The organism is Flaviaesturariibacter aridisoli, from assembly GCF_004343705.1.
GTDB classification, from domain to species: domain Bacteria; phylum Bacteroidota; class Bacteroidia; order Chitinophagales; family Chitinophagaceae; genus Flavisolibacter; species Flavisolibacter aridisoli.
Window position 1 is genome coordinate 55873 of the sequence record NZ_SKFH01000009.1, and the last position, 57671, is coordinate 113543.

The window sequence follows — 57671 nt, forward strand, 5'->3', positions numbered from 1 at the left end:
CCTCGCGCACGCGCATCGAGAACAACTACTTCCAGGAATGCGATGGCGAGGTGGAGATCGTATCGATCAAATCCTGCGATAATAGCATTCGTAAGAACACCTTTTTCGAGAGCTCGGGCGTGCTGGCGCTGCGCCACGGCCACCGCAACCTCGTGGAGAACAACGCCTTCATCGGCAACGGCAAGCCCAACACGGGCGGCGTGCGCGTCATCAACGAAGGCCACACGATCCGCGGCAACTATTTCTCCGGCCTCACCGGCGACCGCTTTTTTGCCGCGCTGGCCGTGATGAACGCCGTGCCCAACTCGCTGCCCAACCGCTACCACCAGGTGAAGGACGTACGCATCATCGGCAACAGCTGGGTAGACTGCGCCCATATCCAATTCCACGTGGGCAAGGATAACGAGCGTACACTCGCGCCCGAAAACGTGACGCTGGCGGACAATTTTTTTTACAACCGTCATTCTGATACAGTATTCGTCGCCTTCGACAAGACCGACGGCTTTCATTTCGCCGACAACAGCGTGGTAACGCGTTCGGGACGATTCAGCCAACCGGGCTTTGCTGAAGTACGGTTTACCGCACTGCCGAAAAATACGACGGGCGCAGCCACGCGCACCCAATGTGGCGCACCCTGGTATGGGGTGAAAACCCCGCAGCAACGACGTCTTTCAGGACGCATTATCCCGGTGCGCGCGGGGCAGAATACACTGGCGGCAGCGCTGGAAAAAGCTTCCTTCGGCGACGTGCTGCAGCTGACGGACACGGCTACCTATCTCTTCGACGGGCCCACTACGGTGCGCACCTACGTGCGGATTGAAAGCCGCCTGCCTAAGGAGGCCAAAGCTTTGCTCCGTTACAACGGCACGCGCGGCCGCGCAGCCCTGCTTCAGCTTGCCGACAGCGCCGTACTGGAACTGTCGGGACTCGCCTTCGACAACGACGCCTTTGATGAGCGCGCATCCGCCTCCGCGGCCATCGCACCGGTAACGCCGATGAAGGGTCACTACAGTGTGTTCGTGGACCGCTGCGATTTTTACAACTATACCGAATCCAGCTTCAGCCCGCTGCGCGCGCAGCGGAACACCTACGCCGATACTGTCCGCTTCACTAATTGCCTGTTCCGCGATCTGTCGGGCGATGCCATCTACCTCGCTGCTGAAAAAGACGACGCCGGCAAGTACAGCGCGGACTTTGTAGAAATACGGAACTGCGCCTTTTACCGCGTACTCGGTCACTCGGTCGACCTGTACCGCGGCGGCTCCGACGAAAGCACGAGCGGCCCCACGCTGGTCATGGACCACTGCGTGCTCGAAGACGTCAACAATAAGGAGCGCGGCGCCGGCCTGCGCCTGCTGGGGGTGCAGAACATCGTGGTAAAGAACACGCTCTTTTCCAACACGGGCCGTGGCGGCGCCTCCATCCGCCTCGACGAAACAAACTGGGACAAGATCATGATTACCAACTGCAATCTCTACCAATCGGGCCGCGTCGCTTCCTTCTGGGGGAAAGCCGTCAAGGGCCCGATGTATACGCTGAAGCCCGCTTACCGCCGGTCGTCGGCCTATAATTTTTCAAACACGGTCACTTCTCCCCTGCTGGGTAAAGCCACCGACGGCGGTGCTATCGGCCTGCAGGGAGCCTTATAAATAAACAACCATTTCAACGATATGAAACTACAAGGAAAAGTAGCCATTGTAACCGGCGGCGCCCGCGACATCGGGCGCTCTGTAAGCATGGCCCTCGCACGTGAAGGCGCTAAAGTGGCGATCAATTACTTCGGCTCCGAAGAAGAAGCAAAAGAAACGAAACGATTTATCGATGAGGCCGGCGGCACCTGCATCCTCGTGCAGGGCGACATGACGCAATGGGACGCCGTGCAGGCGCTCGTGGCCGACACGCAGAAAGCCTTCGGCAACGAGATCCACATACTCGCCAACGTCGTCGGCGGTCTCTTCGGACGCAAGACCATCGAGGAGCAGGATGAAGCCTGGTACGACCTCCTGATGAACGTCAACATGAAGAGCATCTTCTTCACCACGAAAGCGACGGTGGCCCACATGCCCAGCGGCAGCGCCATCATCAACTTCAGCTCGCAGGCGGCCCGCGATGGCGGCGGCGGCGGCGCCTCGCTGTATGCTACGGCCAAGGGCGCAGTGATGACCTACACGCGTGCCATGGCTAAAGAGTTCGGTCCCCGCGGCATCCGCGTCAATGCGGTCGCACCGGGCATGATCGCCACCTCCTTCCACGACCGCTTTACGAAGCCCGAGATCCGTACCAACGTGGCCGCTTCCACACCGCTCCGCCGCCAGGGCGATGCCGCCGACGTGGCCGACCTCGTGGTGTACCTCGCGTCTTCGGAATCGTCGTTCCTCACCGGTACCAACATCGACATCAACGGCGGCACCTATTTCTCCTGACCTCAAAACAAGAAGCCATGAAACTAGCGCCCTACCTGTTGCTGGCCGCCTCGCTGCTCAGCGGCTGTGCCACGATCCGCGCGGGTAACCCCGAGCCCGCGCCCCGCGTATTCGTGCTCAATGCCGGCGTGTTGCAGGCCAACCGCGGCCGCATTCGCAACGACCTGAAGCCAGCCTACGACAAGCTGCTGAGCGATGCCGGCAAAGCCCTGAAGGAAGGTCCCTTTTCGGTGATGGAGAAAAAGGACAACCCGCCGAGCGGCGACCGCCACGACTACATGAGCCTCGCGCCCTACTTCTGGCCCGACCCCACGAAGCCCGACGGCCTGCCCTATATCCGCAAGGACGGTCAGACCAACCCCGAGGTGAAGGAGTTCAAGGACAAGGAGTATATGCCGAAACTCTGCGAGTTGGTGCACACGCTCGGACTTGCGTATTATTTCTCCGGCGACGAACGCTACGCGGCGCATGCGTCGCTGCTGCTGCGCACCTGGTTTCTCGACCCGGCCACGCGAATGAATCCCAACCTCAATTTCGCGCAGGCCATCAAGGGGAAAAATGACGGCCGCGGCGCGGGCCTCATCGACGCCCGCCACTTCGTGAAAGTGGTGGACGCACTGGGCCTGTTGCAGGGATCGAAGTCCTGGACGGCTGCCGACCAGAAAGGCATGCAGCAATGGTTCGGTTCTTTTTTGAACTGGATGCAAACCAGCCCCATCGGCCGCGACGAGCTCGACGCCCGCAATAACCACGGCACCTTCTACGACGCGCTGCGCCTGTCGATGGCGCTGTACATCGACAGCAGCGACCTCGCCCGCCGCATCGTGACGAGCGCGCAGGAGCGGCTCGACTACCAGATGGATGCCGAAGGAAAATTCCCCAAGGAAATGGAGCGCACCATCGCACTCCACTACAACACCTTCGACCTCGACGCCTTCTTTCTCATCGCCTCTATGAGCGAAAAGCTGGACATCGACTTCTGGCACTACCACAGCCCTTCGGGCGCTTCGCTGGAAAAGGGTTTCAACTTCCTGTATCCCTTTCTTTCGAAAGAAAAAGTGTGGACGGGCCAGCAGATCAAGCCCTTCGAATTCGAGGAAGGCTACCCGCTGCTGCTCGCTGCAGGCCGCCACTACAACTGTGTGCCCTGCCCCGCGAAAGTGGATGCGCTCGCCGGCGACAAGGCCGCGACGCTGCGCTGGAAACTGCTTTATTGAAAGACCACGATAAACCATCAAAAAAGGGCAACGATCTCGTTGCCCTTTTTACGTTTCACAGGTTTGTTCAGTAGATGCCCGCCTCGCGGAGGAAGGCCATGATCGCGATGTTGATCTCGCTATTCTTCTCCTTGTCGAATTTGCCGTGCTGGCCACCCGGAACGGTGATGAACTGCGTACGCACACCGAGTTCGCTAAGGCGTTTATGCAGGTCCACCGAATGCTGGTAAGGCACCGTGGGATCGGCATCGCCGTGCACGATGAACACGGGCGGGTTGGTCTTGGCCAGGTACGTCATCGGCGACACCGAGGCGGCAAAGGCTTTGTCCTGCGCACGGGCACCAAGCCAGTTCCTGGCCGACTTGCTGGTGACGTTGCTGCCGTAGCCCCAGTCCCACACATCGGTGATGCCGTACTTGTCGATGATGGCGGCTACTTTGATCGGCTCTTTGTGCGGGCAGGCGCCGTCGAAGCGGGTATCGTTGCCCATAAGGCCGGCCATCAGGGCCAGGTGGCCGCCGGCGGAGCCGCCCATCACCACGATGCGGGCCGGGTCGATGTTGAGCTCCTTTGCATGCTGCACGAGGTACACGAGCGCGCAGCGGCTGTCTTCCACGGCAGCGGGCGCCGTGGCCTGCCCCGTAAGGCGGTATTCGATATTGGCCACCGCAAAGCCTGCCTTGAAGAACGTGTTGAACCCCGTCTGCGATTCCTTCACGCCGTGGTTCCAGCCGCCGCCGTGAATGTTCACGATCACCGGCGTGGGCTTACCCGCAGCCGGCAGGTAAAGGTCCATCTTGCCGTCCCAATCGCCGGCCTTGGTGTACACGACGTCCAGGCGGCTCGTGAAGCCCGCGGGCAGCACGACCGGCTTGTAGGTCTTTGCCGAATCTTCCTGTGCATGCAGGGTAACGGCACTTCCGAGCAGCAGCAACAGGAGCGCAGCAGAAATGAATGTTTTTTTCATAGCAATGTTTAGTGTCCGACGAGGACGGTTTTCGTAAGGTTGACCGACTTACCGATGACCCGCGCCACGTAGATGCCGGGCGGCAGTCGGTGTACCAGGAATTCGGCGCTGGTGAAGCCTTGCTGCACGAACACGTTGCGGCGCATGATGGGGTGGCCGGCAATATCGTACAGGTACACATCGGCGAGGTCGGGCTTGGCGCTGTATACGCGCACGCGCAGGCTGTTGGCGCCGCTCATATAGGCCTGGATATGATCCAGGTCGGCACCCGTTGCGGGCAGCACCGACAGGCGGGCGTTCGTGTACACGAAATTGTAGTTGGCCGATACGCCCGTAGTGAACGTGATGGGATAATAGCCCGGCGCCGAAGTGGCCGTGGCCGTGCTCGTGGGCACCGGCGCCGTGGGCAGGCTCGCCACATTCTGGCCCAGCACGAAGCCGGTGATGCTGTAGCGGAAGGCAGGGTTGGCGTCGCCCTGCATCCGCGTCGAATCAAAGGCGCGTACCGTGAGGTTGGCTTTGTTTACGGTCAGCGTTTGCGCTTGCGCTGCGGCCGGGAAGAAGAACGGGCTACCGGGCTGGCTGGCCGTGATCGTGGTCGTGCCGGCACCGGTTACATGCACGGTGTTCCCCGTGACGGTGGCCACCGACGGATTGCTGCTCGTGAGCTGGATCGGAATGGTCAGGTTGGAGCTCGATACGGCCAGGGCGAAGTCGGCCGCACCATAGGTCTTGGGCTGGATCGCGTTGAACGTGATCGTTTGCGCGCTGCGCGGGCTCACGGTCAGCGTACCGCCCTGCATCGTGATGCTGTAGTTGGCGGCCGTCGCGCCGCTTACCGTGATCGGGTATGTGCCCGGGGCGGAGGTCAGGGTGGCCGTGGTGGTTGCCACGGGAGGCGTAAGCAGTACCGATTCGTTCTCGCCATTTACAAAGCCGGAGTAGGAAACCGTCAGCGTTGGGTTCGCGTCGCCTTCGGGACGCGTCAGGTCGGTCGCCCTAATGGTCAGCGGCGCCTTGTTGACGGTCAGCGTATGCGTGACGTCGGCGGCGGGGTAAAAGCCGTCGCTGGCCTGCGTGGCGCGGATGTCGGTGGTGCCTACACCTGTCACGTGGATCTCGCCTGAAGCGGTCACTGTGGCCACGGCGGGGTTGCTGCTGGTATACTGCACCGCGGTGCTGCTGTTGGCCGTCAGTACGCCCGCAGTGAAGTCGGCATCGCCGTAGTTCTTGGCGGGCATGGCATTGAATACAAAAGGATTGGCCGGAGGACGTGCCCCGACGCTGAAGGCGCCGAAGGTGGCGAAGGTCGACTCGATGTTGTTGGCGGTGTTGTCGCCGCTGCCTACCGGCGCCGACCAGCCCGTACCACTATTGGTAATAAAGCCGATCTCGCTGTCGGCGAAGGAGGCGAACACCGAGCCTTCGAGCGGGCTCACCCATTGGAGCTTCACGGCGCTGCTGCCGCTGCCGGCCACCTGGCTGATGTTCCAAACCGCGTTCACCACGGTCTGGCGCTCCTGCAGGGTCAGCGGCGTGCCGTTGGGCGTGCCGTTGGTCGTGATGCCTTCAAACACGGCTACCGTATAGTCGGAGGCGACCGAAGGCGTCAGCACAGCGGGCAGGTAGTTGGCGGCCGTTCCTACGGGGAAGGTCGAAGGAGTAGTAAGTCCGTCGCGGCGGAGGAGGCCCTGGCTGCCCGTTGTGGCATCGGTAGCCGTAACGAAATAGTTGCTGCCGCCGATCGCACCGCCGATGCTGGCGCCCGCGAGCAGGTGCAGCACGTCGCCGGGGCGGATGGTGAGCCTGCCGCTGTTGAGGGTGAGGGTACCCGAGAACTCCGCGCTCGCATTCGTTGTGCCGGCCGCATTGAAGGTTGCATCGCGGATCGAGAGCACCGCGGGTGCCGTGGTGGAAATACCGAAAGGCTGCGTGGTGGCGGCATTGATTACGTAGCTGATGCCATCCTGGTACGTGCGGGCATCGCTCACGCCTACCGAACCGGCGGCGGCATCGAAGCCGTCGGGGCTGGCCGTGATGAGCGTGGCGCCGCTGCCGCTGATGCTGAGCGAAACGCCGGAGGCTGTGGCCGTGAGGGGACGCGACACCCAGATGGAGTCGAGGTTGGACGTCACGCTCACCACGCGGGTGCCGGGCGTGATGCCAGCGCCGGCGATGCTGACACCCTTGGTCAGCGTAGTTGTACCTGTGGCATTGCGGATCAGGAAAGCACCGGCAGTAGTTGTGCCCGTAGCCGTGAACGCGGTGGCGGGACGGCGGGCCGTAAACGTGGCCGTACCGACCAGCTGCCTGGTACCGAAGTTGAGGCGCCCGTAAATGTTCGCGTTGTTGCTGACGGTCACATTGCGCTCGAGCGTCACCTGCGCATCATCCGATACGGTAAACGAGGGCACCGTGATGTTGCCGATACCGCTGATCGTTTGCGGCACGTTGCCGGCAAATACAAGCTCGTTGGTGGAGCCGGCGGGCGCGCTGAGGTTGCCGTTCGCCTCGAGGTTGCCGAGGATGACCGTCTGACCGCTGGTATGCGTTACAAAGGTGGAGCCGGGGGCGATGCTGAGCGTGTCGATGCGGTTGATGCTACCGTCGGAGGTCAGTGTGGCGCCGTTCTCGACGATCACGTTGGGATACGATTTGCGGTTGAAGAAGGTGCCGGAGCCCGTCGCCGGGTTCGAAGCTTTCATATGGAAGTAAGAACCCGGACGAAAGTCGATCGGCATGAAGAAGCCGCCGCCGGAAGCCGAGCCCATAGGACTGAAGCCGCCTTCGTAATAGTAGTGCGCGCCGGCCTCGAAAACGACCCACTGCTCGCTCGACTGCGTGCTGTTGCCGAAGGGATAAGCCGCCGAGGCGGCCGTGATATTGCTGGTGAATTTCGAGCCGGCCTTGAATACCAGCGACCCCGGCGTGCCTGCGGTGCTGTTGGCGATGCGGGCCTGCAGGTTGGTGATCATGCTGAAGTTGCCGCTCACCGTGCCGGTGCACACCGCCGCCAGCGCGATCACGGTGCTGCCGCCGGCCGTGGTCATTGCCAGCGAGGAGCCGGCCTCGATCACAAAGTCGTCACCCGCGCCGCCGCTCACGTTGATGGTGCCGGTGCCCGTCAGGCGGGTGAAGGCTACGTTCGCGCCGTTACGGAACTTCAGTTGCGCGCAGGTAACGCCGCCGTTGATGTGCACGATGGCCTGCCCCGTGGCGGGCGTTGCCCCGCCGATGTTGCTGCCGTCGAAAACGAGGATGTCGGAAGCGCCCGTGGCCGAAGGTCGCGTGCTGCCCGAGCCGTCCAGCGCCGTGTTCCAGCTCGAAGCGGTGGTCATGTTGACACCGCCGGCCGCCGTGCCGCCCACCCAGTAGTAGGTGTTCTGTCCGAATGCCGCGGCCAGGCAAAGCATGGCCATGCAGGTAAGCAGGTATTTTCTCATATAGCAGTATTTATACGGTTGCAGGGGATGGTTTGACGTTCTTTTTAACCGGGGCGGCGCTGGCGCGGCGGCCCGACAGGAAAGCGATACAGGCCCAGGATAGCGGAACGAGCACCGCGCCCAGGATGAAGAAGGTGACGTAGCCGCTCCGCGTGATAAACGGCACCGACCAGGTAACCAGCAGGGTGCCCGCCACGGCGGCGGTTCCGCCCATGCCCGCTACGGTGCCCACGTTCTTGCCGTGGAAATAGTCGGAGGGCAGGGTTTGAATATTGTTGATGATGAACTGGAAACCGAAGAGCGTTGCGCTGATGAGGCCAAGCGCCAGCGGGATGTTGGCGCGCAGCGTGGGCAGGCAGAAGGCCGTGGTGGCGAGGGCGGCCAGCATGAGGGCCGAGCCGATGCCGATCGCTTCCTTGCGGGCGCGGGCGGCTTCTACCCCGCCGCGGATACGCCGCGCCGCATAGAGGCCTCCGAGCAGGCCGCCGATGGCGGCCATGAGGTAGGGAAACCAGGCGAAGGCCGCCACCTGCTTCAGGTCGAAGCCGAACTGCTCTTTGAGAAAGGTAGGCAGCCAGGTGACGAAGAGCCACCAGATGGGGTCGGCAAAGAAGCGCGCCAGCAGGATGCTCCAGGTGTTGCGGAAGCCCAGCAGCTGCCGCCAGCCCATGGGTTGTGCGGTCGCCGCGGCTTGCTCCGTAGATCTACGGTCCAGGATATGGGCGCGCTCTTCCTCGCTCAGCCAGGGGTGCTTGTCGGGTGTTGCGCGGTTGACCAGCATCCAGGGAAGGATCCAGACCAGGCCCAGCACCGCTACCAGCACAAAGGTGCTGCGCCAGCCGAAGGCGAGGAACAGCGCGGCGATGGCAGGCGGCGCCACTACCCCGCCCAGCGAAGCGCCGGCACCGAAGATGCCTTGGGCAATGCCGCGCTCGCGGGCGGGGAACCACTCGGCGTTGCTCTTGGTAGCGCCGGGCCAGTTGCCGGCCTCGGTGAGGCCCAGCATAAAGCGGAACACGTTGAAGGAAGCCAGCGAGCGCGCCGTGGCGTGCAGGGCAATGGAGATGCTCCAGCCGATGATCGACACGACCATGCCCAGGCGGGTGCCGATGGCGTCCATCATCTTGCCGGTCAGCGTTTGCCCCAACGCGTAGGCGATCATAAAAAAGGTCGTGATCAGCGCCAGCGCGTTCTTGCTGTCGGCCTCGGCAACGCCGAACTCCTTGTAGATGAAGGGCCACATGTAGTTGATCGCGCTCCGGTCGATGTAATTGATGACCGTGGCCACTCCGATGAGGGCGATGATCCACCAGCGCAGTCCTTTGATTTTCATAGAGGGATTTGAAACATTCTTTATTGGGTAACGGGGATGTTGGTTAGCCCGCCGCCCGCGCCGCTGGCGCTGTTGTCGGCGAAAACTTTATTTCCTACCGACGCCCCCTCGGTAGGGCTCGTGAGGCGAATGAGGATGCCATAGCCGGGTGCATTTACCACACAACGGTTGCCCCGGAATTCGTTATAATTGCCCCAACCCCTGGAGGCGATGTGTACCTGGTAGCCATCCACCAGCAACGTACCTTCCGGGTTGACGCCCGTATTATTTTCGATGCGGTAGCGGTTGCCTTTTACATCGATCCAGCTGTCGGCCCCGTTGGCACCCTGGATACCAATGGAGTTGAAGCTGTTGCCGCGGATGAGCCCGCCCGTAGTACCTTCCTTGATATCGACGCATTCCGCTGCGATGCCGGGCCCGATGCGGTTCTCGAGCACCTCGTTGGAATCGCAGCGGTCGGGCGCGCCGTTCGTATACACGGCCCAGTTGTTCTTGGCCGACCCGATGTAAACGCCTTCACCGTAATCGGGCGTTTTCAGCCCGGTGTTGGCAATTTGGCAGTGCGCCACTGTATTCCGGCTGCTGAAGGTGCGCAGGTGAATGGCCTCTTCTCCGATGTCGGTGACCTCCAGCGAATCGAACCGGCTGTAGCGGGTGCGGTCGGCCACGATGCCTTTGAGCGCATTGCGGATGCTGAAGCCACGGATGATCCAATGGTCGGCCTGCAGGTACAACGCGTAGCCGGTTTGGATACTGCCGCCATCGATTATGGCCGCCGTGCCGCCGCGCAACACGATGGGATGATCGGCCGTGCCGTCGCGGTCGGCCGCGATTTCGAAATTGCCGTTGTACACGCCGTCGGCAAGCTCAATGTCGTCGCCGGGGCGCGCATCGAGCAGCGCGGCCTGCAGTTCGTCCGCGGTATGCACCCACACCGTGCGCAGCGGTGCCGGCTCTGTCGAAACGGGTATGGGCGCGGGAGACGGCACGTGGGGCGTATCGGCCGGCTTTCCTTTGCTGCAACCAAGCAGCAGGAGTCCAATCAGGGATATCATTGTTGTGCGGTACATCTGTTTGGTCAGGAACCGAGGAAATCTTCACGCGCGGGGCTGAACGTATCGATCAGCACGCCGGCTTCGAGGCATACGGCGCCGTGAATTACATGCGGGGGCACATAAAAGGCGTCGCCGGCCTTCAGCACTTTCTTCTCCCCTCCGATCTCCACTTCGAACACCCCTTTTTCGATGTGGGTGATCTGCGTATGAAAATGCTGGTGAAGGGTTCCCACACCGCCTTTTTCAAATTCCACTTTCACCAGCATGAGGCTTTCGTCGTAAGCAATGATCTTACGGCGCATACCCGGTGCAGTCGGTTCCCACGTGATGTCGGCGCTCTCAATAAACACTTTCGTTCCGGTCGTTTCCATTATTACTAATTTACTAAATATTCAAGCTAGTTCAAGGACTTTCCGTTGCACAGCACAGCATAAGGTCCGGTCCACTGCAGGGCCTCACCGTTACTGCTCAGCGCATGGTTCGAGGTCTTCGAAAAGTCGCGGTTGGCCTGCATCAGCAGCAACCTGTCGGTCCCGGTGCGCACCTCGGCCACCGTGTAGTCGGCATCGTCGCGGAGGATCCGCATCGTCTTCACCGACGGGTAGGCGTTATAAGAAAACTCACCCACCGGATCGTATTGCCCGTGGATCTCCACCACGTTGAAAAAGGTGCCGTTGCTGCCCTTGCGGCGGATGATGTAAGAAGGCTCGCGGCGCAGGTTGAACGAGGGGTCGCCGGCCCCGCTGCGTGCGAACACGATGGTGGCCGAATCAGGCACGAGGCTCGACACCGTGTAGTAGGTTTTGTTGTTGAGGAAGGTGAACTGCGCTACGGTATCGCGCAGCCCCGCTTCGGCTTCCTTCCACAGGAACTGGTAGCCGCTTTTGGTGCCGAGGGGCTTCAGCGTGCCCGCGGCCTGGTAGCGGAAAGACGTTTGTATGAGCTGCCCGCTGTACTGGTACGGAAGGTCGTACTGGTGCGCTTCCGCCGAGCGGGCCTGGAAAAGGTCTACCAGCAGGCGGCGACCGGCCGGCAGTTCCAACAGGTACAGCGAGCGGCGGAGGCGTGTGCCGGTATAGGCGTGGTCGTCGGCGGCGCTCACCACCTGCAGGGCTTTGCCCGACAGGTTGCTGAAGAGGCGTTCCCCGTGGTAGCGCTCGGCCGTGTCTTCTTTGCCGTTGAAGTGCGAGGCGCCGTCGACCACCAGCGTGCTGTGGGCGATGGTCTGCGCCGCATAGGTTTTGTTTTCGGGGAGGTAGCGTCCGCCCCACTTCTGCTCCACGCCGATAAAGCGTACGGAGCCGTAGTCGGTGAGGATCTCGGAGCCGCGGTCGAAAAGGGAGATGCCGAGCTGGTCGTAGTGGCCATGCGAAAGGCCGTGCGAGGCGTATTTGAAAATAACGGTCGTCAGTTCTTTTCCCTGCCCGAGGCGCATGAGGCTCACGCCGCCTTCGTTGCCGCGGGCGCCGTCGTTGTATTCCGCGGGGCGGTAGGGATAGCCCGCTTCGGGCTTGCCGGCCGTTGCTTCTGCGGCAAGGAGGGCGCCACCGCGGTGCAGCAGCACGCGGCCCTGCTTCTGGGCCACGGTGCGGAAGCCGGGCTGCGGACCGTATACGTCGCGGGCGATGCCCAGTGCGGTCACGAGCTCGTTGGAAGTGTAATCCTTGTCTTTCAGCGCATCGTTGATGGGAAAGAATACGCCGTTGGTATTGGTTTGCTGCAGGCAGGCGTCGAGGGCTTTGCGCAGAACCGTATCGCGGTAGGCGAAGATGTGGAGCGAAGGCTGCGCGTTTTGCAGCGCGTTGGCAAACAGGTAGTAGGGAAGAATGGCGTACCGCACGTAGTAAGGCCCTTCGGTATAGTAGCCGTCGGGGGAGAACAGCCCGTTGAGTTGCGCGAGAAAGCCGCTCTTGCCGTTCTTTTCGGTGCCGTAAAGCGCCATGTCGACGTACTCCTTGTTATCCGTGGCGATGCCCACGATGCCCACGCCGGCGCAGGCCCACACGCCGTGGTTGTGAATGAGGTTGAACCAGGTCTTGAGGTCTTTCGTAACGAAATCGACCTCCGGCTTAAAGGCGCCCTGCTCGATGCGGCGGCGGTCGGCGGCGCTGAGGCCATTGTATACGAGGTCGTAGGCCATGCCGGCATACACGAGCCAGTTGGCGTCGTTGAGGGCCTGCCAGAAGAGACGGCCCGGCGAGGAGCTCGTGGCCTGCGGGTGGTTGGGAAGCGTAGGGTTAAGGGCGGCGTATTTGAGAAAGATGCCGCGGGCGAACTGCGCGTAGCGCGCGTCGCCGGTCATCTGGTAGAGGATACCTGCGTTGAAGAGCAAGCCGTAGTTGGCCTTGTGTCGGTCGTGGGTGTAGCCGCCGGCGGGATCTTTCGGGAAGGGAACGTCCACGTCTTTGCCGAGCCAGGCGTCCACCTCGCGTTTCATCTCGGCAAGCGAGCGTTGCAGCATCAGGTTCTGCCGGCTCTGCGCGTACACCGAGCGCAGCTCCGCGGCGGTGGCGAAGGCGCGCGGGTGCTGGGCGTAAGCCGGCCGGGCAAAGGTCAGCAGGCAGAGCAGGGCGGCAAGCAGGCGGGACGGTACATTCATCGTATTCGGGGGCGCTGTGGCCGTTTAAAATTAGACCGCCCCGGAAGCCATTTCCAAATAAATTACCGGAAGCGTTACCGGTAACGTTACCGGTAACAGCCGGCGGATGGCAGTACCTTTAAAGCGACAACGCTCCCATCATGAACAAGCAGGCTACTATCAAAGACATCGCCCGTACGCTCAACATTTCGGTCTCCACCGTATCGCGCGCGCTCCGCAACGCCCCCGACATCAAGCCCGACACGCGCAACGCCGTGATGGCCCTCTGCGAGGAGCTCAGCTACCAGCCGAGCCGCCTCGCCCTCTCCTTCCAGCAGCGGCAAACGCATACCATTGGCGTCATCGTGCCCAACCTCGACTGGGTGCTGTCGCAGATGGTGAAGGGCATCGACGAAGTGGCGCTCGAAGCGGGCTACACGGTGATGGTGTGCCAGAGCAACGAATCGTTCGGCCGCGAGATGGTCAACACGCGGCGCCTGCTCGAAAGCCTCGTAGACGGGTTCATCATTTCCGTATCGAGCGAAACGAAAGTGTTCGACCACTTCCGCAAGATCCAGCAGAAGAAGATGCCGATGGTGTTCTTCGACCGCGTGAGCCCCGACATCGCCGGCCCGCGCGTCCGCCTCGACAACGTGGACGGCGGCTACCAGGCCACGATGCACTTGCTGGAGCAGGGCTACCGTAGAATTGCGGTGCTCGCCGGCCCGCGCAACCTCGGCATCGGCAACGACCGACTCGAAGGCTACCTGCAGGCGCTGAAACAACACCGCATCAAGGTCGATCCGGACCTGATCAAGTATTGCGACTTCAACCAACAGAATGCCTTCGAGGCCACCAACGACCTGCTGCGTCGCAAGAAGCGCCCCGACGCCATCTTCGCTATCTCCGACCGCATGGCCATCGGCGCCCTGCTCGCCATCCGCGACTGGGACCTGCAAATGCCGCAGGACATCGGGCTTGTGGGTTTCAACAACGAGCCGGCCGTGAGCCTCGTTACACCGACCATCTCCAGCGTGGAGCAACCCGCTTTCGAGCTGGGCAAGACCGCCGCCAAATTGTTCATCGAGCGGATGCACAACGATTCGGGGATGGACGACGTGGAGATCGTGCTCAAGCCCAAGCTCTTTGTGCGCGCCTCTTCGCTCAAGAAAGAAGCGCCCGCGAAAGTGCTGCCGCCGAAGCGCAAGCGCGGCGTGTAGTGTCTGTGGATGGCGAAGTACTTTTTTAACGCAGAGGGCAGGGAGCTATTCACGGACGACACAAAGGACGTTTGAGCTACCAACAAACACAGTTAGTTAACGCAAGATTTGAAAGAGCATTTCCTGTGCGCCTGCGAGAGACGCCGCAAGCGGCAGAGAAGAATCCATTCGTCGCAAGGGAGATTCAATGTCCAGCACGTATAGGGCTAGGCTGCTTTTCCTCAGCCGCTTGCGGCGTCTCTCGTCCCCTCGGATGACAAGTTGATTCAGACCAGTAGTAGTGCCAAGAAATTTGTTGGTAGCGTTTAGGCTGCTCCGTGCGCTCTGTGAATCGCTCCCTGCCCTCTGCGTTGAAGACTGCTGCCACGCAAAGCTTCTTAACGTCCACCACATTCCACCGGCCGCAACGCGCGCTTGCTGTCAAACTGCAGCGCGGCACCGGGTGCGAAGCGGGCCGTATCGCCTTGCTGTACTATTTCGCCATAACCCGGAACGAGGGCGTCGCCGTCCTTCCGGAACACTTCTTCCCGCACGCTCTCCATCCCTTCGGATTGAAAACGGTACCAGCCGCGCAGCAGCCCACCTTCGTTCGTGGCAATGGTAAAAGTTCCACGGTTGCGGTCCTTTTCTTTCAGCTGGTATTCGAGCGGGCCGCTACCGGTTGGATCCAGGCGCAGATTCACCGTGTCGCCATTGCCGGTATAGCGGTAACAGGCCGCTGCGGGCGCAGCAGTTGTGCCGGTGGTCGTTGCGGTATCGGAGGCAGCGGATCCGGAGGCCGGTACCCGTTCATTACAGGCCATCAGGCCCAGGAGGACCGGCGCTGCGAGGCGGAGCAATTTCATACGCGCTTTTTTGAACCGATGGTATTCAAAATCAACGCCAGCTTTCCGCGCCCAACCCGAAACTGGTTTTGCACCAGCACGTACCGCCAATACCAGGGAACATGAAGCCTTATCTACCAGCAGCGGTCAGAATTTTTTAAGATACCCTATGCCTATAAATTCCCGGAACTGCATTCTTGCCCCGTTTGAGTTTTCACCGAATATCCTTACGTCATCATCGTAAATCAGGTCGAGGCCGAGGTTGAATGAAAGTCCTTTAAAGACATTTGCACTAACCAGGTTGGTCAAATACACATCAATATTCTGGGGATTATGTTTGTAATTGGAAAACAATTCAAGCTTCCCCTTGTAGGTCAGGTTTGTTACCAGTTCTTTCAGGTAACTGGCATTCAAGTAAGCGCCGATCTCATTGTTTACGGTTTTGCCCGGTGGTACGCCATATACATTGCCTTTTTGTGTGGGTGTCAACGGGTTTAAACCGGTAGCTGTGACGATAACCCATCGGCTGGTGATCGGTGATACGAACAGGGAGAAATTTTTATTGGGCTTGTAATCGAGTCCCAACGACAACAAAACATAGCCGGGGGATAGAAAATCAGAAATTTTAGTAGACGTTGTGGCATCGGGATAGGTAAAGCCGGGAGCAAACTGCGTTCGGAAATTAAACAAGGCACTGGCATACCACTTGCTGGTGGGCGTTAGCTCGTAGCCGTACTTCGAGGTGAAATCAATTTTGTCATCGCTTTTACGGCTGCCCAAGGACGTGGTTTTTATTAATCCAAAGGCGAGGTCAAGACTGTTATCCCAGGCTTTCCTGTCTTTTGCATAAAAGGCATACAGGTTTAAAAATGTGTTTACGTTTAATTGAAAATTGTCGCCGCCGGCAGCCCAGTTTGAAAGCGATGTTTGTCCAAAATTGAAATTGAACAAGCCGCCCTTTTTCCATGTTTTTGGAATAGTATCCGTGGCATCTTTGACAAGGGCTTTTGAGCTTGCATTCTTTAGTTCCTGTACGGTTTGGTCCTGTGCGATCAATCTGGTAACGGCAATGAATAACGGTACCAGCACGAGTAGCTTTTTCATTGGTTTTGATTTTAATCGGTACGCGGAAAGGGAAGCAAATGTGAAGGTAACATAGGAACAATCCTATCCGGGGTCCCTGGTGCAGGATGAATGGAATCGAACCGGGCCATTCAGGCTAGTGCCAATTAGTTCCCTGGTTGTGCACGCGATGGGGTGTCGTGCTGAGCAATAAAAAAGTATCCAGCTTGCGGCTGAGGAGGTGAATCGGGGGTCGACATGCCGTTACCTGCTTCGCGCCATGCATTCGCGCGCCCCCCGGAACAGCAGCAGCGGTGGGCGCCGGTCACCGGCCTTCCGGCAACGCATACGCCACCAGCACATGCCCCGGGTAGTGCTCCTTGTTGACCACGCCTACGAGCGTTGCGTCCTTATGCACCAACTTCGAAAGTGCCTGCCGGTAGTGCGCCAGGAAGGCTTCCTCCTGCTCCGGTTTCGCCAAGAGGGCCGTTTCGGAAGGGTTTTCCGGGACCAGCTTTATGGAACACATGGTCTCGCTCAATTTCTCCACGCGGTATTTCATAGTACATGTTTTAGGCGGCTCCCGGAACCAGGCACCGTTACGAAGAGGCCAAAGATAAAGCCGGGTACCGGCAACGGCAGCCGGCGGCGTTTTGGGGTCGCGGCGGGTGCTGCGGCCCCTTGCCGGCCGCCTCAAAAGGATTGGAATCGGATGTGCTTGCGGAAAAAGTAAAAGCCCTCCATGGGGAGGGCTTTGTACCGAGGAGCAGACTTGAACTGCCGACCTTCGGGTTATGAATCCGATGCTCTAACCAGCTGAGCTACCTCGGCCTGTCTCCACCCGGGGGCGGAAAGGGCTGCAAAAATAAGGAATGCGGCTCTTCCGCCCAACAAAAATCCGCATTTTTTGCCCCCACCGAGGGCTACCGCAGCGAGCGCAGGTACAACTCCTCCACCTTTTTGCGGGCCCAGGGCGTCTTGCGCAGAAAAGTCAGGCTCGATTTGATGCTGGGATCGCTGCGGAAACAGTTGATGGAAATGCGGTCGGCCAGCCCATCCCAGCCGTAGCGGGCCTGCAATTCCGTAAGGATCGCCTCGAGCGTTTTGCCGTGCAGGGGGTCGTTGAAAGACATGCCGTAAAGATATACCGGCGCCCGCGCTTCCCGCCCTGCATCCGTCCCTGGTCTTTCGGTAACTTACCCTACGGGCGGTAACCGCTGCCGCCACCGCGATGGGCACCGATGCCCCGGGAACCCAATCGGATTCGCATTCCTAACCATAAAGCAGACGATTATGAAACAGCCATTTTCAGAAGCCGGTGTACCCTGTCTTTTCCTCGTCCTTTTACTGGCTTCCTGCACCGGCAATCAGCCGGCTTCGCAGCCGGCCTCCCGGACGACCACGGAGCAGCAGCCGGCGCCAACCAACGACGCGCTGACCCAGGAGCGGCTGCGCCGCTTTGACAGCCTCGACTTCCAGTTTTACAGCAATCAGCAGTGGGACAGCTTCGCCATCAGCCACGACCAAAACATCCGCGTGATCTACCCCGATGGCTCGGAAACCACCGGGCTGTTCCCGCAGCACATCAACCAGCTCACACCGATGTTTGCCTTTGCCCCGGATACGAAGATCATCGCCCACCCCGTCAAGTTCGGCAGCGGCGACTGGACCGCCGTCATCGGCGAAATGGAAGGCACGTTCTCCAGGCCGATGAATATGGGCAACGGCAAGGTCATTCCACCCACCGGGAAAAAGTTCCGGCTCACTATGTCAACTATTGGCCACTGGCGGGGTGGAAGAATGATTGAAGAATACCTGCATTGGGACAACCAGTCGCTGATGAAGCAGATCGGGCTGGCGCAATAGTTTTCTTTTCCGAAGAGTGCACCCGGCAGCCCGCACAAAGGCGGCAGCACTAACCATTGCTTGCCCGCCGGTCAGCAACCGGTAACCGAAGGTGCCGGAAGCGGAAATGGACTACCTTTTGCCCGGATCCGGCACCGGTCGTTTCCGATTGTGTCACAACGAATGCAGCTGCCGCTATGTATGAATTGTTCTTCCAGAGTTTCGAAGAGAAGGTTCCGCTGACCGGGGAAGAGCGCGCCACGATCCAACAGTTCCTGACTCCCAAAAAGCTGCGCCGGAAGCAATACCTGCTGCAGGAAGGCGATCCCTGCCGCCACATTGCCTTCGTGGAAAAAGGCGCGCTGAAATTATACCACGTCGATGCCGGCGGGTCGGAGCACATCGTGCAGTTCGCGCTCGAAGGCTGGACCATTTCCGACCTCTACAGCTTCCTGACGGGCGAGGCGGCCACCTACAATATCGAGGCGCTGGAAGACGCCGAACTGATCCTGATCAGCAAGGCGGCGCACGAGGAGCTGCTCCGCAAGGTGCCCAAGTATGAGACCTATATCCGCCTGCAAATTACGAGCGCCTACCTGGCGCTGCAGCGACGGCTTACATCCATCTTCAGCCAGTCGCTGGAAGAGCGGTATAAGAACCTCCTGCAGCAATACCCGACCATCATCCAGCGCGTGCCCCAGCATATGATTGCTTCCTATATGGGCATGACCGCGGAAACGCTCAGCCGCGTGCGCCGCAAGTTGAACAGCCCCCGGTAGCACCCGTTTCTCTTGATTTAGATCAACGTCGTTTCTTGCCCAAACGCAAGGGTGCGCCCCCCTGTGGATGGTAGCTTTGTGTTTTAAACGAAAGGATCATGAACACAAAACAAACCATCGCCATTATAGGGGCTACCGGGAACATGGGTTCCGCCCTCTCCACTGCGCTGGCAAAAGGCAACAACCGCCTGCTGCTCAAAGCAACGGATAAAGACAAGCTGAACGCGCTCGTGGATGCGATCAGGAGCACCAACCCGCAAGCCGATATCGAAGCCGCCGCCTGTCCCACCGACGCCAGCTGGGAAGCAGACATCATCATTTTGGCCGTGCCCTATGCCGCCGAAAAAGATGTGGCCGCGCAGATCCGCGAGGTGGCCAACCAAAAGATCGTGATCAGCATCGCCAACCCGCTCAATGAAACTTACGACGGCCTCGTTACAGAACCGGGCACGAGCGCGGCCGAAGAGCTGCAAAAGCTCCTTCCCCACTCGCGGGTGGTCAAAGCGTTCAATACAACGTTCGCCGCCGACTTCGCCACGCCGGTGATCGACGGCAAGCAGGTAGACGCCTTTGTGGCCGGCGATGATGCCGAAGCGGTAGCCACCGTATCGGCACTGGTCAGCACCGCGGGCTTTCGTCCGATCGAAGCCGGCAAGCTCTCCGTCAGCCGCACACTGGAAGGCATGCAGCTGCTGCTCATCACCCTCGGTATCCGGAACAACTACAACTGGCTCGCCGGTTGGAAGATCCTCCACCAATAAACACACCCACATAAACATTCAACGACATTAAAATCATTCATATGAAAAAGATCGCAATCATCTCCTCCGCACTGATCGTACTGACCGCCTTTACCACGCCGTCTGTTTCCTGGCAAAACGACGACCCGCATACGCAGCTGGGCTTTACCGTAACCCACCTGGGCATCTCCGATATCTCGGGCGCCTTCCGGGACATCGACGTGACGGTTAAATCGGCGAAGCCCGACTTCAGCGACGCCAGCTTCGAGCTGGTCGCCCAAACGGCTTCCATCGACACCCGCGTGGAAGCACGCGACAAGCACCTCCGCAGCGCCGACTTCTTCAACGTGGAGAAATACCCCACGATCACTTTCAGCAGCAACTCGCTGAAGAAAGTATCGAAGAACAACTATAAGGTGAGCGGCAACCTGACCATGAGCGGCGTCACCAAACGCGTGACCATGGACCTCCGCTACAAGGGCCAGGTGGAAAACCCGATGTCCAAAAAGCAAACGGCCGGCTTCCAGCTCACGGGCGTCATCAAGCGTTCCGACTTCAACATCGGCGCGGGCTTCCCGGCAGCGATGATCAGCGACGAGGTGCGCATCAACGCCAACGGCGAGTTTGTTCGCCAGTAAGAAATACTGACCCTCAAATCAGCCGGCAATGGAACGAAAACAATTTATCCAAACCATCTTAACAGGAGCAATAGGCATGAACACATTATCTGCATTCCGCCAGTTTACCAGCGGCCTTCCCGAAGAAGACCACCTGATGCCGGTTCTGTTCGTGGGGCATGGCTCGCCGATGAACGGGATTGAAGACAACGGCTTCAGCCGGCGCTGGACCGAAATGGCGAAGGAGATCCCGGTACCCAAAGCGGTATTGGTGATCTCGGCGCACTGGTTCACCAAGGGCACGAAGATCACGGCCATGAACTTCCCGAAGACCATTCATGATTTCGGTGGCTTTCCAAAGGAACTGTTTGCCGTTCAATACCCCGCGCCGGGCAACCCGGCGCTGGCGAAGGAAACGGCGCAGTTGCTGCATTCCGCCCACGTGGAGCTCGATCACGACTGGGGCCTCGACCACGGCACCTGGACCATCATCCGGCATATGTACCCCGAGGCGAACATCCCGGTGCTGCAGCTGAGCATCGACTACAGCAAAAGGCCACAGTATCACTACGATCTCGCCCGCGAGCTGTACAGCCTCCGCAAGAAGGGCGTGCTCATCATGGGTAGCGGCAACATGGTGCACAACCTGCGCATGGCGGCCTGGGACCGGCTCAATGAAGAGCAATACGGCTACGACTGGGCGCTGCACATGAACGATAAATTCAAACAGCTGATCGGCGACGGCGACCACGCACCCCTGGTCCGCTACGAGCAGATGGGACGCGACGCGCTGCTGGCCATCCCGACGCCGGAGCACTACCTGCCCCTGATGTATACGCTCGGATTGAAAGGCTCGAAAGATGCCGTTTCGTTCTTCAACGACAAAACGATCGCGGGCTCGCTCACGATGACGTCGGTGAAGCTGGGCTAACGAACTCGTTCACGACCATCTACCTGAAAGGACCGGCAATGTGCCGGTCCTTTTTGCATTTACAACAATTTATCTCAGGCAGATGCTCAGCGTTTTTTGCCCCGCTTGATCGGCTTGCCGTATTTCTTCATCATCTGCTCCTTACGCGATACGCGGACGTTGACCTTCCTGTTCTTGGCTTTTTTCTCGTGGAAAGAAGCACCCCGCTCCTCTTTGGGCGGCAGCTTCATCGAAAGCTCCTTCATCGGCACTTTCGGCAGCTCTTCATCGATCAGCTGCTCCGACAACTCGAGGTCTGCCGGCAGCGGCGATACGGCAAGCGGCGCGCCCAGGTAGGCTTCCAGCGCGGCCCGCTCGCCGGCCTGGAACGGCGTCAGCAGGGAGATGGCCACGCCATCGCGGTCGGCGCGGCCGGTGCGGCCGATGCGGTGGATGTATTGCTCCGGGAGCTCCGGCAGGTCGAAGTTGATGACGTGCGAAACACCCGTCACGTCGATGCCGCGCGCTACGATGTCGGTGGCGATGAGCAGGCGCAGCGTTCCTTCCTGGAACTGGCGCACGGTGTTGAAGCGGTAGTTCTGCTCCTTGTTGGAGTGAATGACGCCAATCGTTCCCGGCCATTCGGGCTCCAGCAGCGCAGCGAGCTCGTCGGCCTGCTTTTTCGACGCCGTGAACAGCACGGCGCGGCGCAGCGATTCTTCATGGCGCAGGAGCCATTGCAGCATCCGCACTTTCGAATGATAGTTGGGTAGCTCGTAAACGATTTGCTGCACCCGCTCCACCGGCGTGCCCGCGGGCGCCGCTTCCACGCGCTGCAGGCGGTCGAAGTATTCGGTAAACAGCGCCTCCACTTCGGGGATCAGCGTGGCCGAAAAGAGCAGGTTCTGCCGCCGCTCCGGTATCAGGTCGAGGATGTTCCGCAACTGGGCGCGGAAGCCCAGGTTGAGCATCTCGTCCACCTCGTCGATCACCAGCTTTTTGATCGAGCGTACTTTGAATGCACCGGTGACGGCCAGGTCGTAAAAGCGGCCCGGGGTGGCTACGAGCACGTCCGCGCCATCGGCAAACTGCAGGCGCTGCGTGTTGATGTTCACCCCACCGTATACACCTTTGATCGTGGCGCCGAGGTGGGCGGCCAGGCCGGTGGCCACATCCACCACCTGCTGCACGAGCTCGCGCGTCGGTACGAGGATGAGGATCTGTGGCTCGCGGTCCTTGTTGTATTTCCACCCGTTCAGCAGGGGCAGCAGGTAAGCCAGCGTTTTGCCGGTGCCGGTCTGCGCAATACCGCATACGTCCGCGCCGCTCATTACGAGCGAGAAGACCTTTTCCTGGATCGGCTTCGGTTCGGTGAAGCCCTGGTCGTCGAGGGCGCGGAGGAGGCGTTTGTCGATATTGAGATCGCGAAACATAGGCGGCAATTGAGCGCCGAAGGTAACACAGGACGAGGGCTGCGGTATCGTATTTTCGGGCCACCCAATCCCAGGCCCATGCGACCGATCCTCCTGCTCCCCTCCCTCCTCGCCGCCGGCGCCGCTGCAACCCAGACCTACAAAGACCCGCGCGCGACGCCGGATGCCCGCGCCGAAGACGCCCTGCGCCGCATGACCGTCGAAGAAAAGATCGACTACATCGGCGGCCACAACGCTTTTTACATCCGGGCCGTTCCGCGCCTCGGGCTGCCCGAGCTCAAAATGACCGACGGCCCCGTGGGCACCCGCAACGACGGGAAGACCACGGCCTACCCGGCTTCGGTGCTCGCTGCCGCTACCTGGGACACCGGCCTGGCGCGCCGCCTCGGCGACGCCCTCGGCGCCGACGCCCGCGCCCGCGGGGTACACTTCCTGCTGGCACCGGGTGTGAACCTGTACCGCGCCCCCATGAACGGCCGCAACTTCGAATACCTGGGCGAAGATCCCTGGCTCGCCGCGCGTATGGCCGTTAATTATATCCGGGGCGTTCAGGGCCGCGGCGTGGTGGCAACCGTAAAGCACTTCGCCGCCAACAACCAGGAATGGAACCGCCACCACGTATCGTCGGACTTGGACGAGCGCACGCTGCAGGAGCTGTACCTGCCGGCCTTTCATGCCGCCGTGCGCGAGGCCCGCGTGGGCGCCGTGATGAACAGCTACAACCCGGTCAACGGGGTGCACGCCACCCAAAACAAACACCTGAACCTCGACCTGCTCAAAGGCGCCTGGAAGTTTGACGGCATCCTGATGTCGGATTGGGTGGCCACGTACGACGGCATTGCCGCAGCCAACGGCGGCCTCGACCTGGAGATGCCCTCCGGCAAATTCATGAGCCGCGCCAACCTATTGCCGGCGCTTGCTGACGGCCGCGTATCGATGGCCACTATCGACGACAAAGTCCGCCGCATCCTGCGCATCCTCTTTCGCTTCGGGTTCTACGACCGTCCACAGGCCGACGACCGCATCCCGCGCGACAACCCCGCGGCTTCCCGCACCGCGCTCGACGTCGCCCGCAGCGGCATCGTGCTGCTGAAGAACGAAGGCGGCATTTTGCCCCTGGGCCCGGGCGTGAAGAAGGTGGCACTCATTGGCCCGAATGCCGCACGTTACGTAGCCGGAGGCGGTTCTTCGTACACCGAGCCGTTTCACGCCGTCACGCTGCTGGATGGATTGCGGCAGGCCGACAGCACGCTGCAGCTGACCTATGTGCGCGGCGCGGCCGGCGAAATGGAAGAACATACCGCCGACCCGGTGTTCTTCCCGGATTCTGCCGGACGTAGCCGCGGCCTGACCGCTACTTTTTACAACAACCAGGATCTAGCCGGCGCACCCGCTGCCGTAATCACCGACACTGTCGTGGATCATAACTGGCCAGACGCGCCCCCGGGTATTCCGGGTATCGGGGCCGACCACTTTTCCGCGCGCTTCACGGGCTACCTGCGCGTATCCAAAAGCGGGCGCTACCACCTCGCCGTGCGCGGCGACGACGGCTTCCGGCTTTGGCTGGATGGCCGCAAAGTGATCGAGCTCTGGGAAGACCAGGCCCCGACCCTTCGCGGCACCGACGTCGACCTGGAAGCCGGCCGCTCCTACCCCATCGCGCTGGAATGGTACGAGAACGGCGGGGGCGCCCGCATCGCTCTTGCCTGCTACCAGCAGGTGCTCGACTTCTCCGATGCTATTACGGCCGCAGGGGCCGCCGACGTGGCCATCGTGGCCGTAGGCTTCGATGCGCAGTCGGAAAGCGAAGGCTTCGACCGGACCTTCCCGCTGCCGCCCTACCAGGATACGCTGATCAATGCCGTGGCGAAAGCGAACCCGAATACGATCGTGGTGCTCAACGCCGGCGGCAACGTAGACATGCAACGCTGGCTGCCGCAGGCGAAAGGATTGCTCCACGCCTGGTATCCCGGGCAGGAAGGCGGCACCGCCCTGGGTGAGATCATCAGCGGACGAATCTGCCCGAGCGGCAAGCTGCCGGCCTCCTTTGAAAAGCAGTGGAGCGACAATCCCGTGTACCCGTATTACTACGATAGCACAGGCTCCCGCGCCGTACGCTACGGTGAGGGCCTCTACCTGGGCTACCGCTATTACGACCAGGCTGCCCTGAAGCCGCAGTTCGCCTTTGGCTACGGGCTGTCGTACACCACGTTTGCTTATTCCGACCTCAAAGTAACGGTCACCGGCAAGGGCCGCGCGCGGGTACAATTCACGGTGCGCAACACCGGCGGCCGCGACGGCGCCGAAGTAACGCAGGTGTATGTCCACCAGCACCATTGCCCCGTAGACCGTCCTTACAAAGAGCTCAAGGGCTTCAGTAAGGTGTTTGTTCCGAAGGGTGGAACCGCGCGGGTATCGCTGCTGCTCGATGAAGGCGCATTTTCTTATTATAAAGAAGCCCGGAAAGCTTTCGGCTACGACCCGGGCTATTTTACCATCTTCGTGGGAGCCGCTTCGGATGACGTCCGCCTGAAGGGCACCATACGTGTGCGCTGAGCAGCTCCGGAAAACGTAACTTGCTCACCTTATCGCAACCAAAACCAACCCAAATGAAAAAGTTCCTCTGCAGCCTGTTCCTGTCGCTGCCGTTCCTCGCCTTCGCCCAGCAAAACGTAGATGGCATCGGCCAGATCCGCGTGGGCAGAACCTTCAGCCAGATCACCGCAGACCTGGGCATCAGCAAAAACAAGATCCATGATGTATCCGACGGCAATGCCCGCTTTGCAGACCTGTACCATCCTTCGCGCATCACGCTGGCGCGCTGGGTGCCGGGCAACAGCTACGGCTCCGACATCGAGCACTATTACCTCACTTGCCCGAATGCGTACAAGCTGTACCTGCCGAAGTACGAGGTGGCCGGTATCGAGATGGAAGACCTGGAGCTGCGCTTTCTGAACGACACGCTGTATGCTCTCAATATCTCCAACCCGTCGGTGGCGTTTACCAACGCGATGAAGACCAAATACGGCAAGGGTCGAACAGAGAAATCGAGCAAGAAGGCGGAATGCAACAGCGACCTCGAGGAAGTACGCTACGAAACAAACTGGAATGGCGAGAACGACGAAACCATTGCCTTCGAAGTAGTGGAAGAATACCGCAACAGTGCCTGCGACAAGAAGTACCTGAACTATTTCGCCGTCTGGTACAAGCCCAGCTACTTCTATGTTTCGGACTGTGCCACCGAGGCTTTAAAAAAAGCACGGCAACGCAGGGACGGTGATGATAAATCGAAGTTGAACGACTTCTAACTTTGCCGCAAATACGAAACCATGAAGGATCAGGTAGCCTATATCACCGGCGGCTCGAAAGGCATCGGATTTGGCATTGCGCAGGCACTGCTGGCACAGGGCATGAACGTGGCTATCACCAGCCGCAGCCAGGAAGCGGCCGACGCTGCGGCGAAAGCCCTCGGCGGCGGTGACCGTGTGCTCGCCCTGCAGTCGCAGGCCGGGTCGCTGGCCAGCGAGCAGGCGGCTGTGCAGAAAACCATCGACCGCTTCGGCCGTCTCGATGTACTGGTAGCGAATGCAGGCATCGGCCACTTTGCTCCCATCGAAGAGCTGACCGAAGAGCAGTGGCGCGAAACCATCGACACGAATCTCACCGGCGTTTTCAACAGCGTGAAAGCCGGCGTCGAAGCACTGAAAAAATCGGAAGGCTACCTCATCACCATTGCCTCGCTGGCCGGCACCAACTTCTTCGAAAACGGCGCCGCCTACAATGCTTCCAAGTTTGGTCTCGTCGGCTTCACGCAGGCCGTGATGCTCGATCTTCGCAAGCACGGCATCAAGGTGACCACCATCATGCCCGGCTCGGTGGCCACGCATTTCAACAACCACACACCCAACGAAGCCGATGCCTGGAAGATCCAGCCAGAAGACATCGGCCAGATGGTGGTCGACCTGCTCCGGATGAACCCGCGCACGCTGCCCAGCAAGATCGAGGTGCGTCCGACGAAGCCCGGCGGCAAGTAAGCTGCCCGGTTTCGTTTTACCTTTCCCCCATGCAAACCCGCTCCCTTGCCGCGCGCAAGCGCATCGCGCTCGTGGCGCATGACCATAAAAAAGGTGAACTGATCGACTGGGCCCACTACAACCGTGATGTGCTGGCGCAGCATGAGCTCTATGCCACCGGTACCACGGGCACCCTGCTCGAGAGAAAAGTGGACGCGCCCGTGCACAAGCTGCTCAGCGGCCCCCTCGGCGGCGACCAGCAGATCGGCGCGCTCATCGCTGAAGGGCGGATAGACATGATCATCTTCTTTTGGGATCCTATGGAAACGCAGCCGCACGACAGCGACGTAAAGGCGCTGATCCGTCTCGCCGTGGCCTGGAACATCCTCATAGCCTGCAACCGCAGCACGGCGGATTTTATCCTGACGTCGGCGCTGATGAAGCTGCCCTACGAAGCGCAGCTTACCGATTATTCGGGTTACCTGAAGCGCATCATTCCTGAGTAGGGCTTACTTACGGAACAGCCGGTCCGGGATTTCCACGAAGCGGTTGAGTGGTGCCTTATTGTCCCAGCGCAGTTTGTTGATCCACTTCTTCGGCGTCATCCCGGTAGCATCGTGGCGGGCATCGAAGGTCTGCTCGCTCTGCGGGTTGGCGCGCCCTACGGGTGTGCCGGGCTGACCGCCGCGGATGGTCACGGCGCGGCCCGTTTCCGGATTGGTGCCACGAGCCATCCAGGTATGCTTGCCGCTGTCGTCGCGGCTCAGTTTGAATCGTGCCATGTGTCGTTATTTTTTATGTGCCCAGTTGTCTTCCATCGCCTCGTAGCTTTCCTTTGAAACAGACGATTTCTTTTTCGTTTTCGACGTGCCGCTCTTCTTCTTCGCATTGATGTTGTTCACCAACGAGTTTTTGACGCCCAGCTTGTTCTTCTTTGCCGTGCCTTTGCTGGCTGCCTTTTTCGGGGCTGCTTTCTTCGCTGCCCTTTTCGGTGCGGCCTTCTTCACACCTCGTTTGACCGCTGTTTTCTTCGGAGCCGCTTTCTTGCGCGGTGCTGCCTTGGGGGTTGTTGCCATAAACCTTTTTTCCTACCTGCACCAAGCAATATGCCGGGCCCCGGTTGTTGAAGCAATGCGTTGCTGCCGGCTTCGTATTTATACAAACGGCCAAAAAAACCCGGTAGAAACCGGGTCTGACATTGGATAAGCCAACGCTTAAGGAATGATTTTTACGATTTTGCCCGTCGTGCCCGCCAGGCCGAGGCTGGAAGAAACGGCCACGTAAACCTCACCGGAAAGATCCTGCCCGAAGCCTTTTACAAAGTAGCCGAAGGTGCTGCGGTCGCGGAAGCGGAGCTCACTGAAGTTCCAGGTGCCGCCCGATGGCGTGGCCACATACAGCAGGCCGTCGGGCGCGGTGAAGCCCTGCGAGAAAGCACCGAATACATACGATCCCACCAGCCCCGGCAAGGCGCTGCCGCGGTATACGTTGCCCCCAACTACCACGGTGGTATGGCCATCGCCTTCCGGGTGGGCGAGGTTTTTAAGCACAAGCACCGGGTCTTGCAGCAGGTTGCCCGCCGAGTCCTGCAACGGGCAGGTCGGACGCACCAGCAGGTCGCTGTCGGTATTGAAGCAAACGCGTCCCTCGCGCACATTCCATCCATAGTTGCCACCGCGCGTCACCACGTTGACTTCTTCCCAAAGCGACTGGCCTGCGTCGCCGAGGATCAGCTGCCGCGTACCACCCATGTCGAACGAAAAGCGATATGGGTTACGGAAACCGAAGGCATAGATCTCGTGCCGGGCGTTGCTGGCCGTCGCGTAGGGATTGTCGGCCGGTATGTTGTAGGGCGTTCCGTTGACATCGATGCGGAGCACCTTGCCCAGCAGGCTGTTGAGGTTCTGCGCGTTCCCGCCGGCATTGGCTGCGTACCAGTCGGGGCCATGCCCGGGGCCAACGTCATCCTTGTTGCCGCCGTCGCCGATGGAAATGTAGAGGAAGCCGTCGGGCCCGAAGGCCAGCGTGCCGCCGTTGTGATTGAATTGCGGGTGATCATATTCGAGCACAACTCGCTCAGTAGCCAGGTCGACCGTGTTAGCCGTTGCGGGACTAACGGTGAACTCGGAAACGCGTGTCAGGTTGTCCCAGGAGGCGCCCGGAGCCGGCCCGCCGGCACGCGGGGGCGCCGTGTAAAACACGTACAGCTTACCGTTACTGCTGAAATTGGGGTGGAAGGCGAGGCTCAGCAACCCGCGCTCGTCGTAGGCGGGCATCAGCGGAACGATCCGGCTGCTGAGGTCGAGGAAGGGCGTTGCCGCAACGCTGCCGCCGGGTGGCAGCAACCAGATTTTGCCGGCCTGGTCGACGATGAACATGCGCCGGCTGCCGTCCGGCGCTTCGACGATCGACAACGGGGAAACGAGGTTTTCGGCCACGACCTGCAGCGCCGGCTGCACATCGACGGGTGTATTGTCGTCATTGTCTCGCTTGCACGAAAGGGCGCTGGTCAGCAGGAGCAGCGCAAGTACTGCTGGGATGGGAAAACGAGTGTTCATGGGATGCCGTTTAGGGTGATAGACCTCCCGGGGTGAAAGTGATGGCAACCATGAATACGCAGGGCAAAGAGCCGGGTTGCCTTTGGTATAAAATGCCGCGAAGGGGCTCAGCGGGCGGGCGGCTGCTGCTCCACGAGGTATTTCCAGTACCGCTTCGGCATATGCTGGAGCTGCAGCTTCGTGTTCTTGCGCGCCGGGATGTTGACGCTCCGGAAGTACTGCTGCCACAGCAACTGGTAAATCGCTTCCCCGGAATCGTAGACGGCCGCGAGATCTTTGCCTGCGCCCACGTCGCCCGAGAACTGTATTTCTACGGTATGCGTTTGCTGGCCGTCGTAGTGAAGTCCATAACGCCGCCTGCCGTCGTAGATCACCCAGCGCTGGTCCGCATAGCGGCTTTCGAAATGTTTGACGATGAGCGGCAACACGTCGTAGTCGGGCTCGATGAGTGCAAAAAACAAACCGTCGGCCGTCTTCTGAAAACGTACAAAGGCTTCCATCCGGTGCTGCTCGCGCCACACCTTTCGCGCCACCTGCGTCACCGTAAGCACCGCCGGGTGGCTGAAGTCTTCTTCCACGGCGGCTTCATTCGAAAACACGTATTGGACGAAGCGGAGCAGGGTATTTTCGATGCCGCCGATCTCCGACAGGAAGCAGCGGTACACCTGCTGCAGCCCATCCGCGCTGAGCTTGCGTTGCAACCCCTTCCAAAGGCGTGTGCTGTGCCGTGCATCCATCCGCGCCTCGTGCACGCGGTCGAAAATGTTTCCGAGGAAGCGCCCCTGCGACACGATGTCGGCGTCGCTCCATTGGTAGTCGTACACATCAAACACCGCGCAGAGCCAGCCCTCGAAGCTACCGTCGTAGAGTACCGTTTGCATCAGAAAATACTCAGTTGGGGTGAATGGTTGGCGGCGAACTTGCTCTGCGCGTTCCCCACGATAAAACTTCGGATCTGGTCGGCGCTCCATTCTTTGCGGTACTGCCCGTCTACCTTCAGGTTCACGAAATAGCGCGCACGGTTGCCGGCGATGTTGAAGCCTTTCAGGTGCTCCCAGCTGAGGCGGCGGAAGCGACGGGCCGCCACGATCTTTTCGGCCGACTTGATGCCGATGCCGGGAATGCGGCGGATCAGGGCGGGATCGGCCTCGTTGATATCCACCGGAAAAAGGTGCAGGTTCCGCAGGGCCCAATGCAGCTTCGGGTCAATCTGCTGGTCGAGGAAAGGATCGCCGGCCAGCAGCTCATCGGCGCGGAAGCCGTAGAAGCGCAGGAGCCAGTCGGCCTGGTAAAGGCGGTTCTCCCGCACTACCGGCACCGGCGTTCCGACGGCCGGCAGGCGCTGATCGTCGCTCACCGGCACGTAGCCCGAGTAGTACACCCGCTTCAGTCCCATATCGCGGTAAAAGGATTCCGACAGCTGCAGGATCTGCGCGTCGTTCTCGATGCTGGCACCCACCACGAGCTGCGTGCTTTGCCCCGCCGGTGCAAACAGCGGCGCCTTCACCAGCGTCCGTCGCTCATCGCGGTTGGCCACAATGGTTTCCTTCAAATAATTCATGGGCCGCAATACATCGGCCTGCGTTTTCTGCGGTGCCAGGAGTTGCAGGCTTTGCTCGGTGGGCAGTTCCATGTTCACGCTGAGGCGGTCGGCATACAAGCCCGCTTCGTGCAACAATTCAGGACTCGCCCCCGGAATGGCCTTCAGGTGAATGTAACCGTGAAAGCGCTCCTCGGTGCGGAGCTTTTTGGCAATGCGCACGAGCCGCTCCATGGTGTCGTCGGGCGAGCTGAAAATCCCCGAACTGAGAAAGAGTCCTTCAATGTAGTTGCGGCGGTAGAAATTGATCGTCAGGTCCACTACCTCCTGCACGGTGAAGGCGGCACGCTTCACCGGGTTGCTCTTGCGGCTCACGCAATAGGCGCAATCGAAGATGCAGTGGTTGGTAAGAAGGATCTTCAGCAGCGACACGCAGCGACCGTCTTCCGTATAGGCATGGCAGATACCCATCCCTTCGGCGTTGCCCAGGCCTTTGTCCGTATTCTTGCGCTTGCTGCCACTCGAACTACAGGAAACATCATACTTCGCGGCATCGGCCAGCACGCCCAGCTTCTCCAAAACTCGCTCATTCATAGGGGTCGAATAACCCTCGAATTTACTAAATTATTTAGCAGAACACAGCAAGCCTAAGAAGCTTTAAGAAGGTGCTAGGGATTGTGGAAGATATAGGCTCCAGCCGGCTTCGGGCTTCTACAAAATCAGTCGCCCGTCTTGCTGTCGGGTGCCTCTACCGGCTTCGACTGGGCCGATCCCTTTTGACGCAGGAAGATGGACAAGGCCACCATCGCAAAGACCGACAGGAATTCGCTTTGCCAGTTCTGGAACGATTCAAACCAGAATTTGCTGTTGCCCAGGTATGCGAAGAAGGCGTCTTGGGGCTTGCCTTCCAGGCCCTGCAACTTGTTGTAATGCTCCCAGCTTCCCAGCCAGTGCAACAGGAACGAAAAAGCAAAGAGCACAAACAGGGCGATGCTCAGGGAGTTCTCATAAATCTTCCGCACCAGGCCGCCGCGACGAACGGGCCAGGGCGAATCTTTCGTAACCGGCTCCTGCGCTTCCTTCTTGTCGGGGTCGTTCGATTCGGACGAACCGCGCTGGTAGAGGCAGGCGGTGAGCACCACAAACAGTGCCATCTGCAAAAACTCGCTTTCCCAGTTTTCGAATGTGGCTTCGATAAAGTGGCCCGAGCCCAGGTATTGCACAAAGCCGACCGTGGCGCCGCCCTGCTCCTGCATTTCTTCGTTGAACTGTCGGAAGCCGGTAAAGGCCTGGGCAATCCAGGTGAAAAAAAACAAGCCGATGAACACGATCGATAAACCATTGTTTTTCCAGATCCCGCCTTTTTTCCTGTTGCTGTGTTTCATATTTCGCGGCAATCGCCTGACCGGAACTATACAAACGCGGTGCCACTGCCCAGGTCTGTTGAAAACTTGCCGGGCGGGGGTCGTAAAGAACGTTACCGATTCGGGATCTGCCTACAGCCCGTAGTGCTTCCGGATCATCTTGTCGAAGCGCTGCGAAGGCAGGAGGCGCTTCAGGAGTACCGACACCTTTTCGAGGGGCTTTCCGAGGCGGTACACGCGCTTCAGGCGCGGCGTTCGCAGGAGCTCCTCCAGCAACCGGCCGAAGGCCTCAGGCGGGAGGCCCTTCTCCACGCTTTCGTTGATGAGGCGGTAGGTATGTTCAAAAGAAGCGCGGTAGGGGCTGTCGGCCGGCAGCTCCACGCGGATGCGGTTCTTATTGATGTCGGTACGCACGCCGCCGGGCTGCACTACGCAGGCCTGTATGCCGAAGGGTGCCAGCTCGGTGCGCAGGGCCTCGGTCAGTCGGTCTACGGCCGCCTTGCTGGCGCTGTAGAGGCCGCGGTAGGGCAGCCCGATCTCCGATCCGATGGACGATATGTTGATGATCTTCCCGCTCCCCTGCCGGCGCATGTGCGGCAGAACGGCCTGGCAGGTGCGCAGCACACCCACCACGTTGGTATCGAGCACGCGCTGCACGTCGTCTACCGACAGTTCCTCCACCGGCCCGGCGATGCCGAGGCCGGCATTGTTTACCAGCACGTCGATGCGGCCCGCCTGGGCCAGGATGCGGCCAAGGGCCGTAGAAATACTGGTAACGTCGGTCACGTCCATATTGACCGTATGAAACGGCTTTTCCTGCCCTTCGATGCGGCGGGAGGTACCGTACACGGTATGACCCGCGCGGGCAAGGTGGGCGGCCATTTCTTCACCGAGGCCGCTGGAGGCGCCGGTCACGAGGATCACTTGTTTCACGATAGCGGGAATTGTTTCGCCTGCAAAGCTGCCGCAAAATGACCAGATTGCCACCGGTAAAAGCCATTGGCCCCTAACTAAAAAACCCCCGTCTTGCGAACGGGGGCCTTTTAAAAACACACACTTGCTTATTGGTACACGCGGATATAATCCACAATAAGCCACTGGGGGAAACGCGTCGTCGCGTCGGGGTTGCCGGGCCAGTTGCCGCCAACGGCCAGGTTGAAGATCAGGTAGAACTGCTCGTTGAAGGGCCAGTTGGCCGTTCCTACGTCGGCGCGGTTCACCGTCGAATACAGGTTACCGTCTACGATCCACTTGATCTGATCCTGCTTCCATTCAAGCGAGAATACATGAAACTCGTCGTTGAAAACGCCGCCGTTGGGGAGCGTATAGCCACGGCTGATCTGGGTGCTGCCGGGGCCGGGGCCGTAGTGCACGGTACCGTACACTTTGCCGGGCTCATGCCCGATCGCTTCCATCAGGTCGATCTCGCCACTACGCGGCCAGCCACCGTACACATTGTCCTGCGGCAGCAGCCACAGCGCCGGCCAGATGCCTTTGCCGCGCGGGAGACGGGCGCGGATGTCGATGCGCCCATACTTGAAAGACTTCTTACCCGCCGTGAGGATCTTGGACGATGTGTAGTTCTTACCGCTGTACGACTCGGGCCGCGCCTCGATGAGGAGGGCGCCGTCCTGGAAAAACAGGTTCTCCGGGCGGTCGGTATAATATTCAAGCTCGTTGTTGCCCCAGCCGCACAGGTTCGGACAACCGTCGCCATTCTGGTTGGTCCAGAAGGTGGAGCTGAGCGCGCCGCTGTTGAACTCATCGCTCCAGGCCAGCGTGTAGCCGGGGTAGCCCGAGGGCGCGTTATAGCCGGCGTTGGTAAAGGGCACCCGGGTATCGTCGTTTGTAAGCGTGGCCGTTGCCGTTGCGCGGTACAGGGTGGCGCCGGTGGGGTTGCTCAGGATCACCTGGAAGGTCTCGTCGCCTTCACGCGCGTCGTCGCCCGACACGGTGATCGACAGCTGCTTTTCGCGCTCGCCCGCGGCGAAGGTCAGCGTGCCACCGGATACGGCCACGTAGTCGTCGCCCGATACAGCCGAGCCATCCTGCGTGCGGTATTGTACGGTCACGGGACCGGCAGCGGCCACATCGAGCGCCACGCGCAGCGTGAACGAGTTGCTGCCGTTGCCCTCGGCGCGGCTGTTGTCGTCGATGCTGATCTGCGGGGTGACAGACGTATTGCCGCCATTGCCGCCGCTGCCTTTCTTGCAGGCCAGCGCTGCCACGAGCATCAGGGGGATCAGGTTCATTTTCATATCCTCGTTTCGTTTCTTTTAAATTACCATACAAAAGTAGCGGCCGAGCCGGCGTTCAGCACCGTGGCCGCCCAGCGGCCCCCGTAGCGGATGTTGAAGGCCTGCGGCGAACCTCCGTCGTTGAGTACCAGCAGTACCTTCTTTCCGTCGGGGCGACGGAAGGCAACGCTGTACAGGTTGCCCGTGTTGCCTGACTGGATACGCACGGACCCAGGTGTCACAAAGCGCGAAGCCTGCGCGATGATGTAATACGATACGTTGCGGGTGACGTTGCTCCCGGAGATGGTCAGCGCGCCCTTGCATACGTCGCAACCACCCGGTGTATGCGGCCCGAAGGAAAGGTCGTTGGCCAGGTTCCACTCAAGCGCATTGCGGCTCCAGTTGCGCATCGACCCGATAATGACGTTGCGCAGGTGCCAGCGCAGGTCGCCGCCGAATGATCCGTTCGAAGCGGTGTATTGCTCCGTGAAGTATATGTTCCGGTCGGGGTGAGCGTTGTGCACCTGCGACAGCGCGCTGATGTCGCCGGCATACAGGTGAAAGGCCGATCCGTCCACGAAGGCTTTGGCGGCAGCGTCGGCCAGCACGTTCAGCGGGTAGTCGGGGCGGTCGCAGTTGTGGTCCCAGATAATGATCTTGGTAGTGATCCCGGCAGCCTGGAAGGCAGGCCCGAGGTGGTTCTTCACAAAATCGGCCTGCTGTGCGGCGGTCATCACCATGCTCGGGTTGTTGCCTCCGTGCAGGGGTTCGTTCTGCACCGTGATGGCCTGCACCGGTAAGCCGCGCTGTTGCATCGCCTGCAGGTACTTGACGAAGTACTGCGCATAGGCTCCGTAGAATTGCGGGAGCAGGCTTCCGCCAACGGAGGAGCCGTTGTCCTTCATCCAGGCCGGCGGCGACCAGGGCGAAGCCAGTAATTGCAGCGACGGGTTGATGGAGCGGATCTGCTGCAGCAGGGGCAGCAGGCTTTGCTCTTCGGCCGCGATGGAAAAGTGCTGCAGCGTTGGGTCGGTTTGGCCCGCCGGAAGGTCGTCGTAGGAATACACTGAGGCGCTCAGGTCGGAGGCGCCGATGCTGATGCGCAGGTAGTTGACGGCGATGGCGCCATCGTCGGAGGAGAAAAGCTCCCGGAGCAAGGTCTGACGGGCGCCCGCGGGCAGCGACTGCAGGAGGCCGGCGCTGCCCCCGGTGAGTGTGTAGCCGAAGCCGTCAACCGTTTGAAAGGTCTGGGCCGTATCGATGTCGATATTGGGATAGCTGTTTGCCGTAGTGCCGAAGTTGAGCGGTGTTGTCAGCGGCTGCAGCAGTTGATTGCCGTCGCTGCTCGTTACCCAGGCAGAGAGGTCGGATCCGGTGGGGCCCGGAGCGGGAGGATTGCTCCCCCCGGCCCCGTTGGCCGACCCGGCGCCTTTCTTCGCGCAACCACCCGCCAGGGCCAGTGCGCTGCAAAAGGCGATACCGTAGAAATACAGGCGTTTCATAGTAATTTATTGCAGGGTGATACGCGCGCTCAGCGGAAGGCTGCGGGAAGAACCGCCTACGAGGATATCGTAAGCGCCACCGTCGCTGACCCATTTGCTTTGCACATCATTGTAATACTGGAAAGCGTCTTCGTTCAGTGTGAGCGTCACTTGCTTGCTTTCGCCGGGTTGCAGCCACACTTTCTGGAAGCCCTTGAGCTCGCGCTCGGGGCGCGGCAGCGATGGGCGCTGCTGGTGTACGTATAGTTGCGCCGTTTCAGCGCCGGCCACCTTGCCCGTGTTCGTCACCGTGAAGGTTACCGTGGCGCGCTTGCCCTTTGCCGCCGTCTTGATGTTGCTGTAGCGGAAGCTGGTGTAGGAAAGACCGTGACCGAAGGCGAACTGCGGCTCCACCTTCCAGGTGTCGAAGTAGCGGTAGCCCACGTAGATGTCGTCGTTGTAATTCACGATGCCGTCTTTGCCGGGATACTCACCCAGCTTGTGGGCAGGCGCTTCGGCAAGCGTTTTCGGGAAGGTCATCGGGAGCTTGCCCGACGGGTTCACTTCGCCAAACAGGATCCGGGCGAGGGCGTTGCCGCCTTCCATACCGGGATACCAGGCCTGCAGGATGGCGGGCGCAGCGTCTACCCAGCGGGTCATGTCCATCGCGCCGCCACCCATCAGCACCACGATGGTGCGCGGGTTGGCTTTCAGCACAGCGCTGATGAGCGCGTCCTGGTTGAAGGGCAGGTTCATGTCGGGCTTGTCCACGTCTTCGGCATCGTAGGCATTGTCGGCCCAAACGGTATGGTTGTAGCCGTGGAAGGAGCCACCCACGTAAACCACCACGTCGGCCGCAGCGGCTGCGTCGGTGGCTGCCCGGATCGAAGCTTCATCGGCCTGGGCATCGCGGGCCACGGCATAGCCGGGCACGTAGGTAATCTGCGCGCTGTTGCCTACGAGTTTGCGCAGCCCTTCGAGGGGCGTGATCTCGTAGAACGCTTTCACCTGCGAAGAGCCGCCACCCATGGCCTGCTTGCGGTCGGCGTTGGCGCCGATGACGGCGATGCGGCGCACGGCGCTTTTCTGCAGGGGCAGCAGCGCGTTGCTGTTCTTGAGCAGCACAATGCCTTCCTCGGCAATGCGGCGCGCCGTTTCCTGGTGCCCTTTCGTGTTGTAAGCACCTTTCTTGCGCTTGCCATCGATCACGTTGGTCTTCAGCATCACGTAAAGAATGCGGCGCACTTTATCGTCCACCAGGTATTCGGGCATACGGCCGCTGCGCACTAAACTGAGCACCGAATCGGCCATGTAAAATTTGTTGTAATCAGGGTTGGGCAGCATCGCCAGGTCGGTGCCCATCTCCACGTCGGTGCCGTTCCACATTGCCTGCTGCGTGTGGTGTACGGCGCCCCAGTCGCTCATAAGCACGCCTTTGAGGCCCCACTCCTTTTTCAGGATGTCGTTGACGAGGTAGTGGTTCTCGGTAGCCCACTGCCCGCGCACTTTGTTGTAGGACCCCATGATGGTGTTGGCCTTGCCTTCCACGATAGCGGCGCGGAAGCCGGGCAGGTAGATTTCGCGGAGCGCCCGCTCGCTCAGGTGCACGTCGATGGACGTACGCTTGACCTCCTGGTTGTTGAGGGCATAGTGCTTGACGCAGGCAGAGATGCCCTGGTCCTGAACGCCATTTACGTAGCCCACTACGAGGCGCGAAACGAGGTACGGATCTTCGCTCTGGTATTCGAAGTTGCGGCCGTTGAGGGGCGTGCGGATGATGTTGATACCGGGGCCGAGGATGACGTCCTTGCCGCGGGCGGCGGCCTCGCTGCCCAGCACGGAGCCGAAGGCATAGCCCAGCTGCGGGTTCCAGGTAGCGGCGAGACAAACACCCACGGGAAGTGCCGTGCCCGAATCGTATACGTTGCGGTCGGCATCCCAATCGCGGCCGTGCTCCACGCGCACGCCGTGCGGGCCGTCCGACATTTTCCACTCGGGGATGTGGAGGCGCGGCACGCCGCCGGAGGTGAAGGAGGAAGTGGCGTGGATCATGTTGACCTTTTCTTCGAGGGTCATCTGGCGCAGCAGCGACTCGGCCTGTGCTTCCAGCGAAGATTCCGAGGGCGTACCCTTGGCCACCTTCACCGGCGTTTTATTCTGGGCCGCCGCGGGCAGGCTTAGGGCCACGCAGCCCGCAAGCAGGAAGCGCGTGAACAGAGGTATCGTTTTCATGTTGGTTCTTTTAAGGGTTAGAGATCATTGGCTGCCCTTCTCATCGGGCAGCGCCTCAAAGCGCAGGTAGTTCACCGCCAGTCCTTCCCCGGCCGACCCGATGCGGATGCGGCTACGTCCTGCGGGCAGGTACACGGGCTCGGAGCGGGTATACTTCCAACTTTCACCACCCGTTGCGTCCAGCTTCACCGCTGCTCCATTGACCCAGAGCAGGGGCTGTGCATCCCCCTCGGCGCGCAGGCGCAGCCCAAGGCGGTAGGTGCCCGGCGCAGTCACGTCCACCGAGTATTGCAGCCATTCCCGGTCGCCGAGGCTTGCCACCTGGAAACCAATGCCGCTGTCGGCACAGGGCAGTATATCTACGGGATCGTTGCGAAAGGTCCAGCCGCGGTTCCATTCGGTGCGTTTGCCGGAAGAAACCCAATAGTTGCCGGAGTCGCGGGCGAAGTAAGCTTCCCCGTTGCGGCCCAGGTCGAAGTGAACGGCCCAGACGGTCGTATCGGGACCGATGGAATGCGGTTGAAACGGACGTGTATCGTGCGACCCCACCTGGCGAAACAGGGCGTCTACCACGTCGGGGTGGTAGTGCGCGCGGTCGGTGCGGCTGTCGCGCGCCAATTGCATCAGTCCGCGGAAAGCAGCGTCCGGAGCGGGCTTCCGACCCCGGCCCTTGAGCCAGGATTGCACGGCGCGAAAGTCATCGTTGTTGGGAATTTCGAACGGGTTATTCATCCCCATCTTTTTGTGCGGCCACCAGGCCCAGCCGATGTCGTGGCGTTCGAGCAATTCCACCGCGTCGCGAAACCAGGCGTTCGAGTTCTCACCCGATTCGCCCATCCACACGGGAATACCGTAACGCTTCCGCAGATCGGCGATGCCGGCGATCGCACCTTCGTTGTTGTCGTTCCAGTACTTGTGAAAGCTAAGGGCCATGTTGCTGTCCCAGGGAGGCAGTACTCCGCGGTAGTTGTTGCCCCAGCAGTTGCCCTCGATGATGACCAGGTGGTTTTTATCCACGCGGCGGACGGCTGTCGTCAGGCGCATGTAAAACGCGCGCAGCGGTGCATTGCTGCTGTCGTTGCAGCCGTTGCGGTCCTGTGGGTTGCTGAAGTTCCAGTTGGGTTCGTTGATCAGGTCGTAAGCGCCGATCCAGGGTTCGCGGGCATAGCGTTCGGCAAGGCGGGTCCAGAGGGCCACGGTCTTGTTTTGAGCGGCGCTGTCCTGCCAGAGTGGTGCGCGGCTGCTGTCGCGGTCGGAAATGGGCAGGTCATTGCCCTGCCCGCCCGGCGCGGCGTGGAGGTCCAGGATGAGGTACATCCGCTTGGCGGCACACCAGCGCAGCAAGGAGTCGGTGAGGGTGAAGCCTTTGGAAAGCCAGGTGTTGCGGCCTTTTACGGGCTCGCGGTCCACCGGGAGGGTAAAGAGGTTGTAGTGCATCGGCAGCCGCACGGAATTGAAGCCCCAGGCCGCGAGGGAATCGATATCGGCGCGGGTGACAAAGCCGTCGAGCCAGGCATCGTAAAATGCTTTTGTACGTTCGATTCCCACCAGGGTCTCGAGTTGCTGGCGGATCTCCTGCTGGTTGACCGGGCCGCCCGAAAGCTGCAGCATGTAAGGCTCCTGGAGCATCCAGCCGCCGAGGCCCATCCCCCGTAGTAATACGGGACGTCCGCTGCCGTCGGCGAGGCGGTCGCCCTGCGCATGCAGGAAACCCTGCGCGGAGCCGTTGACGGCGCCGAGCAACGCGATGGTACAGGCAATAAGGGATCGTATCGTTCGGAGGTAACGCAAAATCGGGAGGTTAGCGCCGCAGGTAAGAAAGGGGGCTCGGGACCTGGAAAGGCCCCGAAGACCCACCTGTTCTTGTGACTGCTTGCTTATGTCAGAGAAAACTGCGCGAAGGGATTAAGGCTTCGGAACGAGCGTGAATTTCCAGTAGCCCCAGCCGTACATCTTGCGTACAACGAGCTGGTTCTGATCGATCGACATGATCTCGTACGTGTTTTCCGGCTCGGGTGCAGCGATGGTGCCGTTCTGGCCGGCTTTGTAGAGACCGAGGTGGGCGCCGTTGCCGATCACTTTGAGCTGGTTGTTGTTGATCACCTGGTAGGCAAAGTTGCCCGAGCCCCAGGCACGATACTGCGGCTGGATCTGAGCAACGGGGTAGCAGGCGATATTGGTAGTACCGGCACCGGCCATGTCGGCTGGCCAGGGCTGACCGCTTTCGTCATCCACACGCATATCGCCCTTGTCGTCGAAGAGGAAAGAGCCGTCCATCTTGAAGGTATACTCGTCGTTGAAGAGGCAGGTGCGGTCGGCGGCCGTAACGTCGGCGGCGCCGTTGGACCACCAGACCGAGTTGTCGGTAGGGCCCACTACCAGTGCAGCGGAGCCGGGCTTCAGGATCCAGGTTTTGGTGCTGTTGCCCGTGAGGATCTTCTGCGGCGTGATGGCAGCCGGATCGTCGTTGGGCACGTTCAGCGTCTGGCGGGCGCTGTCCACGCCGCCCTGGCCGTAGGTCAGCAGGCGGATGGTGTAGTTGCCGCGATCGGGGAAGTAGAGCGTATCTACCGCCTGGCGCGTGGCATAGGCGCCGCTATTGAGGGCCCAGTCGTAGCGGAAGGCGTTCGTCGACGTGCTGGTGACGAGGTATTTGTTGGTCTGACCCGCGATCGGCGTTACCGTGAAGGAAGCCTTCGGAGCCGGCTCCAGGTCTTTGACGTCGTATTTGCAGGCGGCGAAGCCAACGCTGACCACGAGGGCGGCGAGGGCGGAAACCTTATAGAAAGAATGCTTTTTCATGTAGTTGTTTTTGATGGAATGACGACTTAGTAACCGTTGTTTTGCGACAGGTTGCCGGACTGAACGTCGAACTGCGGGATGGGCAGGTGTTCGTGCTTTCCGGTAACGAAGCCAAGAGGACCGAGCTCCTGGGAAGCTTTACCCCAGCGTACGAGGTCCTGGAAGCGGTGGCCTTCGAAGGCCAGCTCGAGGAAGCGCTCGGTCATGATGTCGTTCATCGTCACCGTTCCGAGAGCGGGCAGGTTCGTTCCCGAACGCTGGCGTACCAGGTTGATGTAGGTGAGTGCCTTCGGGGCGCTGCCGCCATTGAGGTTGGCTTCGGCCGCCATCAGCAGCACGTCGGCGTAGCGGATCAGGCGCCAGTTGGTGCCGTAGTTCAGCTCACCCACGGGGGCGCCGGTCTGCGACTGGAAGGAACCGTATTTGCGCTGGAAATAACCCTGGTAGTCCCAGGCCGTGGGGCTCGTCCAGTTGCCGCCGGCGGCGATCAGCTCCTGGTCCGACATCATCGTGGCGCGGCGGCGGTTGACATCACCGGCAGCCTGGAAGGCATCCCACAGTTTCTGGCGGGGCAGGTTGAAGCCCCATCCGCCGAGGAGCGAGTCGCCGGGCGCCTTCGTGTAGAAGTCGGCACGGGGGCCCATCAGCTGGATGTGGATGTTGCTTTCCGGAGCAGCACCCCAGGGAAAATTACCCCAGTCGTAGTTCTGCATGTTGGTGTAGTTGATCTCGAAGAGCGATTCCGCACCGAACTCGCCGGCCTGCGAAAACACCTTGCCGATCGTGGGCTCCAGGTTGTACTGGCCCGAGGTGATCACCGTCTCGAAAGCGGTGGCCGCGTCGCTGTATTTCTTCTGGTACAGGAGCGCCTTGCCGAGGATGGCCTGGGCAGCCCCCTTCGAGATGCGGAAGCGGTCGCTCGCGCTGTAGGCGCTTTTCAGCGGCAGCTCGGGGATGGCTTCGTTGAGGTCCTTCTCGATCTGTGCATACACTTGCGCCTGGGCAGTGCGCGGCGTGGTGGTGAACTCCGACGGCACGAGGTCGCCGAGCACCAGCGGAACGTCGCCCCACAGCGAGGTCAGCTCGAGGTAGTTGTAAGCGCGGAGGGCCTTCGCTTCGGCCACCAGGCGACGGCGCAGCGGGTTGTTGGCCTCCGTGCGGCCGATCACCTTGTTGGAGCGGTAGATGGAGTAATACAGCAGGCGCCAGGCATCGCGCACCTTGTCGTTGTTGGCGCTGAAGTTGTAGTCGTCGAGCTGCTGGTAGCCGGGTTGGTCGCCGTCGTTGGAGCCGCCGGCGTTGCTTTCGTCGGAAAGCAGGGTCTTAACGAGATACGGGCTTGCCCAGTTGTTGTTGTAATGGGCCTGCATCATATCATAGATGGCCACCGTTCCCTGGTTGATCTCGGCGTCCGTCTTGTAGAAGTCCTGCTCGGGAAGCGTGCCCTGCACGGGCTGGTCGAGGAATTTCTTGCAGCCGCTGGCCATCATACCGAGGCCGAGGCAAAGAAAACCGGTTTTTATAAAGAGCGATTTCATGAGGCAATCGTTTTGAGTTGTTTAGAAAGTTAAGTTCACGCCGATGGTAGCCTTGCGGGGGATCGGGTAGCCGCCACGGTCGATCCCGATGGAGGCGCCGCCGTTGTTGCCTACTTCAGGGTCCACACCGGGATACTTGGTGAAGGTGAAGAAGTCGTCGAGCGAAGCGTAGATGCGGGCGTTGCTCATGCCGGCCTTGCGGAGCAGCGACGGGGCGAAGTTGTAACCGAGCTGCAGCTGGCGGATGCGCATGAACGAACCGTCGAACACCATAAGGTCGCTGTTGTACGCCTTATCGTTGGACGTGTTGGCGGCAAACCAGGTGTTGGTGCTGCCTTCGCCGGTCCAGCGGTTGGCGTAGAAGAACTCCGGCTTATTGGCCGTGGGGCGGTCGGTACGGTTGAAGCCCATGAGCACCTGGTTGCCCGTCTGACCCTGGGCCAGCACGAACAGGTCGAAGCCTTTGTATTCAAAGCGAACGTGTGCGCCGAAGATCAGGTCCGGGTGCGGCGAGCCGATGTTGGTCATGTCGCTGGAGTTGATCAGGTGGTCGCCGTTCACGTCCACCACGATGGGCTCACCCGGCTTGGGCGTGTACCCCGTCAATCCGTTCTTGGCGATGTAGTCGTTCACCTGCGCCTGGTTCTGGAAGATACCGGCGGTCTGGTAGCCCTGGAAATACCAGATGGGGTTGCCCACCTGCATGGCCGTGGCCGTCCAGCCGGTGCCGATACCGGCGCCGTTGATGACCGGCGAGTTGGGATCGAGGTAGGTTACCTCGTTGTGCAGGGTCGTGATGTTTCCCCCTACTTCCCAGCTGAAGCCGCGGTTGCGTGCCGAAGGCTGGCGGTAGTTCAGTTCCAGTTCCCAGCCCTTGTTCACCACGTTGCCCACGTTCACCGTCGAGATGAAGTTGCCCACGAAGTTGGGCACGGTGCCGTTGGTGAGGAGATCCTTGGTGGTCTTCTTATAGTAGTCAACGGTCAGCGTGAGGCGGTTGTTGAGGAAGGCGAGGTCCGCACCGAAGTCGAGCTGCTCGCTGGTTTCCCAGGTGAGCTCGGGGTTTGGCAGCGAGCCCGGGCCGGCGCCTTGCAGCGGCGTGCCATTGGCATCGTAATAAACGCCCGTAGGTACGATCTTATTCATCCATTCGCCAACGCCCAGCGAGCTGACGGAGCCCACCTGGCCCCAGCTGGCGCGAAGCTTACCGTAGCTCAGCGCGCGCTTGATGCGCTCGGGGAAGAAGTTTTCATTGGTAAACATCCAGCCGGCCGAAACACCGGGGTAAGTCTTCCACTCGTGGCCGGGGGCCGCTTTGGAAGTCCCGTCGCGGCGCAGCGACGCCATGAACAGGTACTTGTTCTCGTAGTCGTAGTTCAGACGGCCGAAGAACGAAGCGAGCGAGAAGTCGACGATGTTGCCGCCGGTGCTGGGCGTGTTGATCGGGGTGCTGAAGTAGGCGTACGAGAAACGCTCTTCCTGGCGGAACAGGTTGGTGTACGAACCACTGGTGTGGAACTCGTGCCAGCGCTGTGCGGAAACGCCACCCAGCAGGTTGAAGTTGTGGCCGCCGAACTTGCGGGTGTAGTTGGCGAAATTTTCCAGCTGCCAGTAGTTCCAGTTGTCGTAATAATTATAGGCGCCGGAAGCTTCCGCGAGGTTTTCGCTGGAGAACCAGAATTTGGGATTCCATCCGTGGCCGTTCTGGAAGGCGTTGTCGACACCGAAGCGCGAGGTGAACTTGAAGCCTTTGAAAGGCGTCAGTTCCACGTAGGCAGAACCCTGCACCTTGTTCTGGATGTTTTCGCCGTGCTGGTTTTCGATACGGGCGATGGGGTTGGCGTATTCGCCGCGGAGGTAACCCGACAGGCCGTAGAGGCGGCCCTGGCCGTCGTACAGCAGGAGGCTGTTTACCGGGGTGCCGTTGGCGGTAGTAGTGGCGGGGTTGAGGGCCGCCTGCACATGCGCCGGGTAGTTGTTCGGATCGTTGTATACGACCGGTGTAGTGGGATCCATCACCAGGGCGCTGGACAGGATGGAGCCGAACTCATTGTTTTCCGAGATGGCGGCGCGGTGGTGGTTGATGTAGCTGATACGCACACCCACGGTTACCCAGTCTTTTACTTTATAGTCGCCGTTGAAGCGGGCAGTGTAGCGGCGGAAGAACGACTTTGGCCCACCGACGATACCGTCGGCGGTGAAGATGTTGCCGCCGAGGTAAAAGTTACCGCGGTCGCTGCTGCCGGAGAAGCCCACGGAGTGGTGCTGCTGGGGCGCGTCGCGAAGCACTTCGTTGAGCCAGTTGGTGCCCTTACCCAGGTTGGCGGCGTCGGCGAAGGTGGGTGCGCCCACCACACCGGCCTCGTTGAGGTACTGGGTGTATTGCTGGGCGTCCATCATTTTGATGAAGTCCTTTTTCACCGACTGTACCGTGTACTGGCCGGAATAGGTGATCTGCGAACGGGCGCCTTTGCCGCCTTTGGTCGTTACGAGGATCACCCCGTTGCCGGCTTCGGCACCGTAGATGGCAGCCGAGGCGGCGTCTTTCAGGATGTCGATCGACTGGATGTCGGAGGGGTCGATGGATTCGATGCCGCCCATCCGCACACCATCTACTATATAGATGGGGTCGGTGGCGCGGTTGGAGGCGGTGCCGCGGATGCGGACGGAGAGCCCGGCGCCGGGCTGGCCCGAGGTGGGCAGCACGGTCACGCCCGCCACGCGGCCCTGGAGGGTCTGCTCAAGGCGGGTGTTGGACACGCTCTTGATCTGGTCGGCCTTCACGGAAGAAATGGAACCGGTAACTACCGCTTTGCGCTGCTGGCCGTAACCGACCACCACCACTTCATTCATGGTGCCGGCGGCGCCCGCAAGCGAAACGTTGACCGGGGAACCGCTTCCGCTGACCAGCACGTCCTGCGTTTCCATACCTACATAACTAAGGCGTAGGGTGGTGCCGGCCTTCGGCACCGTAATGGAGTACTGCCCCTGGGCATTGGTAGTAACGGCCGACTTCGAGCCGGGAACGGTTACGGTAACACCAGACAAGGGTTCATTATTCGCGTTGGTCACCCTCCCGGTGACCGTCAACTCCTGAGCGAAGACGCCGGAGCCGGAGGCTGCAAGCACAGCAGAGAGCAAGGCAATTTTTAGTTTCATAAACAAGCGTTTTAGCAGAGTGTACTAGAATCGTCCGGGCGGCCCATACGGTGCCGAACCCTGCGGTAAAAGTAGACTACACCGGAGGCAAACCCCTCATCAGCCACTACATCACTACTACATCAAAGCCCCCATTTTGCTGAAAATGAGCGGTTTTTCACCCCTTCACCACTACATCAATAAAAATTTCGTTAAATTCACAGCACGATTGTTTCATGAAACCGGCTGCGCTCCTTTTTGTCCTGCTCGTTTTTTTTGCCCGCCTGAGCGGTCAGAATACGATCGGCCTGCCCGAGATCCGGAACTATGGCAAACAGGCCTACCGGGCGGGCACCCAAAGCTGGCAGATCCGCCAGGATAGCCTCGGCCTCCTTTATTTTGCCAACAACGAAGGCCTCCTCACCTACGACGGTGCTTACTGGAACACCTATCCCCTGCCCAACAAGACCATCGTCCGCGCGGTAGAGGTTGGCCGCAACGGCCGCATCTACGTCGGCGGGCAGGATGAGCTCGGCTATTTCGCCCCGGGCCCCAACGGCCAGCTCGCCTACCACAGTCTGAAAGAATTCATTCCCGCCGCCGACCGCGCATTTGCCGACGTATGGAACATCGTCACCTATGGTAACAGCCTGTTTTTCAGGACTTCCGACAAGATTTTCCAGTTTACCGGCGAAAAGGTGACCGTGTCGCACAGCGCCGACTGGCGCTTTATGGCCGAATGCAACGGACAGCTGCTGGTGCAGGAAGCCCCGCGCGGCCTGCTCCGTTTCCGGAACGGCCTCTGGGAGCCCCTGTTGCCGGGAGCCACCTACCCGAAAGACTTCCTCTGCACCGGGCTTCTCCCCTTCGGGCGCGATTCGATGCTGATGACCACCTTCCGCCACGGCACCTTTCTCATCGCCGGCGGCCGCCTGCAGCCCTTCGAAACGCCCGACCTGAAAAAGATCGCCGGACTCCTTATTTATACTGCCACCGTGGCCGACCCACAGCACTATCTGCTGGCCACCACACTCGAAGGCTGCTATATCGTTGACCACCAGGGCCGTATCACCCAAAACTTCTCCCGCCGCGAGGGGCTGCAGAATAATAACATCCTGTCCGTCTTCTTCGACCGGGAGCGGAACCTCTGGCTCGGCCTCGACAACGGCATCGATTACATTACCTACGACAGCCCCGTGCGGCATATTTACCCGTCGCTTCAGAACGAAGGCTCGGGCTATACCTCGATGCTGTTCGGGGGAAAGCTTTATATCGGCACTTCCAACGGGCTGTACGGGGTTTCGCTCGACGACACCCGCGACTTCAGCTATGCGCGGGGCACCTTTGAGCCTATTCCGGGCGCGCAGGGACAGGTCTGGAACCTATCAGAGGTCAATGGGCGCCTGCTGATGGGCCACCACGAGGGCGCCTTCGAGGTACGTGGCGATGCCGTGCGCAAGCTGGCCGGAAATACCGGCTACTGGGCCTTTTTCCCCTACTCCAACGTGCTGCCTTCCGAGCTGGTGGTGGCCGGCACCTACAACGGCATCCGCCTGTTCGGTTTCGACGGCGGCTCTTTCGGCGTCCGCGACCAGGCCGCCCCCTTCGAATCGGCGCGCTTCATCAGCATCGACAACAACGACCGCACCATCTGGGTGGCGCACCCCTACAAGGGCATCTACCGCGTACGCTTCGACGCCGCGCTCCGGCCCCAGCTCCGCCGCTACGCCAGCGGCGACGGCCTCCTTTCGGTCAACAACAACTACATCTTCAAGGTCCGCAACCGCATCATCGCCACCACCGAGAACGGCGTGTTTGAATACGACCCGGCGCACGACCGTTTTATCCCATCCGCCTATTTCAGCGGACTGCTCAACCAGCCCAACATTCACCTGATGAAGGAGGACGGCGAGGGCAACATCTGGTTTGTGCGCGACAAAAAGGTGGGCGTGCTACTCGCCGGCGACAAGCCCCAGGTGCTGTACCTGCCCGAGCTCACGGAAAAGCTGGTCAACGGCTTCGAGTTCATTTGCCCCATCGACCCGCAGAACGTGCTCATCGGCGCGGAGCGGGGCTTTGTACACATCAACTTCCGCAAATACCTGCAACGCCGTCACCGCCTGGAAGTGCTTCTCCGGAGCATGCGCAGCAGCGGGTCTTCCGACACGCTGCTCTACGGCGGCTTCGGGGCGCTGCCCGCCCACCTGCAGGTGGCCAACGGCTCCAATACGGTCCGCTTCGAGTTCGCCTCCACCTCCTATGGCGACCTCGACAACATCGAGTACAGCTGCCGCTTGCGCGGCCTCGACAAGAGCTGGCCCGAATGGTCGAAGCGGATTGAGAAGGAATACCAGCACCTGCCGGCCGGCACCTACACCTTCGAGGTTAAGGCGCGCAACAGCCTCGGCCAGGAGTCGGCGGTACAAGCCTACACGTTTACGGTGCTGCCGCCCTGGTACCTCAGCTGGTGGGCCTACGCGTTCTACGCCCTGCTCTGCGGCGCCGCCCTCTTCGGGCTCGTTCGCTACCAGCGCCGCAAGTTCCGCCTGCAGCAGGAGCGCCACGAAGAAGAGCAACGCCGTCTGCAGTACCTGCACCAGCTGGAGCTCGAAAAGAACGAAAAGGAGATCATCCGCCTGCAAAACGAAAAGCTGGAGGCCGAGATCGTGCACAAGAACTCGCAGCTGGCGTCCTCAGCGATGCACCTCGTGCAGAAAGGCGAGATGCTGGGCCGCCTCAAAGACGAGCTCGCGCGCATCCGCAAAAAGATCGACAACGAAGCTGCGACCGAAGATTTCAAAAAAGTGATCCGCATCCTGCACGAAGAGGAAAAGGTGAACGAGGAGTGGGACAACTTCTCCCACCACTTCGACAAGGTGCACGGCAACTTCCTCTCCGCCCTGAAGGCACGCTTCCCGGCCCTGACACCCAACGAGCTGAAACTCTCCGCCTACCTCCGTATGAACCTGAGCAGCAAGGAAGTGGCCCAGCTGATGAACATCTCCGTTCGCGGCGTGGAGATCAGTCGCTACCGCCTGCGCAAGAAGCTGCAACTTCCCACCGAAACCAACCTGTTCGAGTTCCTCATCTCCATCCAGCCCCTCGATGGCCCGGCGCCTTCGTCGAACTAAGCAAAGTCCCTTACACACCCGTTTTTTTTAACGTTGAACAAGGAACCGGGTTGCTATATTTGCGCTTTCAATCAATGAACACAAGCACACACAACAAACACTTCATCTTCTTTACACCGGCGCTGACCCGGATGTACGATGTGTGCTTCGACCTGTTCCGCTACCTGTCGCGACGCAGATTCTGATAGGCCGAGCCGTTCACCAGGGCCCCTATCAGTGAATGTCTCCGGAACGGTTTTTTCTTGGGATTGGTTATCCTTTCAACTCTTATTTTTTACGGATATCGTGGAGAATCAGCAGATCATTATCAGGGTCGCTACCCCTGCGGATGCAGTATATGCAGAGCTCATCGTGGACGAAATGGCGGCATCGGCAAAGGCGCGCGGCACGGGTATTGCCCGGCGCAGCCCCGATTATGTAGCCCAGAAAATGGCGGAAGGCAAGGCGGTCATCGCCCTGACGGCCGACGGCACCTGGGTGGGCTTTTGCTACATCGAAACCTGGGAGGGCGAATACGTGGCCAATTCGGGCCTTATCGTGTCGCCCGAGTTCCGCAAAGGCGGTGTGGCCAAGGCCATCAAGCAGCGCATCTTCGATCTGAGCCGCGAGAAATACCCCGAGGCCAAGATCTTCGGACTGACCACGGGCCTCGCCGTCATGCGTATCAACAGCGAGCTGGGCTACGAACCCGTGACCTACTCGGAGCTGACGCAGGATGAAAAATTCTGGGCCGGTTGCCAGAGCTGCGTCAACTACGACATCCTGATGAGCAAAGGCCGTAAAAACTGCCTGTGCACGGCCATGCTCTTCGACCCGAAGGAGCACGCGGTAGCCGAGGAGGTGAAGAAGGATTTCGAAAAACGCAAGCCCGTCTTCGAACGCCTGCTCCGGTTCAAGCAGAACCGCTTCCTGAAGCGCTTCAACATCGACCGCAACAGCGGCCGCAAGATTAAAATGTTTTTGTTTAACCTTTTACCGTAAGCAGTGCGTGGTGAATGGCCGACGGTCAATCCCGTTTCACCATGCACCATGCGCCATTGACCCACCACCATGAAGAAAATCGTTCTGGGCTTCAGCGGAGGATTGGACACCTCCTATTGTGTGAAATACCTCACCGAAGACAAAGGCTACGAGGTACACAGCGTGATCGTCAACACCGGCGGCTTCAGCGCCGACGAGCTCGGCGCCATCGAGGCGCACGCCTATGCGCTGGGCGTCAAAACGCATACGACCGTGGATGCGGTGCGCCCCTACTACGAGCGCATCATCCGGTACCTGGTGTTCGGCAACGTACTCAAGAACAACACCTACCCCCTCAGCGTGTCGGCCGAGCGCCTCGTGCAGGCGCTGCACATCGCCGAGCATGCCCAGAAGCTGGGTGCCGATGCCGTTGCGCACGGCTCCACCGGCGCCGGCAACGACCAGGTGCGCTTCGATATGATCTTTCATATCCTGGTGCCGGGCCTCGAGATCCTCACCCCTATCCGCGACCAGCGCCTCAGCCGCGAGCAGGAGATCCAGTACCTGAAGGACAAGGGCGTGACGATGAACTTTGAAAAAGCCCAGTATTCCATCAATAAAGGCCTCTGGGGCACCTCCGTGGGCGGCCGCGAAACGCTTCGCTCCAACGGCTTCCTGCCCGAAGAAGCCTGGCCGACGCCCGTGACCAGAACGGGCAGCGAGGACGTCACGCTGCGCTTCGAAAAGGGACAGCTGCTGGCGGTCAATGGCACCGAATACAGCCACCCCGTGGAGGCCATCCAGGCCTTGCAGGAACTTGCCGCGCCTTACGGCATCGGCCGCGACATCCACGTAGGCGACACCATCATCGGCATCAAGGGCCGCGTGGGCTTCGAAGCCGCCGCGCCCATCCTCATCATCAAAGCGCACCACGCCCTCGAAAAGCACGTGCTCACGAAGTGGCAGCTCACCTGGAAAGACCAGCTGGCCCTCTTCTACGGCAACTGGCTCCACGAAGGCCAGATCCTCGATCCGGTCATGCGCGACATCGAAGCCTTCTTCGAAAAGAGCCAGGAGCAAGTAACAGGCACCGTATTTCTACAACTCCACCCCTACCGCTACCAGGTGACCGGCATTGAAAGCCCCTTTGACCTCATGAGCAGCAAGTTCGGCGCCTATGGCGAGATGAACAGCGGCTGGACCGGCGAAGACGTACGCGGCTTCAGCAAGATCTTCGGTAACCAGACCGCCATTTTTCACCAGGTAAAAAACAGTAGCCATGATTAAGGCCGGCATCGTAGGCGGCGCAGGCTACACCGGCGGCGAACTGCTGCGGCTCCTGCTGCGCCACCCGGGCGTTGCGATCGCGTTCGTGCACAGCCGCAGCCAGGCCGGCAGCCCGGTAACTTCGGTGCACAGCGACCTGCTGGGCGAAACGGAGCTCTGCTTCGCGGGCGAGCTGTCGCAAGACATCGACGTGCTTTTTCTCTGCGTCGGACATGGCGAGGCCAAAAAATTCCTGGCTGAAAACGAAATTTCGGCTTCCGTGAAGGTCATCGACCTGTCGCAGGACTTCCGCCTTTCGGGCCGCGCCACGATCGGCAACCGCAGCTTCGTCTACGGCCTGCCCGAGCTGCAGCGCGACGCGATCCGCGCCGCGCAAAACGTGGCCAACCCCGGCTGCTTCGCCACGGCCATCCAGCTGGCACTACTGCCGCTGGCGAAGGCCGGACTACTTGGTGAAGTGTACGCCACGGGCATCACGGGCTCCACCGGCGCGGGCCAGGGCCTCAGCGCCACGTCGCACTTCAGCTGGCGGGCCCAGAATATCCAGGCCTACAAAACGCTGGCGCACCAGCACGGCAACGAGATCGGCCAATCGGTCATGTCGCTGCAGCCCGAAGGTTTTGCGCTGAACTTCGTACCCTGGCGCGGCGACTTTCCGCGCGGCATCTTCGTCAGCGCTACGCTGGATTTTGCGGGCACGCAGGAAGAAGCGTATACCCTCTTTGAAGATTTTTACCGAACGCATCCGTTCACCATCGTCAGCCGCGCGCCCATTCACCTGAAGCAGGCCGTGAATACCAACAAATGCGTGTTGCAGCCCGAAGTGGCCGGCGGCAAGCTCGTGGTACACAGCGCTATCGACAACCTGCTCAAAGGGGCATCAGGACAGGCAGTGCAGAACATGAACCTGATGTTTGGACGAAATGAAGCGGAAGGAGTACAACTGAAACCATTGGCATTCTGATATGAAAGCAGCCATCATCGGTGCGGGCAACATCGGGCGCGCACTGGCACAGGGACTCGTAGAGTCCGGGGCGGCGGTGCCCGCCGCCATCACCGTTACCCGGCGCAACAGCGCGGCCCTGGCCGAATTTGCAGCCGAAGGCTTTATCACGGGCACGGACAACCGCGAAGCTGTTCGGAACGCAGACGTGATCTTCCTGTGCATCCTGCCGCAGCAGCTCAACGCCGTACTCGACGAGATCGCTCCCATGTTGCAAGCGCAGCGGCAACTCGTTGTATCGGTGGTGACGGGCGCGCACAGCAGCGACCTGCGCCGGCACCTCGGCGACGAGGCCCGCATCATCCGCGCCATGCCCAACACGGCGCTACGCGTGAAGGCCAGCATGACCTGCCTCGCCGCATCCGGGGCAACCGATGAAGACCTGCGCTTTGTGCAACACCTTTTCGGCACCATGGGCTCCTCCATCGTAATCAACGAAGAACTGATGAGCGCGGCCACGGCCCTGTGCGCCTGCGGTATCGCTTTTTTCCTGCGCAGCATCCGCGCCGCGGCGCAGGGTGGCGTAGAGATCGGCTTTCACGCCCACGACGCCATCACGATCGCGGCACAAACGGCGCTCGGCGCCGCGCAATTGCTGCTGCAGAACGGCACCCACCCCGAAGAGGAGATCGACAAGGTCACCTCGCCGAAAGGCTGCACCATCGCCGGGCTCAATGAAATGGAGCACCAGGGCCTTAGCTCGGCGCTCATCAAAGGCATTAAACTGTCGGCCAGCATTGCCGGCGAACTCTATAAGAAATGAAGCTATTCGACGTTTACCCGATCAACGACATCACCATCGCCCGCGCCGAGGGCAGCTACGTGTGGGACGATGCCGGCCAGCGCTACCTCGACCTGTATGGCGGGCACGCGGTGATCTCCATTGGCCACACGAACCCGCACTGGGTGCAACGCATTGAGACACAGCTGCACCAGATCGCTTTTTATTCCAACTCGGTACGCATCCCCCTGCAGCAGCAGCTGGCCGATAAGCTGGGCGCCGTCAGCGGCCGACCCGATTACCAGCTGTTCCTGTGCAACAGCGGCGCCGAAGCCAACGAGAACGCCCTGAAACTCGCCTCTTTTCACACGGGCCGCAAAAAGATCGTGGCTTTCAAAAAAGCATTTCACGGCCGCACGTCGCTGGCCGTAGCCGCCACTGACAACCCCGCGATCGTGGCGCCGGTGAATGAAACCGGCAACATCGTATTTCTACCGTACAACGATGAAGCGGCTCTGCACGAATGGTTCAACGCCCATGGCGGCGAAACCGCGGCCGTCATCATCGAAGCCATCCAGGGTGTAGGCGGAATCACCGTCGCCACCGATGCCTTCCTGCAAGCCATCCGCGCCCGGTGCACGCAGCACGGCGCCGTTTTTATTGCTGATGAAGTGCAATGTGGGTACGGACGCAGCGGTCGTTTCTTTTGCACCGATACCGCCGGCGTGGATGCCGATGTCTACAGCATGGCCAAAGGCATGGGTAATGGTTTCCCGGTCGGCGGCATCCTCATCGCACCGCATATCGCGCCCAAACACGGGCTGCTGGGCACCACCTTCGGGGGCAACCACCTCGCCTGCGCCGCCGCACTGGCGGTGCTGGAAGTGATCGAACAGGAACGACTGCTGCAGGCCGCCGCTGAAACCGGCACCTGGCTGATGGAGGAACTGAAAGCCATCCCACAGCTGCAGAACGTCCGTGGCAAGGGCCTCATGATCGGCTTCGACCTGCCCCCGCAGCTGAAAACGCTACGCGCGAAGCTGCTGCAGGAGTACCGTATTTTTACGGGGGAGGCGAAGCCCGCTGTTGTGCGCCTCCTGCCCGCTCTCAACCTCGGTCGCGCCGCCGCCGGCGAATTCCTGGAAAGCCTCCGCGCGGCGATTGCCTCCCTGGAGCGCGAAGCCACCCCAGCTCACCTCTAATTTCCCGCCACAACCATGAAGCATTTTCTCTCCGCCTTAGATGTGCCCGATGTAACCGCGCTGGCCGACAGCGCCGCGGCCTTCAAAGCAGCGCCGCGTTCCGCCGAAACGCTCGGACGCGGCAAGCGCATCGGCTGCCTCTTTCTCAACCCAAGCCTGCGCACGCGCCTCAGCACGCAGGTAGCTGCGCAACAGCTCGGCATGGAAGCCATCGTGTTCAACGTGGGGGCCGAGGGCTGGGCCCTCGAGTTCGCCGAAGGCGCCGTGATGAACGGAACCACCGTGGAGCACGTGAAAGACGCAGCGCCCATCCTCGGCCAATATTTCGACATCCTCGCCATCCGCACCTTCCCGGGACTGAAGGACCGCGCTGAAGATTACAGCGAGCGCTACATCAGCCAGTTTGTAAAATACGCCGGCGTGCCAGTAGTCAGCCTCGAAAGCGCTACGCTGCACCCGCTGCAAAGCCTCGCCGACCTGCTGACCATCCGTGAGACATTCGCCGGCGGCCGCCGGCCCAAAGTAGTGCTCAGCTGGGCGCCGCACGTAAAGCCGCTGCCGCAATGCGTGGCCAACTCCTTTGCCCAGTGGATGACCGTATGGGGCGGTGCCGACTTCGTGGTGACGCATCCCGAAGGCTATACCCTCGACCCGCAATACACGAAGGGCGCTAGCATCACGCACAACCAGGACGAAGCCTTCGAAGGAGCCGATTACATCTATGTAAAGAATTGGAGCTCTTACGAGCAATACGGGCAGATTCTCAGCAACGATACCGACTGGATGCTAACCCTTGACAAGCTGAAGGCAACGAATAACGGAAAGGTGATGCACTGCCTGCCCGTGCGCCGCAACGTGGAGCTGAGCGACGAAGTGCTCGACTCCGCGCACAGCCTGGTAACCCAGCAAGCGGGCAACCGCGTGTGGGCAGCGCAGGCTGTTCTCGCCGACATCTTAAAATCGAACGCATGAAAGAGCTGACGGTCATCAAGATCGGGGGCAACATCATCGACGACGAAGAGCGCCTACACGGTTTCCTGCTCCGGTTCGCGGCCGTAGCGGGAGCGAAGGTGCTCGTGCACGGCGGGGGCAAGCTGGCCACGCGCCTCGCGGGCGAGCTGAAGATCCAACAGCAACTCGTGGATGGGCGCCGCATTACCGATGCGGAAACACTCAAAGTAGTGACGATGGTTTATGCCGGCTGGGTCAATAAATCGATCGTGGCGGGCCTGCAGGCGCTGGGCTGCCCGGCCATCGGCCTTAGCGGCGCCGACGGCGACGCGGTGCGGGCGCAGAAGCGCCAGGCGAGCGCCATCGACTACGGCTTTGTCGGAGATGTAACTGCTATCAATGCGCCTTTTTTGCATACGCTGATCGAAGCCGGGCAGACGCTGGTGCTCGCGCCGATCACTCACGATGGCAACGGTCAGCTGCTTAACACCAATGCCGATACCATCGCGCAGGAAACGGCCACAGCCCTCGGCGCGCTTTATTCCGTGCGGCTGGTGTATTCGTTTGAAAAAGCCGGTGTGCTGCGCGATGCGGACGACGACCAATCAGTTATCTCCGAAATAAACCCGGAACGCTACGCGACGCTGAAGGCCGACGGTATCGTTTCGGGCGGCATGCTGCCGAAGCTGGACAATGCCTTCCGCGCCCTCGCGGCCGGTGTGCAGGAAGTAATCATCGGCCAGGCTGAAGCGCTGCCGGCGCTGCTTTCGGGCCAAAGCGGAACCCGCATTCATCATGGCTAACTACACCCTCGAACAGTTACAGGAAAAGGCACTGGCGCTATTGCGGCAACTCATTGCCACTCCTTCTTTCAGCAAAGAGGAGGAGCGCACCGCCTCGCACATTGCGCGTTTCTTTGAAGCCGAAGGTATTCCCTGTTACCAGGAGGGCTACAACGTCTTCGCCCGCAACCGGCACTGGAATGAAGGCGCCCCGACCTACCTGCTCAACTCCCACCACGACACGGTGAAGCCGGCGCCTTCCTACACCCGCAATCCCTTCGAGGCAACCATCGAAGACGGTAAATTGTACGGGCTGGGCAGCAACGATGCCGGCGGCCCGCTCGTGGCACTGATCGCGGCCTTCCTGTATTTCTACGACAGAGAAGACCTGCCGTTCAACCTCATTATGGCCGCCACCGCCGAAGAGGAGATCTCTGGCCGCGGCGGTATTGAAAAGATCCTGCCCCTGCTCAGCGACATTGACGGCGCACTCGTGGGCGAGCCCACGAAAATGCAGCTCGCCGTTGCCGAGCGCGGCCTCCTGGTGATCGACGCCGTGGCTGCAGGGAAGGCGGGCCACGCCGCGCGCAACGAAGGCGATAACGCCATTTACCGGGCCTTGCGCGATATCATGCGCCTGCAGCAACTCACCTTCGAACGCGTGTCGCCGCTCCTTGGTCCCGTAACGGCGCAAGCCACCGTTATCGAAACGGAGAACAGGGCGCACAACGTGGTGCCGGCCCGGTGCCGGTTTGTGATCGACGTGCGCGTGAACGAATGCTATACGCTGGAAGAAGTGCTGGCGCTGCTCCGCTCCGAGCTTTCGTCTGCACTGACGCCCCGCAGCCTCCGCCTGCGCTCTTCGGTGATCGGCGACGACCATCCGCTCGTGCGCGCCGGGCGTACCCTCGGCCGCGAAGCCTACGGTTCGCCTACTACCTCAGACAAGGCGCTGCTGCCCTTTCCCGCGCTCAAGATCGGCCCGGGCGACTCGGCCCGCAGCCATACCGCCGATGAATGGATCGGCATCGACGAACTGAACGAAGGCATCCGCCTCTACATCGAACTCTTAAAGCAATTGGAATGAAACTCTGGCAGAAAGACAGTACCGCTACCGCCGCCGGCATTGAATCGTTTACCGTGGGCCGCGACCGTGAATTCGACCTCCTGCTGGCACCTTACGACGTGCAGGGCTCTATTGCACACGTTACGATGCTCGGCGAAGTGGGCCTGATGACCGCGGAGGAAGCGGCCACCGCCGCGACCGCCCTGCGCGAGATCGCCGTCGAAATCGAAAAAGGCAGCTTCGTTCTGGAAGAAGGTGTGGAAGATGTGCATTCGCAAGTGGAGCTGCTCCTCACCCGCCGCATCGGCGACACCGGCAAGAAGATCCACAGCGGCCGCAGCCGCAACGACCAGGTGGCTGTCGACATCAAACTGTTCCTGCGCGCACAACTACTGGAGCTGAAGAACGACGTGCGCGGCCTTTTCGACGTACTGCAAGGGCAAAGCGAGCGTTTCAAAGACGTGTTGCTTCCGGGGTATACGCACCTGCAGCTGGCCATGCCTTCGTCCTTCGGTCTCTGGCTCGGCGCTTATGCCGAAAGCCTTGCCGACGACCTGCTGCTGCTGGCAACAGCCTACGAGTTCTCCAACAAAAACCCGCTGGGCAGCGGCGCGGGCTACGGCTCGTCGCTGCCCCTAAACCGGCGCCGCACGACGGCGCTGCTGGGCTTCAGCGACCTGCATTATAATTCTGTGTACGCGCAAATGAGCCGCGGGAAAACGGAACGCTTTGCCGCAACTGCGCTGGCCGCCATCGGGGCCACCGTAGGTCGCCTGGCGATGGATTGCTGCCTGTACCTGAACCAGAACTTCGATTTCATCTCCTTCCCTTCCGAACTCACCACGGGCAGCAGCATCATGCCGCACAAGAAAAACCCCGACGTATTCGAACTTGTTCGAGGTAAATGCAACCGCCTGCAATCGGTGCCCAATGAGCTGGCCTTGTTGCTGGGCAACCTGCCTTCTGGCTATCACCGCGAACTGCAGCTCACTAAGGAGATCGTATTCCCCGCTCTCGGCGAGCTCCGGGCCTGCCTGCAGATGACCACCCTTATGCTCGGACAGATGGAGGTGCGCCGGGATATTCTTAACGAAGAAAAGTACCGCTACGCTTTCAGCGTGGAAGCAGTCAACGCGCTGGTCAACGAAGGCGTGCCCTTTCGCGAAGCCTACCGCCGCGTAGGCAACGACATCGAATCGGGCAACTTCCGCTACGACAC

The 57671-nt window shown here is 60.5% G+C and carries 48 protein-coding genes and 1 tRNA gene (2 of these 49 only partly in view); 23 read left to right on the forward strand and 26 right to left on the reverse strand.

The annotated features are described in order from the left end of the window. The 3 genes in view from E0486_RS07695 to E0486_RS07705 are tightly spaced (at most 21 nt apart) and all read left to right on the forward strand, a layout consistent with a single transcriptional unit that may run on beyond the window. Positions 1–1649, forward strand: partial view of a polysaccharide lyase 6 family protein gene (locus tag E0486_RS07695; protein ID WP_131851573.1) — the 3' portion only. Its footprint begins 631 nt before the window's first position; 1649 of the gene's 2280 nt are visible here — the last part of the coding sequence; its start codon lies off the left edge, out of view; its stop codon occupies positions 1647–1649. A 21-nt stretch (positions 1650–1670) separates the two neighbouring features. Continuing rightward, positions 1671–2423, forward strand: a complete 753-nt coding sequence (locus tag E0486_RS07700) for an SDR family NAD(P)-dependent oxidoreductase (RefSeq protein WP_131851574.1) — start codon at positions 1671–1673, stop codon at positions 2421–2423. A 17-nt stretch (positions 2424–2440) separates the two neighbouring features. Further along, complete coding sequence (locus E0486_RS07705; protein ID WP_131851575.1) at positions 2441–3640, forward strand: alginate lyase family protein; 1200 nt, start codon at positions 2441–2443, stop codon at positions 3638–3640. A gap of 67 nt (positions 3641–3707) precedes the next feature. On the opposite strand, the gene E0486_RS07710 is transcribed toward E0486_RS07705, so the two are convergent. From E0486_RS07710 to E0486_RS07735, 6 genes are read right to left on the reverse strand one after another with little or no spacing between them, the layout of a single operon-like run. Beyond that, on the reverse strand, positions 3708–4607 hold the full coding sequence (locus E0486_RS07710; protein WP_131851576.1) for an alpha/beta hydrolase: 900 nt from the start codon (positions 4605–4607) through the stop codon (positions 3708–3710). Positions 4608–4615: 8 nt separating this feature from the next. Further along, a complete protein-coding gene (locus tag E0486_RS07715; RefSeq protein ID WP_131851577.1) occupies positions 4616–8050 on the reverse strand; it encodes an MBG domain-containing protein in 3435 nt (1144 codons plus the stop codon). Positions 8051–8060: 10 nt separating this feature from the next. Next, complete coding sequence (locus E0486_RS07720) at positions 8061–9383, reverse strand: MFS transporter (RefSeq protein ID WP_131851578.1); 1323 nt, start codon at positions 9381–9383, stop codon at positions 8061–8063. 20 nt (positions 9384–9403) lie between these two features. Next, positions 9404–10438, reverse strand: coding sequence for a chondroitinase-B domain-containing protein (locus E0486_RS07725; RefSeq protein WP_165917238.1), 1035 nt, complete (start codon positions 10436–10438; stop codon positions 9404–9406). Between the two features lie 23 nt (positions 10439–10461). Continuing rightward, positions 10462–10809 carry a cupin domain-containing protein gene (locus tag E0486_RS07730; protein WP_131851580.1) on the reverse strand — a complete coding sequence of 116 codons (348 nt, stop codon included), beginning with the start codon at positions 10807–10809 and terminating at the stop codon, positions 10462–10464. Between the two features lie 26 nt (positions 10810–10835). Beyond that, entirely contained in the window at positions 10836–13037 is a 2202-nt protein-coding gene (locus E0486_RS07735) for a heparinase II/III domain-containing protein (protein ID WP_131851581.1), read from the reverse strand. A 140-nt stretch (positions 13038–13177) separates the two neighbouring features. Between E0486_RS07735 and E0486_RS07740 the strand changes: the two genes are divergently transcribed. Further along, complete coding sequence (locus E0486_RS07740; RefSeq protein WP_131851582.1) at positions 13178–14236, forward strand: LacI family DNA-binding transcriptional regulator; 1059 nt, start codon at positions 13178–13180, stop codon at positions 14234–14236. A 377-nt stretch (positions 14237–14613) separates the two neighbouring features. Here the strand turns inward: E0486_RS07740 and E0486_RS07745 are convergent, their stop codons facing one another. From E0486_RS07745 to E0486_RS07765, 5 genes are all read right to left on the reverse strand, one after another. Beyond that, positions 14614–15081, reverse strand: a complete 468-nt coding sequence (locus E0486_RS07745) for a hypothetical protein (RefSeq protein ID WP_131851583.1) — start codon at positions 15079–15081, stop codon at positions 14614–14616. A 126-nt stretch (positions 15082–15207) separates the two neighbouring features. Then, positions 15208–16164, reverse strand: coding sequence for a DUF3078 domain-containing protein (locus E0486_RS07750; RefSeq protein ID WP_131851584.1), 957 nt, complete (start codon positions 16162–16164; stop codon positions 15208–15210). 283 nt (positions 16165–16447) lie between these two features. After that, a complete protein-coding gene (locus E0486_RS07755; RefSeq protein ID WP_131851585.1) occupies positions 16448–16684 on the reverse strand; it encodes a hypothetical protein in 237 nt (78 codons plus the stop codon). Between the two features lie 195 nt (positions 16685–16879). Then, positions 16880–16953: transfer RNA gene (locus E0486_RS07760), tRNA-Met, on the reverse strand. Positions 16954–17045: 92 nt separating this feature from the next. Continuing rightward, on the reverse strand, positions 17046–17255 hold the full coding sequence (locus E0486_RS07765; RefSeq protein ID WP_131851586.1) for a VF530 family protein: 210 nt from the start codon (positions 17253–17255) through the stop codon (positions 17046–17048). Between the two features lie 160 nt (positions 17256–17415). Between E0486_RS07765 and E0486_RS07770 the strand changes: the two genes are divergently transcribed. From E0486_RS07770 to ygiD, 5 genes are all read left to right on the forward strand, one after another. Next, positions 17416–17988: an ester cyclase gene (locus E0486_RS07770; RefSeq protein WP_131851587.1), complete on the forward strand. Its 573-nt coding sequence runs from the start codon at positions 17416–17418 to the stop codon at positions 17986–17988. Positions 17989–18164: 176 nt separating this feature from the next. Further along, entirely contained in the window at positions 18165–18746 is a 582-nt protein-coding gene (locus tag E0486_RS07775) for a Crp/Fnr family transcriptional regulator (protein ID WP_131851588.1), read from the forward strand. A 98-nt stretch (positions 18747–18844) separates the two neighbouring features. Beyond that, the gene (locus E0486_RS07780) at positions 18845–19507 is read left to right on the forward strand and encodes an NADPH-dependent F420 reductase (protein ID WP_131851589.1); all 663 of its coding nucleotides are present in this window, start codon (positions 18845–18847) and stop codon (positions 19505–19507) included. Positions 19508–19548: 41 nt separating this feature from the next. Next, positions 19549–20124, forward strand: a complete 576-nt coding sequence (locus E0486_RS07785) for a YceI family protein (RefSeq protein WP_131851590.1) — start codon at positions 19549–19551, stop codon at positions 20122–20124. A gap of 76 nt (positions 20125–20200) precedes the next feature. Continuing rightward, positions 20201–21034, forward strand: a complete 834-nt coding sequence (ygiD, locus tag E0486_RS07790) for a 4,5-DOPA-extradiol-dioxygenase (RefSeq protein WP_131851591.1) — start codon at positions 20201–20203, stop codon at positions 21032–21034. Positions 21035–21120: 86 nt separating this feature from the next. On the opposite strand, the gene E0486_RS07795 is transcribed toward ygiD, so the two are convergent. Continuing rightward, positions 21121–22446 (reverse strand): DEAD/DEAH box helicase, encoded by a 1326-nt coding sequence (locus E0486_RS07795; protein ID WP_131851592.1) that lies wholly within the window; start codon positions 22444–22446, stop codon positions 21121–21123. 78 nt (positions 22447–22524) lie between these two features. Here E0486_RS07795 and E0486_RS07800 point away from each other — a divergent pair, with 78 nt between their 5' ends. From E0486_RS07800 to E0486_RS07815, 4 genes are read left to right on the forward strand one after another with little or no spacing between them, the layout of a single operon-like run. Continuing rightward, positions 22525–25002, forward strand: a complete 2478-nt coding sequence (locus tag E0486_RS07800) for a glycoside hydrolase family 3 protein (protein WP_131851593.1) — start codon at positions 22525–22527, stop codon at positions 25000–25002. A 53-nt stretch (positions 25003–25055) separates the two neighbouring features. Then, positions 25056–25754: a hypothetical protein gene (locus E0486_RS07805; protein ID WP_131851594.1), complete on the forward strand. Its 699-nt coding sequence runs from the start codon at positions 25056–25058 to the stop codon at positions 25752–25754. A 21-nt stretch (positions 25755–25775) separates the two neighbouring features. After that, positions 25776–26480, forward strand: a complete 705-nt coding sequence (locus E0486_RS07810) for an SDR family oxidoreductase (protein ID WP_131851595.1) — start codon at positions 25776–25778, stop codon at positions 26478–26480. A gap of 29 nt (positions 26481–26509) precedes the next feature. Then, complete coding sequence (locus E0486_RS07815; protein ID WP_131851596.1) at positions 26510–26965, forward strand: methylglyoxal synthase; 456 nt, start codon at positions 26510–26512, stop codon at positions 26963–26965. 3 nt (positions 26966–26968) lie between these two features. On the opposite strand, the gene E0486_RS07820 is transcribed toward E0486_RS07815, so the two are convergent. From E0486_RS07820 to E0486_RS07885, 14 genes are all read right to left on the reverse strand, one after another. After that, positions 26969–27241, reverse strand: coding sequence for a hypothetical protein (locus tag E0486_RS07820; RefSeq protein WP_131851597.1), 273 nt, complete (start codon positions 27239–27241; stop codon positions 26969–26971). Positions 27242–27247: 6 nt separating this feature from the next. Next, positions 27248–27535: a hypothetical protein gene (locus tag E0486_RS07825; RefSeq protein WP_131851598.1), complete on the reverse strand. Its 288-nt coding sequence runs from the start codon at positions 27533–27535 to the stop codon at positions 27248–27250. A 138-nt stretch (positions 27536–27673) separates the two neighbouring features. Then, positions 27674–29017, reverse strand: a complete 1344-nt coding sequence (locus tag E0486_RS07830) for a PQQ-dependent sugar dehydrogenase (RefSeq protein WP_131851599.1) — start codon at positions 29015–29017, stop codon at positions 27674–27676. A gap of 107 nt (positions 29018–29124) precedes the next feature. Continuing rightward, positions 29125–29898 carry a TIGR03915 family putative DNA repair protein gene (locus E0486_RS07835; RefSeq protein ID WP_131851600.1) on the reverse strand — a complete coding sequence of 258 codons (774 nt, stop codon included), beginning with the start codon at positions 29896–29898 and terminating at the stop codon, positions 29125–29127. Further along, the gene (locus E0486_RS07840; protein WP_131851601.1) at positions 29898–31151 is read right to left on the reverse strand and encodes a putative DNA modification/repair radical SAM protein; all 1254 of its coding nucleotides are present in this window, start codon (positions 31149–31151) and stop codon (positions 29898–29900) included. The genes E0486_RS07835 and E0486_RS07840 overlap by 1 nt, the downstream gene beginning before the upstream one ends. Before the next feature lie 125 nt (positions 31152–31276). Beyond that, entirely contained in the window at positions 31277–31942 is a 666-nt protein-coding gene (locus tag E0486_RS07845; protein WP_131851602.1) for a DUF6766 family protein, read from the reverse strand. 111 nt (positions 31943–32053) lie between these two features. Continuing rightward, positions 32054–32854 carry an SDR family oxidoreductase gene (locus E0486_RS07850; RefSeq protein WP_131851603.1) on the reverse strand — a complete coding sequence of 267 codons (801 nt, stop codon included), beginning with the start codon at positions 32852–32854 and terminating at the stop codon, positions 32054–32056. A 128-nt stretch (positions 32855–32982) separates the two neighbouring features. After that, entirely contained in the window at positions 32983–34179 is a 1197-nt protein-coding gene (locus E0486_RS07855) for a family 16 glycosylhydrolase (protein ID WP_131851604.1), read from the reverse strand. Between the two features lie 23 nt (positions 34180–34202). Continuing rightward, positions 34203–35660: a glycoside hydrolase family 30 protein gene (locus tag E0486_RS07860; RefSeq protein ID WP_131851605.1), complete on the reverse strand. Its 1458-nt coding sequence runs from the start codon at positions 35658–35660 to the stop codon at positions 34203–34205. Between the two features lie 6 nt (positions 35661–35666). Beyond that, positions 35667–37871, reverse strand: coding sequence for a glycoside hydrolase family 3 C-terminal domain-containing protein (locus E0486_RS07865; protein ID WP_131851606.1), 2205 nt, complete (start codon positions 37869–37871; stop codon positions 35667–35669). A gap of 24 nt (positions 37872–37895) precedes the next feature. Beyond that, complete coding sequence (locus E0486_RS07870; RefSeq protein WP_207906218.1) at positions 37896–39662, reverse strand: cellulase family glycosylhydrolase; 1767 nt, start codon at positions 39660–39662, stop codon at positions 37896–37898. Between the two features lie 114 nt (positions 39663–39776). Beyond that, positions 39777–40673 (reverse strand): hypothetical protein, encoded by an 897-nt coding sequence (locus E0486_RS07875; protein WP_131851607.1) that lies wholly within the window; start codon positions 40671–40673, stop codon positions 39777–39779. A 26-nt stretch (positions 40674–40699) separates the two neighbouring features. Further along, positions 40700–42211, reverse strand: a complete 1512-nt coding sequence (locus tag E0486_RS07880) for a RagB/SusD family nutrient uptake outer membrane protein (RefSeq protein WP_131851608.1) — start codon at positions 42209–42211, stop codon at positions 40700–40702. 21 nt (positions 42212–42232) lie between these two features. After that, the gene (locus E0486_RS07885) at positions 42233–45370 is read right to left on the reverse strand and encodes a SusC/RagA family TonB-linked outer membrane protein (RefSeq protein WP_131851609.1); all 3138 of its coding nucleotides are present in this window, start codon (positions 45368–45370) and stop codon (positions 42233–42235) included. Positions 45371–45585: 215 nt separating this feature from the next. On the opposite strand from E0486_RS07885, the gene E0486_RS07890 reads away from it, so the two are divergent. The 10 genes from E0486_RS07890 to argH form a co-directional block, all read left to right on the forward strand. Next, the gene (locus E0486_RS07890) at positions 45586–48480 is read left to right on the forward strand and encodes a triple tyrosine motif-containing protein (protein WP_131851610.1); all 2895 of its coding nucleotides are present in this window, start codon (positions 45586–45588) and stop codon (positions 48478–48480) included. A gap of 285 nt (positions 48481–48765) precedes the next feature. Next, entirely contained in the window at positions 48766–49461 is a 696-nt protein-coding gene (locus E0486_RS07895; RefSeq protein ID WP_131851611.1) for a GNAT family N-acetyltransferase, read from the forward strand. A gap of 69 nt (positions 49462–49530) precedes the next feature. Then, positions 49531–50727: an argininosuccinate synthase gene (locus E0486_RS07900; RefSeq protein WP_131851612.1), complete on the forward strand. Its 1197-nt coding sequence runs from the start codon at positions 49531–49533 to the stop codon at positions 50725–50727. Beyond that, positions 50720–51691, forward strand: coding sequence for an N-acetyl-gamma-glutamyl-phosphate reductase (gene argC / locus E0486_RS07905; protein WP_131851613.1), 972 nt, complete (start codon positions 50720–50722; stop codon positions 51689–51691). The genes E0486_RS07900 and argC overlap by 8 nt, the downstream gene beginning before the upstream one ends. Before the next feature lies 1 nt (position 51692). Further along, positions 51693–52493, forward strand: a complete 801-nt coding sequence (gene proC, locus E0486_RS07910; protein ID WP_131851614.1) for a pyrroline-5-carboxylate reductase — start codon at positions 51693–51695, stop codon at positions 52491–52493. Next, on the forward strand, positions 52490–53653 hold the full coding sequence (locus E0486_RS07915; protein ID WP_131851615.1) for an aspartate aminotransferase family protein: 1164 nt from the start codon (positions 52490–52492) through the stop codon (positions 53651–53653). The genes proC and E0486_RS07915 overlap by 4 nt, the downstream gene beginning before the upstream one ends. A gap of 15 nt (positions 53654–53668) precedes the next feature. Then, entirely contained in the window at positions 53669–54625 is a 957-nt protein-coding gene (locus tag E0486_RS07920; RefSeq protein ID WP_131851616.1) for an N-acetylornithine carbamoyltransferase, read from the forward strand. Further along, complete coding sequence (argB, locus tag E0486_RS07925) at positions 54622–55407, forward strand: acetylglutamate kinase (protein ID WP_131851617.1); 786 nt, start codon at positions 54622–54624, stop codon at positions 55405–55407. The genes E0486_RS07920 and argB overlap by 4 nt, the downstream gene beginning before the upstream one ends. Further along, positions 55400–56473 (forward strand): M20 family metallo-hydrolase, encoded by a 1074-nt coding sequence (locus E0486_RS07930; RefSeq protein WP_131851618.1) that lies wholly within the window; start codon positions 55400–55402, stop codon positions 56471–56473. Before argB ends, E0486_RS07930 begins: the two co-directional genes overlap by 8 nt. Beyond that, positions 56470–57671, forward strand: the 5' portion of a protein-coding gene (gene argH / locus E0486_RS07935; RefSeq protein WP_131851619.1) for an argininosuccinate lyase. The gene runs 103 nt beyond the window's last position; 1202 of the gene's 1305 nt are visible here — the first part of the coding sequence; its start codon is at positions 56470–56472; the stop codon falls past the right edge of the window. Before E0486_RS07930 ends, argH begins: the two co-directional genes overlap by 4 nt.

Excerpts from the sequence above, each read along its gene's own strand:
- E0486_RS07860 (WP_131851605.1), bottom strand. The coding sequence starts at position 35,660 with ATGAAACGCCTGTATTTCTACGGTATCGCCTTTTGCAGCGCACTGGCC.
- E0486_RS07750 (WP_131851584.1), bottom strand. The coding sequence starts at position 16,164 with ATGAAAAAGCTACTCGTGCTGGTACCGTTATTCATTGCCGTTACCAGA.
- proC (WP_131851614.1), top strand. The coding sequence starts at position 51,693 with ATGAAAGCAGCCATCATCGGTGCGGGCAACATCGGGCGCGCACTGGCA.
- E0486_RS07830 (WP_131851599.1), bottom strand. The coding sequence starts at position 29,017 with ATGAACACTCGTTTTCCCATCCCAGCAGTACTTGCGCTGCTCCTGCTG.
- E0486_RS07770 (WP_131851587.1), top strand. The coding sequence starts at position 17,416 with ATGAAACAGCCATTTTCAGAAGCCGGTGTACCCTGTCTTTTCCTCGTC.
- E0486_RS07885 (WP_131851609.1), bottom strand. The coding sequence starts at position 45,370 with ATGAAACTAAAAATTGCCTTGCTCTCTGCTGTGCTTGCAGCCTCCGGC.
- E0486_RS07900 (WP_131851612.1), top strand. The coding sequence starts at position 49,531 with ATGAAGAAAATCGTTCTGGGCTTCAGCGGAGGATTGGACACCTCCTAT.
- E0486_RS07755 (WP_131851585.1), bottom strand. The coding sequence starts at position 16,684 with ATGAAATACCGCGTGGAGAAATTGAGCGAGACCATGTGTTCCATAAAG.
- E0486_RS07805 (WP_131851594.1), top strand. The coding sequence starts at position 25,056 with ATGAAAAAGTTCCTCTGCAGCCTGTTCCTGTCGCTGCCGTTCCTCGCC.
- E0486_RS07920 (WP_131851616.1), top strand. The coding sequence starts at position 53,669 with ATGAAGCATTTTCTCTCCGCCTTAGATGTGCCCGATGTAACCGCGCTG.
- E0486_RS07720 (WP_131851578.1), bottom strand. The coding sequence starts at position 9,383 with ATGAAAATCAAAGGACTGCGCTGGTGGATCATCGCCCTCATCGGAGTG.
- E0486_RS07735 (WP_131851581.1), bottom strand. The coding sequence starts at position 13,037 with ATGAATGTACCGTCCCGCCTGCTTGCCGCCCTGCTCTGCCTGCTGACC.
- E0486_RS07800 (WP_131851593.1), top strand. The coding sequence starts at position 22,525 with ATGCGACCGATCCTCCTGCTCCCCTCCCTCCTCGCCGCCGGCGCCGCT.
- argB (WP_131851617.1), top strand. The coding sequence starts at position 54,622 with ATGAAAGAGCTGACGGTCATCAAGATCGGGGGCAACATCATCGACGAC.
- E0486_RS07815 (WP_131851596.1), top strand. The coding sequence starts at position 26,510 with ATGCAAACCCGCTCCCTTGCCGCGCGCAAGCGCATCGCGCTCGTGGCG.
- E0486_RS07880 (WP_131851608.1), bottom strand. The coding sequence starts at position 42,211 with ATGAAATCGCTCTTTATAAAAACCGGTTTTCTTTGCCTCGGCCTCGGT.
- E0486_RS07915 (WP_131851615.1), top strand. The coding sequence starts at position 52,490 with ATGAAGCTATTCGACGTTTACCCGATCAACGACATCACCATCGCCCGC.
- E0486_RS07820 (WP_131851597.1), bottom strand. The coding sequence starts at position 27,241 with ATGGCACGATTCAAACTGAGCCGCGACGACAGCGGCAAGCATACCTGG.
- argC (WP_131851613.1), top strand. The coding sequence starts at position 50,720 with ATGATTAAGGCCGGCATCGTAGGCGGCGCAGGCTACACCGGCGGCGAA.
- E0486_RS07795 (WP_131851592.1), bottom strand. The coding sequence starts at position 22,446 with ATGTTTCGCGATCTCAATATCGACAAACGCCTCCTCCGCGCCCTCGAC.
- E0486_RS07730 (WP_131851580.1), bottom strand. The coding sequence starts at position 10,809 with ATGGAAACGACCGGAACGAAAGTGTTTATTGAGAGCGCCGACATCACG.
- E0486_RS07810 (WP_131851595.1), top strand. The coding sequence starts at position 25,776 with ATGAAGGATCAGGTAGCCTATATCACCGGCGGCTCGAAAGGCATCGGA.
- E0486_RS07740 (WP_131851582.1), top strand. The coding sequence starts at position 13,178 with ATGAACAAGCAGGCTACTATCAAAGACATCGCCCGTACGCTCAACATT.
- E0486_RS07835 (WP_131851600.1), bottom strand. The coding sequence starts at position 29,898 with ATGCAAACGGTACTCTACGACGGTAGCTTCGAGGGCTGGCTCTGCGCG.
- E0486_RS07845 (WP_131851602.1), bottom strand. The coding sequence starts at position 31,942 with ATGAAACACAGCAACAGGAAAAAAGGCGGGATCTGGAAAAACAATGGT.
- E0486_RS07890 (WP_131851610.1), top strand. The coding sequence starts at position 45,586 with ATGAAACCGGCTGCGCTCCTTTTTGTCCTGCTCGTTTTTTTTGCCCGC.
- E0486_RS07765 (WP_131851586.1), bottom strand. The coding sequence starts at position 17,255 with ATGTCTTTCAACGACCCCCTGCACGGCAAAACGCTCGAGGCGATCCTT.
- E0486_RS07775 (WP_131851588.1), top strand. The coding sequence starts at position 18,165 with ATGTATGAATTGTTCTTCCAGAGTTTCGAAGAGAAGGTTCCGCTGACC.
- E0486_RS07745 (WP_131851583.1), bottom strand. The coding sequence starts at position 15,081 with ATGAAATTGCTCCGCCTCGCAGCGCCGGTCCTCCTGGGCCTGATGGCC.
- ygiD (WP_131851591.1), top strand. The coding sequence starts at position 20,201 with ATGAACACATTATCTGCATTCCGCCAGTTTACCAGCGGCCTTCCCGAA.
- E0486_RS07930 (WP_131851618.1), top strand. The coding sequence starts at position 55,400 with ATGGCTAACTACACCCTCGAACAGTTACAGGAAAAGGCACTGGCGCTA.
- E0486_RS07715 (WP_131851577.1), bottom strand. The coding sequence starts at position 8,050 with ATGAGAAAATACCTGCTTACCTGCATGGCCATGCTTTGCCTGGCCGCG.
- E0486_RS07865 (WP_131851606.1), bottom strand. The coding sequence starts at position 37,871 with ATGAAAACGATACCTCTGTTCACGCGCTTCCTGCTTGCGGGCTGCGTG.
- E0486_RS07700 (WP_131851574.1), top strand. The coding sequence starts at position 1,671 with ATGAAACTACAAGGAAAAGTAGCCATTGTAACCGGCGGCGCCCGCGAC.
- E0486_RS07840 (WP_131851601.1), bottom strand. The coding sequence starts at position 31,151 with ATGAATGAGCGAGTTTTGGAGAAGCTGGGCGTGCTGGCCGATGCCGCG.
- E0486_RS07875 (WP_131851607.1), bottom strand. The coding sequence starts at position 40,673 with ATGAAAAAGCATTCTTTCTATAAGGTTTCCGCCCTCGCCGCCCTCGTG.
- E0486_RS07725 (WP_165917238.1), bottom strand. The coding sequence starts at position 10,438 with ATGATATCCCTGATTGGACTCCTGCTGCTTGGTTGCAGCAAAGGAAAG.
- E0486_RS07825 (WP_131851598.1), bottom strand. The coding sequence starts at position 27,535 with ATGGCAACAACCCCCAAGGCAGCACCGCGCAAGAAAGCGGCTCCGAAG.
- E0486_RS07780 (WP_131851589.1), top strand. The coding sequence starts at position 18,845 with ATGAACACAAAACAAACCATCGCCATTATAGGGGCTACCGGGAACATG.
- E0486_RS07705 (WP_131851575.1), top strand. The coding sequence starts at position 2,441 with ATGAAACTAGCGCCCTACCTGTTGCTGGCCGCCTCGCTGCTCAGCGGC.
- E0486_RS07710 (WP_131851576.1), bottom strand. The coding sequence starts at position 4,607 with ATGAAAAAAACATTCATTTCTGCTGCGCTCCTGTTGCTGCTGCTCGGA.
- E0486_RS07855 (WP_131851604.1), bottom strand. The coding sequence starts at position 34,179 with ATGAAAATGAACCTGATCCCCCTGATGCTCGTGGCAGCGCTGGCCTGC.
- E0486_RS07785 (WP_131851590.1), top strand. The coding sequence starts at position 19,549 with ATGAAAAAGATCGCAATCATCTCCTCCGCACTGATCGTACTGACCGCC.